The following is a 57,671-nucleotide window of genomic DNA, read 5'->3' as shown; positions in this document are numbered from 1 at the left end:
CCTGCAACCCGTGCACGACGAACACGGCGGCGCGCACCTTGCGGGCGTCCTTCAGGTAGTTGCGCTTGCTCCAGAACGGGCTGTGGTCGCCGGTCGTGCGGTCCTGGTCGCGGGCGATCTGCGCCCGCACGGGCTTGCAGATCTCGCGGTCGGCACGTGTGTAGACGTAGTCGAAGAGGACGTCCTCGTCCTCGCCCTGGTAGCCACCGGGAGCGACCACGGCACCGTCGGCGCGGTAGTAGTCGTACCAGTTGTCGATCGCCGAGACCGGCACGATCGCCTTGAGGTTGGGTACGCCGGTGCTCGCGACCGCGTTGGGCAGCGTGCCGTTGTAGGAGGTGCCCATCATGCCGACCTGCGTCGTCGTCCAGTCGGCGCGCAGCGGTGCGCCGTCGGCGTCGACGGCGCGGGCCCGGCCGCCCACCCAGTCGATGACGGCCTTGACCGCGGCGGTCTCCTCGGGGCCGCCGATCGTGGGGCACCCCTCGGACTCGCCGGTGCCGACGGACTCGACGTGCATGACCGCGAAGCCGCGAGGGACCCAGGTGTTGACCATGCTGTTGCTGATGATCGAGGGCCCGACGTCGGAACGACGTACCCCGTCCCGGTCAGGCCGGCCGGGCTTGCCCGGCTCCCACAGCTCGTGGTGGACGTCGTGGTTGACCACGTCGTTGCCGCCCGCGTAGTAGGGGCTCGCCTCCATCAGCACCGGGAGCTTGACGCCCTCCTCGGTCTCGGCCGGCCTCGTGATGTCGAAGTGGATGCGGTCCGGGGCGCCGTCGCCGTCCGAGTCGACGTCGGCGATCGCCCACCCTTCCTCGCGGATCCAGCTCGCGGAGTCGGTGTAGACCGGCTGTGCCTGGCCGTCGACGAAGACCGGGTGCTGCACTTCGCCGTCGACGGCACCGGCCGTGGGTTGGGGCCCTGCCGTGACGGCGAGGGCGAGGGCGACGGCGGTGCCGCCGGCCAGGAGGGAGAACGTCTGGCGTTGCATGGTGGGTCCTGTCCCGAGAGAGATGGCGTGGATCACACGGCCTTCCGCAGGCTAGAGCTGAAAAACCGGGAGCCGCAAGGGCACCTCGTCTGACAGGCTGCGCAGTGACGTCCCACCCCCGTGAGCCCGAAGGACCAACCGGTGCTGTCCTCCTACCGCCGCGTGCTGGCCACCCCCGGCGCCTGGCAGTTCAGCCTGAGCGGGTTCGTCGGCAGGCTCCCGATCTCGATGGGCAGCCTCGGCATCGTGCTGCTCATCTCGGCGAGCACGGGCTCCTACGGGTTGGCCGGCACGGTCGCCTCGGCGTACCTCTTCTCCAACGCGGTCTTCGCAATCCTGCAGGGGCGCCTCGTCGATCGCTTCGGCCAGCACGTCGTGCTGCCGGTGGCGCAGACACTCTTCACCGTCGCCCTGTCCCTGATGATCTGGGCGGTCGAGGCCGACGCGAGCAGATTCGTCGTGCACGCCCTGGCGGTCGTCGCCGGCGGTGCGCTCCCGCAGGTCGGCGCCTGCGTGCGGGCCCGGTGGTCGCACGTGCTCCCCGACGGCCGCTCGGTGCAGACCGCCTACGCGCTCGAGGGAGTGGTCGACGAGGCGCTCTTCGTCACCGGACCCACCGCCGTGACGTTCCTGGCCACGGCCTGGGACCCGGTGGCCGGACTGGTCACCGCGATGACGTGCGGCCTGGCCGGCACCTTGGCCCTGGCCGCACAACGCCGTACCCAGCCACCGTCGCGGGCACACCACGCGAGCAGTGGCGACCGGCCGCCGATGCCCTGGCGCACCGTGGTCCCGCTGGCCGTCATGTGCGTGGCCCTGGGCGTGGTCTTCGGCTCCGTCGAGGTGATCACCGTGGCGTTCTCCGACGAGCAGGGCGCCAAGCAGTGGGCCGGGCCCCTGCTCGGGTTGTGGGCACTGGGCAGCCTGGTCGCCGGTCTGGCCAGCGGCGCGGTCAACTGGCGCACTCCCCCGGACACCCGGGCCCGCTGGGGCGTGCTCGCGCTCGGGCTCACGATGGTGCCGCTGGCCTTCGTCGGGTCGATGGCCGTGATGGGCGGCTTCCTGCTGCTCGGCGGCATGGCGATCGCACCGACCCTGATCGCCACCCTCTCGGCCACCGAACGCGCCGTTCCGTCCAGTCGCCTCACGGAGGGCATGGCGATCCTGCACACCGGCCTCGGTGTCGGGGTCGCGCCCGGCGCGGCACTCGCCGGCTTGCTGATCGACGCGCACGGCGCCTCCCCGGCGTACGTGGTCCCGGCCGCAGCCGGTCTGCTCGGCGCCGCGGCGGCATGGAGTGCGCGGGCACCAGTAACCTCCTCGCCATGACGCAATGGCGCAACTGGTCAAGCCTGGAGTCCTCCGACCCCGCGGACGTCGTGACGCCGGCCTCGGTGGCCGAGGTGGCGGCGGCGGTGACCGACGCCGCCGAGCGCCGCACCACGGTGAAGATGGTCGGCACCGGCCACAGCTTCACCGGCATCGCCGCACCCGAGGGCGTCATGCTGAGTCCCGCCGCGTTGAGCGGGATCCTCGCCGTCGACCGTGACGCGATGACGGTCACCGCGCTCGCCGGCACGCCCCTGCACGTGCTGAACAGTGAGCTGGCCCGCCTCGGGCTCTCGTTGCACAACATGGGCGACATCGCGGAGCAGACCCTGGCCGGGGCCACCAGCACCGGCACGCACGGCACCGGTGGGATCAAGGCGTCGTTGTCGGCGCAGGTCTCCGGCCTCGAGATGGTGGTCGGCGACGGCACGCTCGTGCGCGCTTCTCGTGACGAGAACCCCGACGTGTTCGCCGCCGCCCGGCTGGGCCTGGGCGCGCTCGGCGTGCTCACCTCTCTGACCTTCGACGTCGAGCCGCTCGGTGTGCTCGAGGCCCACGAGCAGCCGATGCTGTGGGACGAGGCGCTGGCCCGGTACGACGAGTTCGTCGACGCCAACCACCACTGCGACATGTACTGGTTCCCGCACACCGACCGCATGCAGGTCAAGGTCAACAACCGCCTCGACCTCGAGCCCGACGAGGCCGAGCCGCTGTCCCGCTTCCGGGCCTGGCTCGACGACGACTTCCTGTCCAACACCGCCTTCGCCGGGGTGAACGCGCTCGGCAACCGGGCGCCGGGCCTGGTGCCCCGGCTCAACGAGCTCTCCGGACGACTCCTGTCCGAGCGCACCTACAGCGACGTCCCGCACCGCGTCTTCACCTCCCCGCGCCGCGTGGTGTTCCGCGAGATGGAGTACGCCCTCCCCCGCGAGACCGGACTGGCCGCGCTGAGGGAGGTGCGTCGGCTGATCGACGCCTCCGACTGGCGGATCAGCTTCCCGGTCGAGGTGCGGATGACTCCGGCCGACGACCTCACCCTCGGCACGTCGTCGGGCCGCGACTCGATCTATCTCGCCTTCCACGTCAACCGCCGTACCGACCACACGGCGTACTTCGGCGGCGTCGAGGAGATCCTGCGCGCCCACGACGGGCGGCCGCACTGGGGCAAGGTGCACACGCGTACGGCCGACGACCTGGCGCCGGCGTACCCGCGCTGGCAGGAGTTCCTCGACCTGCGCGACCGGCTCGACCCCGACCGGCTCTTCACCAACACCTACCTGCGTCGCGTCCTCGGCGACTGAGACTCGCCCCGCCCGCCGCGAGTAACGCGGGGTTACGGTCGCTCCACACGCGTCGTGACGCGGGTGAACCGTCGACACCACCGCACAAGTGCCGCCGTACGACGGACGCGGCGAAGCGTTCAGACGCTCGCGGAACCGCGCGGCATCGGAGCCTGCCAGTTGCGTCGCAGCGCGACCAGCCGCCAGACCAGGCAGAGCAGACCGCCCGTCGATGCCACCAGCCAGATCGGCTGGTCGTACTGGTGGAGCACGGCCGCCACCGCCGCTCCGGCCAGGGCGGGCGTGGCGTAGAGCTCGCCCCGGAAGACGACCGGCACGCGGCCGGCGAGCACGTCGCGTGCCATGCCGCCGCCGATGCCGGTGACCATGCCCATCAGGGCCGCCGGCGCCGGCCCGAGGCCGTGCTCCATGGCCTTGATCGTGCCCGTCACGCAGAACAGCGACAGGCCGAAGGCGTCGAAGACGTTGACGTAGGGCTCCATGCGGCCCAGCGCCGGGTGCTGCACGAACGTGATCAGCCCGGCGGCCACCGGCACGATCAGGTAACGCCAGTCGGCCAGTGCCGCCGGTGGGGTCGCGTCGATCAGGACGTCGCGCAGGAAGCCGCCGCCGAGCCCCGTCGTGCCGGCCAGCACGAGCACGCCGAACAGGTCGAGCTGCTTGCGTACGGCGACCAGGGCACCCGAGATCGCGAAGACGAAGATGCCGATCAGGTCGAAGGTGACCAGCAACGGCATGGAGGACATGAGCGGAGTTTAGAGGGTTCACGGATGACGGGTGGCCCCCATCCGCGAGCGCTCTTCATGGCGCTTCCCGGCGACGGATCAAGGGGCGCGCCGCCTGCGCTGCGACCCGGCGCCACGCCGCTGGCGTAGGCTCGGCGCGACACCGGAGACGAACGGGACGAGACGACAAGGATCAGCAATGGTGCAGCTCACGCTCGCAGGATTGAGCGGGGACAAGAAGCGCCTGCTGCTGGTCAGCGACTCGGGCGAGGAATACTCCCTCGTCATCGACAACAACCTCCGGGCCGCCCTGCGCGGCGAGCACGCACGACTCGGCCAGTTGGAGATTCAGATGGAAAGCACGCTCCGCCCCCGCGACATCCAGGCCCGCATCCGCGCCGGGGAGTCGCCTGAGTCGGTTGCCCAGGCAGCACACACCACTGTCGAGAAGATCCTGCCGTTCGCCAACCCGGTGCTCGCCGAGCGCGCCCACGTCGCCGAGCGTGCCCAGCGTGCGTCCGTACGCCGCAAGGCCGGCGACCAGGGCGCCCGCACCCTGGGCCAGGCCGTGGCCGCCCAGCTCAGCCCGATGGCCCTCTCGACCGAGATCGTCGACTGGGACTCCTGGCGCCGCGAGGACGGCCGTTGGACCCTCACCGGCACCTACACCGCCGGCAAGCGCAAGGGCACCGCCCAGTTCACCTTCGACGCCCCCGGCAACTACGTCGTCGCGGAGAACGACGACGCGCGCTGGCTGGTCGGCGAGCCCACCTCCGCGGCACCCAAGGCCGCCCGCCGTGACGATCTGCAACAGGCCCGGAAGCGCCGACTGTCCGCCGTACCCGAGGAGGAGCTGCCCCTCGGCGACGATGCGATCGAGCTGGCCAACGAGGCCGCCGCGGTCGACCCCGACGAGTCCACCGTGGACCTGACCGAGACCGCCCAGCAGGTCCGTGAGGTCGAGGCTGCGCCCGATCCCGACGCCGAGCCCGAGGCGCCGGTCGACGCCGACGACCGCGAGGAACCCAGCCTCTCCCCGACTCCGGAGCCGCTGGCCGACGAGCCGGCCGCCCACGCTGCCCACACCAGGCACACCGAGCCGGTTGAGACCGCGGAGCCTGTCTCCGAGGAGTCCGCAGCACGGGAGGCGGAGGCGGAGCAGCCAGCGCCACGCAAGCCCCGCAAGAAGGGCCGGGCCTCGGTGCCGAGCTGGGACGAGATCATGTTCGGCGGCGGCAAGTCCGAGTAGTTACCTTCGAGTAACATTCGCCACATGTCGGTCCGGACCATGTCCCTGCGGGGGATTTCGGGACTAGTCTCCCGCCATGTCGTATTTCGTGACCGGGTCCACCGGGTTCATCGGTCGATTCTTCGTCCAGGAGCTGCTCGACAACCGCGAGGGTGAGATCTTCGTACTGTGCCGGGAGAGCTCGCTCCCCCGGCTCGAGCGACTGATCAGCCGTTGGGGCAGCGATCGGGTCACTCCGGTGATCGGTGACCTCGCCTCGCCCGACCTGGGCGTCGACCCCGAGTGGATCACGGCGAACACCGGCAAGGTCGAGCACTTCGTGCACCTCGCCGCGATCTACGACATGACCGCCGACGACGCGACCAACGACGCGATGAACGTCGACGGCACCCGCTACGCCCTCACCCTCGCCGAGACCCTGGGGGTCGGCTGCTTCCACCAGGTCTCGTCCGTCGCGGCCGCCGGCAGCCACCACGGCACGTTCGACGAGACCATGTTCGACGAGGGCCAGGCGCTGCCCTCGCCGTACCACCGCACGAAGTTCGAGTCCGAGAAGCTGGTCCGGGAGTCGAGCGTCCCCTGGCGGGTCTACCGTCCCGCGATCGTGGTCGGCCACTCCGAGACCGGCGCGATGGACAAGATCGACGGGCCCTACTACTTCTTCCCGTTGATGAAGCGGCTGCGCGACGTGATGCCGTCGTGGATTCCCATGCTGGGCGTCGACCTCGGCGACACCAACGTCGTGCCGGTGGACTACGTCGCCAAGGCGATGGACCACCTGGCCCACGTCCCGGGGCACGACCGGGAGGCCTTCCACCTGGTCAACCCCGAGCCGCAACCGGTCGTCGAGATGATCAACACCTTCTGCTCCGCAGCCGGTGCGCCCCAGTTCGCCCAGCCGATCGGCCGGTCGGTGACCTCGCGCCCACTCGGTGCCCTGCCCCGGTCGCTGCGCCCGCTCAACCTGGCCAACTCTGCGATCCGCAGCGCTCCGGTCCAGGCCATGCTCAACCAGACCGTGGGCCGCCTGGGCATTCCCGCGGAGGTGCTCGCGCACAGCTCCTTCGAGGCGACCTTCGACTCCCGTCGCACCGAGCAGGCGCTGGCCGGGTCGGGCATCTCGGTGCCGACGCTCGAGTCCTACTCGCGGCTGCTGTGGAACTACTGGGAGGAGAACCTCGACCAGACCACCGCCCGCGACGCCGACATCCGCAAGGCGCTGGAGGGCAAGCACGTCGTGATCACGGGCGCCTCCTCCGGCATCGGGCAGGTCACCGCGCTCAAGGTGGCCCAGGCCGGCGGCATCCCGGTGCTGGTGGCCCGCGGCAAGGAGAAGCTCGAGGACCTCAAGATCACCATCGAGATGCGCGGCGGCACCGCCCACGTCTTCCCGTGCGACCTCTCCGACCTCGAGGCCATCGACGACCTGTGCGAACGTCTGAGCAGCCAGCTGCCGTCGGTCGACTTCCTGGTCAACAACGCCGGGCGCTCGATCCGCCGCTCGATCAAGCTGAGCCACGACCGGTTCCACGACTTCGAACGCACCATGCAGCTCAACTACTTCGGTGCGATCCGGCTGATCATGGGCCTGTTCCCGACGATGCGCGAGCAGAAGAGCTCCCACATCGTCAACATCAGCTCCATCGGCGTGCAGACCAGCCCGCCGCGGTTCTCCGCGTACGTCGCGTCGAAGGCCGCGCTCGACGCCTGGAGCAACGTGGTGTCCTCCGAGGTCGTCGGGGACGGCATCACGTTCACCAGCATCCACATGCCCCTGGTGAAGACGCCGATGATCGCGCCGACCAAGCTCTACGACAAGTTCCCGACCATCTCACCCGCCCAGGCCGCCGACGTGGTGATCAAGGCGCTCGTCGAGAAGCCGCACGAGCTGAACACCATGCTCGGCAACGCCGGGGCGGTGGCGCACACCGTCGCCCCGAAGGCGTCGTTCCGGTTGCTGAACATGGCCTACCACGTGTTCCCCGACTCGGCGGCCGCCCGCGGCACCGACGCCGAGGGTGGCAAGCGCGAGAGCGAGCAGGTCATGCTGGCCCGCCTGTTCAAGGGCATCCACTGGTAGCAGTGGTCAGCCGGTCTCGACCGGCCGCTCAGGGTCGGTGATCCAGCCGCTCCACGAGCCGGGGTAGAGGGCAGCTCGCACGCCGGCCAGCTCGAGGGCCAGTACGTCGTGGGCCGCGGTCACGCCCGACCCGCAGTACGCCGCCACCTCGGCACCAGGAACCGCACCGACCTCGGCGTAGACCTCACGGAGCTCATGGGGATCGCGGAAGTGACCGTGGTTGTCGAGGTTGCGCACGGTCGGCACGTTGACCGCGCCCGGGATGTGACCGGCCACCGGGTCGATCGGTTCCACCTCGCCCCGGAAGCGCTCGGGGGCACGGGCATCGACCAGCACGGAGACCGCCGGCACCTCGTCCGCGTCGACGACCGGCATCGCGTCCGGCGTACCGGCGAAGTCACCGGGGACCGGCCTGACCGGTCCGGTCCCGACCGCACCGCCGGCGGCCACCCAGGCCGGCCAGGCACCGTCGAGCAGACGTACGTCGGGGTGTCCGTAGTGCCGCAGCAGCCACCAGGCGCGCGCCGCCGCGTGGCCGGACCAGTCGTCGTAGACCACGACGGCACGGTCGTTGCGCACCCCGGCCCGACGCATCGCCTCGACGAACACGTCCGGTTCCGGCAGCGGGTGCCGACCGCCCTCCCCGGGCGGAGTGGCCAGGTCGAGGTCGAGGTCGACGTACGCCGCACCGGGGACGTGCCCGGCCTCGTGCTGCTCTCGTCCGGTCGGATCGCCGAGGCGGTAGCGGACGTCGAGCAGCGTGACCTCACGCAGGCATTCCTGCAGTTCGGAGGCGGTGATCAGTGGGCCGGTCATGGCGTCCATCCTGCCGGTTCCCCGGTCGGCATGCCCACCGGGACGGCGTCCGTGCAGCGTGGCATCATTGCGCCCCGTGGCTGAACTTCACTTCTTCACCGGGACCATGGACTCGGGCAAGAGCACCTTGGCGCTCCAGACGAACCACAACCACGCGGCCAGGGGTCGGATCGGCCGGATCTTCACCACGCACGACCGCTCGGGCGAGGCGTTGCTCTCCTCCCGACTGGGGCTCACCCACGAGGCGCTCGAGGTCACCCCGGAGTTCAGCTTCTGGAAGTACGTCGTCGACACGCTCACGCAGGGCGGCCGGATCGACTACCTGATCTGCGACGAGGCACAGTTCTACTCCCCCGAGCAGATCGAACAGCTCGCCAAGGTCGCCGACGAGCTCCAGATCGACGTGTTCGCCTTCGGCATCCTCACCGACTTCCGGTCACGTCTCTTCCCCGGCAGCGCCCGACTGGTCGAGCTGGCCGACCGGATGAACGTGCTGCAGGTCGAGGCGCTGTGCTGGTGCGGCAAGCGCGCCACCCACAACGCCCGCACCGAGAACGGCGCGATGGTCACCGAGGGCGACGTCGTGGTCGTGGGCGACGTCGAGGCGGTCGACTCCCCCGACAGCGGTGGACCGGGCGCCGACGTGGCCTACGAGGTGCTCTGCCGCCAGCACCACCGACGCAAGCTCACCGCGGCCAGGGCCAAGGCCGTCTCTCTCGCCCCCGATCCCCTCCCCTTCGGCTGACCCGTCGTACCCGATTCGGGCCAGCCCGTTCGGGCCATGTTCCCCGGCGCCGGATGACGCCATGCTGTCCCCACCAGGATCTTCCTGTCGCGAGGGGGCATCATGCGAAACGCATACCGGGTACTGGCCTATCTGATCGCCCTCGAGGTCGTGATCCAGGCGAGCGCGATCGCGTGGGCGTTCTTCGGCTTCGGCAAGTGGATCGAGGACGGCAACGTCTTCAACAAGGCGACGCTGGACTGCGACGACTGCGGTTGGAACTTCTACGCCGAGCGGGGGTTCATGATCCACGGGCTGAACGGCGCCATGATCATCCCGGCCATCTCGCTGATCTTCCTGGTCGTCTCGTTCTTCGCCAAGGTCCCGGGCGGGGTCAAGTACGCCGGCATCCTCTTCGTCCTGGTCATCATCCAGTCCCAGGTACTGCCCGGGCTCGGCCACGAGTACCCGATCTTCGGTGCCGTGCACGGCCTGAACGCACTCCTCGTGTTCGGACTCGCGGTGGTCGCGGGGCACCGCGTGGCCTCGACTCGGGCCGAGGAACCCGTGCCGATGGCCGTCTAGGTGGCCCCCAGCGCGTTGCGCTCCGGCCGGTTGCGCCTGTTGGTCGCCACGGTCGCCACCCTGGCCGTGGCTGTCCCCATCGCCTGGATGTGGGAGAACAGCCTCGTCCCGGACACCTACGACATGGCCACGATGGGCTACCACGACTACGGTGGCGGCCCGCACGGCCACCGACATGACCACCAGCATGACCACGCCGGGACGGCGGTGGCCGACCTGGTCGAGGAGTCCGGGCGACCGGCCGACGTCTCGGTCACCCTCACGGTGCGTCGGCAGGACGGCCGCTACACGGTCAACGGCACCAGCCCGGGTCCGACGATCCGGGCCACCGTGGGCGACCTCGTGCAGGTGCGACTGGTCAACGAGAACATCGGCGACGGCACGACCCTGCACTGGCACGGGGTGGACGTGCCCAACGCCATGGACGGCGTGGCCGGCGTGACCCAGGACGCGGTCATGCCGGGGGACGACTTCGTCTACCGGTTCGTCGTCGACCGGATCGGCACCTACTGGTACCACTCGCACCAGGTCTCCCACGAGCAGGTCCGCAACGGCCTGTTCGGTGCTCTCGTGGTGGACCCGGAGGACCCCGATCCGGCAGTGCTGGACCGGACCGTGCTCCTCCACGAGTACGGCACCCGGGCCACCCTCGACGGACGCCCCGGCACCACCGCGGTCGACGCCCTGCCCGGCCGGCCCGTCAGGCTGCGGGTGGTCAACACCGACAACGTCGCGCAGACGGTCTGGGTCACCGGCGCGGCCTACGAGGTGCGGGCCGTCGACGGCACAGACCTCAACGGCCCCGAGCCCGTGACCGGAAAGGGGATCGAGGTGACCGCCGGAGGTCGCGTGGACCTGGGCTTCGTCGTACCCCCGGGCGGTGCCCGCGTCGACTTCGGAGGTACGACGGCACTGACCCTCGGTGGCGACCCTTCCGGAGGCCGGGAGGCCGAACCTCCCGGAGAGCTCATCGACCTCCTGGACTACGGCGAGCCGACCGGCACCGGTCTCGACGCCGGCCACCCGGACCGTGAGTTCGACTACCGCATCGGTCGGCGCCTCGGGTTCCTCGACGGCAGGCCGGGGCGCTGGTGGACGATCAACGGGCACATCTTCCCGAACGTCCCGATGTACATGGTGGGCGAGGGCGACGTCGTCGTCTTCCACATCGACAACGGCAGCGGCGAGCCCCACCCGATGCACCTGCACGGGCACCACGTGCTGGTGCTGTCACGCAACGGGGAGCCGGCCACCGGCAGCCCGTGGTGGGTCGACTCCCTCGACGTGGCCACCGGGGACTCCTACGACATCGCGTTCGTCGCCGACAACCCCGGACTCTGGATGGACCACTGCCACAACCTCCCCCACGCGGCGGAGGGCCTGGTCACCCACCTGATGTACACGGATGTCACGTCCTCGTTCTCGATCGGAGGGCGCACGGACAACCATCCGGAGTGACCCGCCTCAGTCGATGATGATGGGGATGGTCATCTCGTCGGGGGTCAGCGAACCGTGCAGGCCGACCAGGGTGTTCTCGTAGGCGAAGTCGCGTGTGGAGACCACGGCCGCGTCGCCGCGGCAGGCCACCATCACGTCGCCGAGCCGGCCGCGCACCTGTGACTCGACGGAGCCGAACCAGCCCTTGGCGATCACCTCGTCGCGGGTCAGCACGTCGGCACGGTCGCCCAGCACGCCCTGCCACGTCGCCACGAGGTCGTCGACCGCGCCGGGCCGGCAGTAGAGGTGCCGGAACCGCGCCTCGCCTCCCATCAGGGCCAGGCCGTCACGGAGCTCGAGGTGTTCGTCGACGTCGACCCGCGCGGACATCGGGCTGTCGACCATGCCGTGGTCGGCCACCACCAGCAGGCGCACGGAGTCGGGCAGCGACTCGCGCATGTGCTCGGCCTCGGCATCGATCATGGCGAGCTGCTGGAGCCACGCGGTCGAGGCCACGCCGTGTTTGTGACCGGTCCAGTCGAGGTCGCCGTCGTACACGTAGGTCAGCGAGGGCGCCCGACCGGAGGCACCGACGACGGCCGCGATCCGCTCCCCCGCCTTGTCGGCGCCCAGGTACTCCGCGCCGCGGTGCGCGGCGCGGGTCAGGCCCGAACCGTCGAAGGCCCGCTTGTTCACCGACGCGACGTGTACGCCGGACGCGGCCAGCCGGGCGAACGCCGTCGGGTGCGGTTGCCACTCGACCGGGTCGACGTCCTGGTCCCAGAAGAGGTGGTTGAGCAGCTTGTCGGTGCCGGGGACCCGCGCGGTGAAGCCGACCAGTCCGTGCTGACCCGGCGTGAGACCGGTGCCGAGCGAGGTCAGTGAGGTGGCCGTCGTCGACGGGACGCCGGCGGTGCCCGGGGTGCCCGCGAGCTCGGCGAGGTACGGCGCCGCGTGGGCGTAGCGCTCGAGGAGCCGCTGGCCGAGCCCGTCGATCAGGAACACCACGTAGCCGGCGGCGTCGGGGAGCTCGAGGTCGCTGGGACCGTCACCGTCGAGGGGCGTGCCCAACGCGCGGGCGACCGCCGGAACCACGTCGCCCAGCGAGCGCCGGGAGTACGCGGGCTCGACGAACCCGGAGGTCACGACGCAGGCGAGGCGTGCGTCGCCGCCGACAGTTCGGCGGCGAAGGCCAGCAGGGAGGTCACCGCGTCATGTCCCTCGGCGGCGGCCGAGACGCGCAGGGAGAAGTCGTCGGAGGCGAGCAACCCGGTGTAGCCGTGATCGGCCTCGCAGTCGGGGTCGGCGCACCCGGCCGGCTCGAGGTCGATGCGCCCGACGCCGCCCCAGCCCACGGTCACCACGGCCTCGGCGGCCGGCTGCGGCCCCGACGTGGGGTTCGCGACCATGCGGGTGACCACGACGGAGCGGACCGACGACAGCGCGATGGCCTCGGTGGAGGTCGACGTGTAGGGCTGCGGGAGCAGGTCGTCACCGGCGTGCTCGTCGGTGTGGGCCAGGATCAGCCGGCTCGGGGTGAGGACGACGACCGTGATGTGGCGGCGCACCTCGTCGCGCTCGATCGTCGGCTCGTGGTGCACGTAGAAGGAGACCACCTGCTCCCCGGCGACGGCCGCGTTGACCCCGTCGGCGACCACTTCGGGGTAGTAACCGGTGCGGTCGATCGCGGCCCTCAACGCGGCGAACGTGTCGGAGGGGTCGGTCAGTCCACGGTTGCGCATGGTCTGAGTCTGTCACGGTGCCGGAGCGCACGCGCACTCGATCCGGCACCGATGTGGAAATCGGGGCAGGGGCTCGCCGGATCGGGGCTCAGTCGGGGATGGTGTCCTCGACCTGCGCGCTGAGTCGGCGTACGAACCAGTCAGAACGCAGGTCGGCCATCGGCTCCACGCGCGCCTCTGCGGAGAGCACGGTGGCGCTGCTGCGTCCGGCCAGCACCAGGGACAGGTCGATGGACCGCAGCTGCGGGAAGTCGTTCTTCAGCCGAGCCACCAGCAGGATCAGCTCCTCGATCCGGTCGACGTCGACGACCTCGCTGCCGCGGTAGCCGAACAGCATCGGAGAGCTCTTGATCTCGCGGGTCATCGCGCGGGCGTCGTGCAGGTTCAGCGGCGGGATGCGGTAGGCCTTGTCGCCCACGAGCTCGGTCAGCGGCCCGGTGATGCCGAAGGAGATGACCGGGCCGAAGAGCGGGTCCTCGACCGCGGCGATCCCGACCGGCACACCCGGCGGAGCCGCCTTCTGCACGACGAACTCGGCCGTCGACGGGTCGCTGATCACCTCGCCGAGCTCACGCCAGGCCTCACGCATCTCGGTCTCGTCGTCGATCCCGCGCCGCACGTGCGCCAGGTCGGGTCGGTTGCGCAGGTGCTCCGCGGTCGCCTTCAGCACGACCTCCCAGCCCAGGTCGACGCCGGCCGCGACCGCCTCGTCGACGGTGCCCACGGGTCGCGGCTCCCAGAGCTCGATGTTGTAGGCGGCGAGCAGGTCGCGCAGTTCGGGGAACTCGAGGTTGCGGCCCTCGGGGCTCTTCATCAGCACCGAGTTGACCAGCTTCTTGGCGGTCAGCGTCTCGACGTCGGGCACGTGGTCGTCCTCGCCCTGGGGCGTGCGCAGCCACACGGCGTACTCGACGACGTGGGCCAGGGCCCGCACCGCGGACTCGACGGCCGGGTAGGACGGCACCGATCCGCGGCCGGCGGTCGAGCCGGCGACGTCGGGCACGCGCAGCAGCTCGGGCACGCCCTCGGCGCCGAGGAAGGTCGACACCAGGGGCTTGTCGGACTGCTCGCCGACGGCGGCCAGCACGTTGGCGACCTCCTCGCCGCTGACGTTGAGCGGCGGGATGTAGACCGCCACGACCGAGTCGACGTCGGGGTCGTCGATGGCCGCGTCGAGGGCGTCCTCGAAGTCCTCCGCGGTGGCCTCGGCCCCCAGCGCCACGGACTTGCTCACCACCAGGCCGACCGAGGCCGCGGCGTCGGTGGCCAGCAGGCCGAGGGCGTCGGAGTTGCCGACCACGGCCACCCGGCGTCCGACCGGCAGCGGCTGGTGGGCCAGCAGCTGGGCGACGTCGAACATCTCCTCGAGGGTGTCGACCTGCATGATGCCGGCCTGGCGGAACATCGCGTCGACCGACTGCTGCGGCGCCGCGATCGTGCGCACGGAGTGGCCCATCGGGACGCCCTGGGTGGTGCGCCCGGACCGCACCGCCACGATCGGCTTGCGGCGCGAGACGCGACGGCAGATACGGGAGAACTTGCGCGGGTTTCCGATCGACTCCAGGTAGAGCAGCACGACCTCGGTGGAGTCGTCCTCCTCCCAGTACTGCAGGAGGTCGTTGCCCGAGACGTCGGCACGGTTTCCCGCGCTGACGAACGTCGAGAGCCCGAGGCCACGGTTGTAGACCTTCTCCAGGATCGCGGAGCCGAGCGCGCCCGACTGGCAGAAGAACCCGGCACGACCGCGCGGCGGCATCAGGCCCGACAATGAGGCGTTGAGCGAGATCTCGGGGTCGGTGTTGATCACGCCGAGGCAGTTCGGGCCGATCAGCCGCAGACCGTAGGACCGGGCCAGGCCGACCAGCTTGCGCTGCCGGCGACGGCCCTCGTCACCGGTCTCGGCGAAACCGGACGAGATCACGATCAGGCCGTGCACGCCCTTGGCGGCGCAGTCGAGGACGACGTCCTGCACGGACGTGGCGGGTACGGCGACGATCGCGACGTCCACCGGACCGGGGATCTCGGTCACCGAGGAGTACGCAGGCAGCCCCGAGACCGCCTCGGAGGTGGGGTTGACCGCGTAGACCACGCCGGTGAAGTCGCCGGTGATCAGGTTGCGGACCAGCGCCTGGCCGATGGTGGTCTGGCGGCGGCTGGCTCCGACGACCGCGACGGAACGGGCGTTGAAGAACTTCTCGATCGAGGCGGACTCGGCGCGGTGCTCGCGGTTCTCCATCACCCCGATCGCGGTGGGGCTCGGGTCGATGGGGAACTCGAGGCTCATCACGCCGTCCTCGAAGCCGCCGACCACGTGGTAGCCGGCGTCCTTGAAGGTGCTGATCATGCGCCGGTTGTCGGGGAGCACCTCGGCCACGAAGCGCTCGACCCCGAGCTCGCGACCGGCCTGCGCCAAGTGCTCGAGCAGGACCTGCGCGATGCCGCGGCCGTGGTGCTGGTCCTCGACGAGGAAGGCGACCTCGGCCTCGCCCGGCTCGATCACGTCGAAGCGGCCGACGGCGATCATCTTGTCGGCCAGCATCATGACCAAGGCGTTGCGGCGTACGTAGTCGACGTTGGTGAAGCGTGCGACGTCCTTCTCGGACAGGTTCGGCATCGGCGAGAAGAAGCGGTAGTACTTCGACTCGTCGGAGACCCGCGCGTAGAACTCCACGAGGAGCTCGGCGTCGGACGGATAGATCGGCCGGATGTGCGCCGTACTGCCGTCCAGGAGCAGGACATCGGCGGCCCAGTGCCTGGGCGGCTTCGGCGCGGCGGTTCCGGAGACGGTCACGGCTGAAATCTAGCCTGTCCGGGAAGGGTTGTAGCACGCAGGCGGCGTGGCCAGTGCGATTCCGCAAGGGCGACCGTGAAGAATGGCCGCCATGGCACGACGTACGACGCAACCACCCCTGCCCGACGACTTCGAGGAGCACATCCTCGACATCGACGTCGGCGACGAGATGCGTGCGTCGTTCCTCGAGTACGCCTACTCGGTGATCTACTCCCGCGCGCTGCCCGATGCGCGCGACGGGCTCAAGCCGGTGCAGCGCCGCATCCTCTACACGATGCACGACATGGGCCTGCGTCCCGACCGGGGCCACGTCAAGAGCGCCCGCGTCGTCGGTGAGGTGATGGGTCGCCTCCACCCGCACGGCGACTCGGCGATCTACGACGCCATGGTGCGGATGGCGCAACCGTGGTCGATGCGGGTGCCGTTCATCGACGGGCACGGCAACTTCGGCTCTCCCGACGACTCCCCCGCCGCCATGCGCTACACCGAGGCCCGCATGGCGCCGGCAGCGGTCGCGATGACCACCTCGATCGACGAGGACACCGTCGACTTCAAGCCCAACTACGACTCCCGCGAGCTCGAGCCGTCGGTGCTCCCCGCGGCGATCCCGAACCTGATCGTCAACGGCACCACGGGCATCGCGGTCGGCATGGCCACCAACATCGCGCCGCACAACCTGATCGAGGTCGTGCAGGCGCTGCGCCACCTGATCACCCACCCTGCGGCGACCGTCGACGACCTGATGCGGTTCATCCCCGGCCCCGACCTGCCCACGGGCGGCAAGATCGTCGGGCTCGACGGCATCCGCGACGCCTACGAGACCGGCCGCGGGGTGTTCAAGATGCGGGCCACCGCCCGGGTCGAGAACGTCACGGCCCGCCGCAAGGGCATCGTGGTCACCGAGCTGCCGTACGGCGTGGGCACCGAGAAGATCATCGAGCGGATCAAGACGCTCGTGCAGACCAAGAAGCTCCAGGGCATCTCCGACATCAAGGACCTCACCGACCGTCAGAAGGGCCTGCAGCTGGTCATCGAGGTGAAGAACGGCTTCCACCCCGAGGCCCTGCTCGAGCAGCTCTACCGACAGACCCCACTCGAGGACTCCTTCGGCATCAACACCGTCGCCCTCGTCGAGGGCCAGCCCCGCACGCTCGGACTCAAGGAGCTGCTCGAGGTCTTCCTCGGCCACCGCTTCGACGTCGTACGCCGCCGCACGGTCTACCGCCGCGGCAAGGCGGCCGACCGGCTGCACCTGGTCGACGGGCTGCTGATCGCGATCCTCGACATCGACGAGGTGATCCAGGTGATCCGCGGCTCCGACAACGCGGGTGCCGCGAAGGAACGCCTGATCGACATCTTCGACCTCTCCGAGATCCAGGCCGACTACATCCTCGACATGCCGCTGCGCCGGCTCACGAAGTTCAGCAAGCTCGAGCTCGAGAAGGAGCAGGAGGAGCTGCGCCGCACCATCGAGGAGCTCGACGCGATCCTGGCCGACGAGAAGCTGCTGCGGAAGGTGGTCTCCGACGAGCTGGCCGACGTCGCCAAGACCTACGGCACGCCGCGCCGCACGGTCCTCCTCGAGTCCTCCGGTGTGGCCGCCAAGGCGACCGCCACGCCCCTCGAGGTGGCCGACGACCCGTGCCTGGTCTTCCTCTCCTCCACCGGGCTGCTGGCCCGCACCAACGGCGACGACGCGCCCGGCACCGGCGGCGGACGCGCCAAGCACGACGTGATCGTCTCCGCCGTGCGCAGCACGGCCCGCGGCGACGTCGGCGTGCTCACCAACCGGGGTCGCGTCGTGCGCCTCGGGGTGCTCGAGCTGCCCACCCTGCCTCCGACCGCCAACGACCCGCACCTCAGCGGCGGGCTGCCGCTGAGCGAGTTCGTCTCGCTCGAGTCGGGCGAGCGCGTGCTCGGCCTGACCTCGCTGTCCGGTGAGGGCCTCGGCCTGGCACTGGGCACCCGCAACGGCGTGGTCAAGCGGGTCAACCCCGACGTCCCGAACAAGGACGACTGGGAGGTCATCGCGCTCAAGGACGACGACGAGGTGGTCGGCGCCCTCGAGCTGGGCGACCCCGAGGCCGAGCTCTGCTTCATCACGACCGACGGCCAGCTGCTGCACTTCGCCGCCGACCTGGTGCGCCCCCAGGGCCGATCCGGTGGCGGCGTGGCCGGCGTACGCCTGGCGATCGGCCAGCAGGCGGTGTGGTTCGGCGCGGTCACCGGCGACGCCGTCGTGGTCACCTCGTCGGGGTCCAGCACCGCGTTGCCCGGCACCGAGTCCGGCTCGGTCAAGGTGACGTCGTTCGAGGAGTACCCCGCCAAGGGACGCGGCACCGGCGGCGTGCGCTGCCACCGCTTCCTCAAGGGCGAGGACACCCTGGTCTTCGCCTGGGCCGGACCGACTCCGGCCCGCGCCGCCGCCGCCAGTGGCTCTCCGATCGACCTCCCCGAGGCGACCGGCCGCCGCGACGGCTCCGGCGTACCGGCTTCGCAGCCGATCGCGGCCGCCGCCGGCCCGGTTGCCTCCCGGTTTGACCCCGTGACCCCTGTGGAAGGCTGAGCCCATGTTGACGAAGCGACACGCCCTGACTTCGATCGTCCTCGCGGCCGCGCTCGCCCTGACCGGCTGTGCGGGCGACGACAAGGACGACCCGATCAGCAAGGGCAACAAACCCGACGAGGCACTCGCCCTGGCGAAGAAGACCCTCGACGAGACCTCCGGGGTGAAGCTCGCGCTGACCTCGAAGGGCCTGCCCGACGGCGTGTCCGGCCTCAAGGACGGCGAGGGCATCGGTGTGCACCCGGCCGGCTTCGACGGCAAGTTCACCGCCTCGCGCAGCGGCCTGACCGTGCCGGTCGACGTGGTCGCGCTCGACGGCAAGGTCTGGATGGACATCCTGGGCGCCGGGTTCTCCGAGGTCGACCCTGCCGACTACGGCGCCCCCGACCCGGCGGTGCTGATGGCCGAGGAGGGCGGCGTCTCCGACCTGCTGGTCGAGACCGGCGACCTCGAGCAGGGCGACGACGTCCGTGGCGGCGACGACAACAGCGAGGTGCTCACCGAGTACACCGGCACGCTCGAGGGCGACCAGGTCACCCGCATCATCCCGAGCGCCGAGGGCACCTTCGACGTGACCTACCAGATCAACTCGGACGGCGAGCTGCGCCAGGTCGACATCACCGGCCAGTTCTACCCCGACGTGGACTCGATGTCCTACACGATCAAGCTGACCGACTACGGCAAGTACGACGAGTCCGACGTCAAGGCTCCCTGACGCCGTGGGCGGCGACCCGCGAGAGGCCCCTGACGGCACGACGGCGCGCAGGGGCCTGCTCCTGCTCGTCTTCGCCTCCGTCGCGGTCGCGTTCGCGGCCGCCGACACGTACGTCGTGGTCCTCGCCCTGCCCGAGATGATGGGCACCGCGAAGATCCCGATCTCCGAGCTGCAGCGCGCGGCCCCGATCATCTCCGGGTTCCTGCTCGGGTACGTCGCGATGCTGCCGCTGATCGGCCGGATTGCCGACCTCCGCGGCCGGGTTCCGGTGCTGGTGATGTCGCTGGCCGTCTTCGCGGTCGGGTCCCTGATCACCGCACTGGCCTACGACCTGCCCAGCATGGTCACCGGCCGGTTCCTCCAGGGCGTCGGCGGTGGCGGGCTGGTGCCGGCCACCCTTGCCCTGGTCGCCGACATCTACCCCGCCGAGCGCCGCGGGCTTCCCCTCGGCATCGTCTCCGGCGTCCAGGAGCTCGGCAGCGTCCTCGGTCCGTTGTTCGGCGCGCTCGTCCTGGCGTTCGCACCGTGGCAGTACATCTTCGCGATCAACCTGGCCGTCGGCGTCGTGCTCGCCCTGGCCATCCGGGCGGTTGCCGGCGGGCACCATCCGGAGTCGACGCCACGACCCCGGGGGCTGCCCGACCTGATCGGGTTGCTGGCGGCCGTCGTGGCCACCGTCGCCGCGGCGATCGCGATGACCCGGCCCGGCGAGCTCCAACGCGACCTGACGTGGGGGCAGCTGTTCATCCCCTACACGGGCGACGGGCGCTGGCTGACCCCGATCGGCGTGGTCGCCATGGGTGCCGGACTCGTGCTGCTGCTGCGCTGCCTGTTCGCGCGCCGGCCACTGGTCGACGTACGCGCCTGGCTGCGCCACCTCGTCGAGGCCGACCTGGTGGGTGCCCTGCTCCTGGCCGTGGCACTCGGCGGCGTGATCCTCGCCTTCGCCACCGCCGACCCCGAGGTGCAGGTCTTCTCCGAGCAGGGCCCGTGGTACCTCCTCGGTGCGGCGCTCGCCACGGTCGCCTTCCTGATGCACCTGCGCCGTGCCGAACGCCCGCTGATCCCGCGCGGCGCGATCACCGACCGGCCCGCCTGGGGCTCGCTGCTGGTCAGCTTCTTCATCGGCTCGGCCCTGATCGCGGCACTGATCGACATCCCGATCTTCGCGCGCACCACGATCTACCGTGACTCACAACTGCTCTCCGCCCTCGTGCTGGTGCGGTTCCTGGTCGCGCTGCCCGTGGGCGCGGTGATCGGCGGCTACCTGACCCGCCGCTGGTCGGCCGGGCTGGTCACCGCGGTCGGCATGGTCGCCGCCGCTGCGGGATTCCTGCTGATGACCCGCTGGGACGAGAACGCGCTCGAGCACCCGACGGCGAACGTGGCGCTGGTGCTGGCCGGGTTCGGCTTCGGGCTGGCCCTCGCCCCGGTCAACGCGGCGCTCCTGGCCAGCACCGCCGATGCGGTGCACGGAGTTGCGTCGGCCCTGGTCGTGGTGGCCCGCATGATCGGCATGCTGGTCGGCATCTCGGCGCTGACCACGATCGGCGTCCGCTGGTTCTACCAGGCCAACCTCGACTGCCTCGACGACCACCCGGGCAAGACCGGCTACTGCGGCACCCAGGCAGCCCTCGCGCAGGAGCACACGGTCTTCTTCGGCGCCGCGGGGTGCGCACTGGCGGCCGCCGTACTCGCCCTGTGGCTGTTTCGCGGGGCCCAGACCCGCGGCATGGACACCCGTGAGCTCCTCCGCGCCGCCGGCTGACCCACGAGCCTGCAGTTCTTGATGCGCGAACCGTGGATTCTTGCGCCGCGAGCCGTGGATTCTTGATGCACCAACCGTGACCTTCGTCCCACATTTGCGACCCTGCGTACGACGACCGTGCCGGCTCCGCTAGGTTGAAAAACGTGAGCGATTTCGATGACCTGTTGACTGCCAACCGTTCCTTCGCCGATGACTTCCAGCTGGGTGGCTTCGACGGTGTCGCCCATGCCGGCGTCGCCATCGTGACCTGCATGGACTCGCGCATCGATCCGCTCAACATGCTCGGCCTCAAGGCCGGCGACGCGAAGATCTTCCGCAACCCCGGTGGCCGCATCACCGAGGCCGCCCTCGAGGCACTCGTCCTCGGCGTCCACCTGCTCAACGTCGACCGCATCCTGGTGGTCCCGCACACCCGGTGCGCGATGGCCAGCAAGAGCGAGCAGGAGCTCCGCGAGGCGATCAGCAAGTCGGCCGGCCAGGACGCCTCCTGGCAGTACTTCCACGTCGTCGAGGACCAGGTCGCCAGTCTGGCCGCGGACATCCGCGCCCTCACCGCGCACCCGCTGATCCCGGACACGGTCAAGGTCGGCGGGTTCATCTACGACGTCGACACCGGCCTGCTCGAGCAGAAGTTCTGACCGGCCGCTGTCGGTGAGCCCCGGCGTACGCCGACAGCGCCTGCACCGACGGCGCGCGTACGCCGACAGCGGACCGTCCGACATGCAGTTCAAGATCCCAGCCGCGCGTTGACGCTCAGGCATCGCCGGCGCAGGCCGAACTGCATGTTCCACGGTCCGAGGGACCGTGGGCGGAGCCGCACCTGGCGCCACGCCGCGTGACCGTGCCGCGCTCGGTCAGGCGTCGAGCGACTCCACGTCGACGTCGTAGGCGCCTTGCACGATGAACTCCTTGCGCGGTGCGACCTCGGAGCCCATCAGCAGCTCGAACACCTTGGCGGCCGCGTCGGCGTCGTCGACGGTGATCCGGCGCAGGGTGCGGTGGCGGGGGTCCATGGTCGTCTCGGCCAGCTGGTCGGCGTCCATCTCTCCGAGCCCCTTGTAACGCTGGACCGGATCCTTCCAGGGGACGTTCTTGCGCTTGAGCTCGGCGAGCTTGCGCTGCAGCTCGGCGTCGGAATAGGTGTAGACGTATTTGTCCATACCCTTCTTGGGCCGGGTGATCTCGATGCGGTGCAGCGGGGGCACGGCGGAGTAGACCCGGCCCTGCATGACCAGGTCGGGCATGTACTTGAAGAACAACGTGGCCAGCAGGGTGCGGATGTGGGCGCCGTCGGAGTCGGCGTCGGCCATGAAGATGATCTTGCCGTAGCGCGTGGCGTCGATGTCGAACGTGCGGCCCGAGCCGGCGCCCACCACCTGGATGATCGACGCGCACTCGGCGTTCTTCAGCATGTCGCCGACCGAGGCCTTCTGGACGTTGAGGATCTTGCCGCGAATCGGCAGCAGGGCCTGGAACTCCGAGTTGCGGGCCAGCTTGGCCGTGCCGAGCGCGGAGTCCCCCTCGACGATGAAGAGCTCGCTGCGGTCGACGTCGCTGGAGCGGCAGTCGGCCAGCTTGGCCGGCAGTGCCGACGACTCGAGCGCGTTCTTGCGGCGCTGGGTCTCCTTGTGCTGACGGGCCGCGATGCGCGTCTTGGAGGCACCGACGACCTTCTCCATGACCAGCTTGGCCTGCGCCTTCTCGGCCCGCTTGGTCGAGGTCAGGAAGTTCTTCAGCTCCGCGGCGACCACCTTGCGTACGACGGTGCGCGCGGCCGAGGTGCCGAGGATCTCCTTGGTCTGGCCCTCGAACTGGGGCTCGGCCAGCCGCACGGTGACCACGGCGGTCATGCCCTCGAGCACGTCGTCCTTGATCACGTCGGCGTCGTTGACCTTGAGTGCCTTGGAGGCGCGCATGACGTCGTTGAAGGTCTTGGTGATGGCCTGCTCGAAGCCACTGACGTGGGTGCCGCCCTTGGGAGTGGCGATCACGTTCACGTAGGAGCGCAGGGTCGTGTCGTAGCCCATGCCCCACCGCAGGGCCACGTCGACGCCCAGCTCACGCTCGACCTCCTGCGGGGTCATGTGACCCGCGGCGTCGAGCATCGGCACGGTCTCGGTGAAGGTGTCGCTGCCCTGGAGGCGCAACACGTCGGTCACCGGGTCGCCCTCGGCGAGGAACTCGGCGTACTCGGCGATGCCACCGTCGTGACGGAACTTCTCCTCGACCGGGTCGGGGCCGCGCTGGTCGCGGATCACCAGCTCGAGTCCGGGCACGATGAATGACGTCTGCCGGGCGCGCGTGATCAGGTCGTCGTAGACGTAGCCGGCGTCCTTGGTGAAGATCTGACGGTCGGGCCAGAACTGGATGCGGGTGCCGGTCTTGCCCTTGGCCACCCGCTTTCCCTTGCGGCTCAGGCCGGACTTCGGCTCGAACTTCGCGGTCGGCGAGTCACCGTCGAACACGCCCGGGATGCCGCGCTGGAACGAGATGCCCTGGGCGGACGGCGCCCGGTCGACGTCGATGTCCATGCGTGAGGAGAGCGCGTTCACCACCGAGAGCCCGACGCCGTGCAGGCCGCCGGTGGCGACGTACGAGCCGCCGCCGAACTTGCCGCCGGCATGGAGCTTGGTGGCCACCACCTCGACACCGGGGAGGCCGGTCTTGGGCTCCTTGTCGGTGGGGATGCCGCGGCCGTCGTCGTACACCTCGACGGAGCCGTCGGGGTGGAGGGTGACCTCGATGCGCTGGGCCACTCCGGCCAGCGCCTCGTCCACGCCGTTGTCGATGATCTCCCAGACGCAGTGCATCAGCCCGCGGGTGTCGGTGGAGCCGATGTACATGCCGGGCCGCTTGCGGACCGCCTCGAGTCCCTCCAGCACCAACAGGTGTGCTGCGTTGTACGTGTTGTCGATGACAGGTTCCTAGTCGCTCGTCCTACTCCCCCGAATCTATCCCGAGCGACTCCGCGACACGCACTGCCACGCCTGTGAGACGCCACGAGGTGTCCCAAATCGTCGGGCTGCCCGGCTTTCACCCGCCCCCGGCCTATGTTTGAGGCGTGGACCCGGTCACGAATGCGACACGATCAGGGGTTTCCGTGGCGAAGACGCAACGGGAAGTGCCCCTGTCGCGTCACACTGTCAGGGTTCGATCGTTTCACCAGAAGAAGGCAAGTCCAGTGTGTGGGAAACCACGACACCGGGTAGACGGGCACCATGGTTGGATGACTGTGTCAGGTGACACGGTGGGCCGGGAATCAATTGACTCCCTGGCTCGTTGAACCGGACAACGATAGAGAGAGAGGCCGAAGTGACTACAGCAGTTGCCCCCAGTTCCGCCGCACTGACGGCGCTTGACCGTTGCGACCGTTGCGGCGCCCAGGCCTACCTTCGCGTCGAGCTCTCCTCCGGGCTCGAGCTCCTGTTCTGTGCTCACCACGCGCGTGAGCACAGCGAGAAGCTGCGCGAAGTGGCCGTCAACGTCATCGACGAGACGCACAAGCTCGAGGACAAGCCCACGGCTTCCTCCGACTGACTTCACCAGAGACGAACGACCCTGACCGCCTGCGGTCGGGGTCGTTCGTCGTTCCGGGAGATCACATGTGGGAAGGTGACGCCGTGACGCTCGTCGACATCCTGGCCGCCCTGGCCATCGCCATCGGACTCGCCGGCATCCTCGTGCCCGTCCTGCCCGGCACCCTGCTGATCCTGGCCGCACTCCTGGCGTGGGCCGTCAGCGTCGGCGACACGACCGCGTGGGTGGTCTTCGCCGTGGCCACGGTCGTGCTCGCGGCAGGCACCATCGTGAAGTTCTCGGTTCCCGGGAAGCACATGAAGCAGGCCGGGGTGCCGAACTCCACCCTGATGGTCGGCGCCGTGGCCGGCATCGTCGGGTTCTTCGTGATCCCCGTGCTCGGCCTCGTGATCGGCTTCGTCCTCGGGGTGTACGCCGCCGAGGTACGACGCGTGGGTGAGTCCGCTGCCCGCCGTACGACCGTGACGGCGCTGAAGGCAGCCGGACTCTCGATCCTGATCGAGCTGGCCGCAGGCCTCCTCGCCGCCCTCGCCTTCGCGGTCGGCGTGATCCTCACGTGACCAGCCTGCTCGCCCTCCTCGGGGCGTTCAGCTATGGCTTGTCGGACTTCGTCGGCGGACTGACCTCACGCCGTACGTCGCCCTGGGCGGTCGCGTTCGTCGCGTCGGTGACCGGCGGCCTGTTGACCCTCGGCCTGGGCCTGGTGCTCGGCGGTGAGCCCGCCACCGTCCACTTCCTCTGGGGTGCGGTCGGCGGGATCGGCAACGGGTTCGGGACGGCCTTCCTCTATCGCGGTCTCTCGGGCGGCCGCATGGGTGTGGTCGCGCCGATCTCCGGAGTCGGAGCGGCCCTGGTCCCGGTCGTGGTCGGCCTCGCCACCGGCGAACGGCCCAACGCCCTGGTGTGGCTCGGGATCGCTGCCGCACTGCCCGGCATCTGGCTGGTGGCCCGCGAGCCGGTCGCGAAGATGGGCGTGCAGCCGGCCGAACGCAATCTGACCGCCGTGCTCGACGGAGCCCTGGCCGGGCTGGGGTTCGGCTCCCTGTTCGCCGCCCTGGCCCAGATCCCCGACGAGGCGGGCCTGCTGCCCCTCACGGTCAACCAGGTCGTGGCCTGCGCGATGGTGGCAGTGGTGGCTACCACGGTGGGCCGGCCCTGGGTGCCGCGGGAGCCCATGGCCCTCGTCGGAGCCGTCAGCGGGGTGCTCGGTGCGGCAGCGACCATCGCTTTCCTGCTGGCCACCCATCACGGCGACCTGACGGTGGCCGCCATCCTCGCCTCGCTCTACCCGGCGTTCACCATCCTGCTCGCGGCCACCGTGCTGCGCGAGCACATCCACCGGAGCCAGGGCGTCGGCCTCGCACTGTGCGTGGTGGCCGTCGCCCTGGTCGCCGGCGCGTCCTGATCCGAGTGGACGGGTCTGGCGTCAGCCGCGGGCCAACCAGGTGGTGTAGCGCCGCTGGCCGGTCATCCAGTCGCGGATCACGTGGGACCCGTCGTAGTAGTCGACCATGCGCATTCCCACCCGCACCAACGCCGGCGAACCGATGCACGAACGGGCCACACTGAAGCGGGCCACGTCGGTGCGGTAGTTGAGGGCGAGCGTGTGGTCACAGGACAGCGGGTCGCCGAACGGCTTCCAGTCGCGCATGCGCAGCAGCTGGTAGTCGGTGCCCTCCTGCAGACCGGTGAACAGCGCGTACTCCGGTCCGGTGCGGGCCGGTCTGGTGTCGATGTAGATCGCGGCGCTCGACGAACCCCCGGTGCTGCGGCGCCGCAGGTCGGCGAACGTCGTGGTCACCGCCAGCCGGGCGTACCCGTGGTTCGCGGTCACCCGGTAGATGTCGGAGAGGGACGCAGTGGCGTCGGCCCCGTCGCGCACGGTGGTCGAATCCGCGTGCGCGGCCGCCGGGGCGAGTGCGACGGCGGCGAGTGCGGCTGATGCGACCAGCCCGGCGATGCGGTGAGTGGACCTCGTCATGATGTGCTCCTTCTGTCGTGGTGCGAACTCCTCGGAGGGTGAGGAGGTCCTGTCACACCCTCAGATGCACGTCGCGGCGAAATGGTTGTCGGTCCGGGAAGGTGATTCAGCCCTCGGCCAGCTTCTTGATGCGGGTCAGTCGGGCATCCCATGTCTGTCCGATGCGTTCGAGCTCGCGGGCCACGTCGCTCAGCCGACCGCCCAGCGCGCGATGCACCAGCTCACGGCCCTGTTGCTCGGACTCGACCAGCCCGGCAGCCCGGAGCACGTCGAGGTGCTTGACGATGGCCTGGCGCGAGATCGGGAACTCCCTGGCCAGTGCGGACGCCGACGCGGGCGCCTCACCCAGCCGTGCCAGCAGCGCCCAGCGGGTGTCGTCACCGAGGGCCGCGAACACCGGCGCCAGCGCCTGGCTCACGCGCTCGCCCCGGTCACGTGGCGCCGCGCCAGGTCGAGCTCGGCCTCCCACCCGGAGGTGTTCTCCTCGACGTGCTTGACCACGTCGGCGCGGGCCTTGCCGAGACCCGCGAACCCGGACTCGACCACCGTGAGCGTGATGCCTCCCCCGGCACGGTCCGCGACGGTGAACTCCACGCGCGTGCCCGCCGAGGCGTCACCATCGAGCCACGTGACGACAAGGTGACGGGGCGGCTCGGAGGCCAAGGTGAGCAGCCGGAACTCGCCGTACTTCGGGTGCACCACGACGTCGGCGTCGCCCTCGCGCCGTACGTCGGGCTCAGGGTCGATCTCGCCTTCATTGATCCACCACCCCGGCTGCTCGAGAAGGGTCCACACCTTCTCGGCGGTGGCATCGATGTCGATGCTGCGCTCGATCCGGTCGAGCTCCTGGTCGGTCTGGGTCATGACTGTCTCCTTCGGGTCATTGGCTGGAATGTGCAACTCGATCATTGCACTTCATCTGGATATGTGCAACCAGCGACTTGCACTTGCCATGGCCGGAAATGGCGACAGCCCCCGTCGTACGACGGGGGCTGTGCGCGCTGATCGTTCAGTCGAGGTAGTCGCGCAGCACCTGGGACCGGCTCGGGTGACGCAGCTTCGACATGGTCTTGGACTCGATCTGGCGGATCCGCTCGCGGGTCACGCCGTAGACCTTGCCGATCTCGTCGAGGGTCTTCGGCTGGCCGTCGGTGAGGCCGAAGCGCATGCTGACCACGCCCGCCTCACGCTCGGAGAGGGTGTCGAGCACGGCGTGGAGCTGCTCCTGGAGCAGCGTGAAGCTGACCGCGTCGGCCGGCACGATCGCCTCGGAGTCCTCGATGAGGTCACCGAACTCGGAGTCACCGTCCTCACCCAGGGGCGTGTGCAGCGAGATCGGCTCGCGGCCGTACTTCTGGACCTCGATGACCTTCTCGGGGGTCATGTCGAGTTCCTTGGCCAGCTCCTCGGGCGTGGGCTCGCGCCCCAGGTCCTGGAGCATCTGGCGCTGCACGCGGGCCAGCTTGTTGATGACCTCGACCATGTGCACGGGGATGCGGATGGTGCGGGCCTGGTCGGCCATGGCGCGGGTGATCGCCTGGCGGATCCACCAGGTGGCGTACGTCGAGAACTTGTAGCCCTTGGTGTAGTCGAACTTCTCGACCGCACGGATCAGACCGAGGTTGCCCTCCTGGATCAGGTCGAGGAAGAGCATGCCGCGACCGGTGTAGCGCTTGGCCAGCGAGACGACGAGGCGGAGGTTGGCCTCGAGGAGGTGGTTCTTGGCGCGGCGACCGTCGTCGGAGATCCACTCGAGCTCCTCGAGGATCTTCGGCGTGATCTTGCCGCCCTTGGCCATCTTCTCCTCGGAGAACAGGCCGGCCTCGATGCGCTTGGCGAGCTCGACCTCCATCTCGGCGTTGAGCAGCGGGACCTTGCCGATCTGCTTGAGGTAGTCCTTGACCGGGTCGGCGGTGGCGCCGGCCACCATGACCTGCTGGGCAGGCTCGTCGGTGTCATCGGCGGCCGAGACCACGAACGAGGACGTGGCCGTGGCCTCTTCCTCGTCCTCCTTGATGGTCGGGTCGACCTTGACGTCCTTCTCGAACTGCTCGTCGGGGATGTCGGGGAGGATCTTCTTGCCGTCGGGGCCGACCACAGCCTTGGCCGGCAGCTCGACCTCGACCACCGCAGCGTCGTCCTTCTTGGCCGCAGCCTTCTTGGCGGGGGCCTTCTTGGCAGCGGTCTTGGCGGCCGGCGCCTCGGCCGCAGCCTTCTTCGCCGGAGCCGGCTTGGCAGCAGTCTTGGAGGTGGTGGTGCTCTTGCGGGGCGCACTGGCCGCCACGGCCTTCGCGTGGTCGTCGGCGTTGAGCGCGACGGTGATGCCCTGGCTGCCCAGGTGAACCATCAGCGCGCGCAGGTGACGAGGCTCGATCGCGGCTGCCTCACTGGCTCGTCGGACCGCCTCCGGACTGAGGGTTCCAGTGGGGGCTGCCTGCTCCAGCAGGCCGACGATCTCGGGGTGAGCCAAAACCTCAGCGGGGAGCAACTTGCGCGAGCTCGAAGACACGAACACCTCTCGAAAACAGCAATTGGGGCGCGGCAAAGCCCGGTAACGTCAAGAGCCGCTCTCGTATTCTGCCACGGCGACCCAGCAAACCAAGCCTCGACCCCCGCATCGGGCACCCGGGAATCGTTTCACTGGACCTTCGCCTGCGCCTTCTTCTGCTTCTTGTAGTCGCGGACTTCCTGCAGGCTCTGCGGGTCGACCACGTCGGCGACCGAGCGTCGCCCGGGCAGGGCGTAGTCGCCCGCGGCCGCCTCCCACCCGTCCGGTCGTACGTCGAGCTGCTTGGCCAGCAACGCGACGAGGATCTGGGCCTTCTGCTTGCCGAACCCCGGGAGCTCCTGGATCCGCTTGAACAGGTCCGAGCCGTCGGCGGCTTCCTCCCAGAGCCGTTCCGTGCGGCCGTCGTACTTCTCGACGACCAGCGCGGCAAGCGCCTGGATGCGGGTGGCCATGGAGCCCGGGAACCGGTGCACCGCCGGCGTGGTGGCGCACATGTCAGCGAACTCCTGCGGGTCGGCCTCGGCGATGCGGACGACGTCGAGACTGCCGAACCGGTCGAGCACCTTGGCCGGGCCCATGAAGGCGTGCTCCATCGGGTACTGCTGGTCGAGGAGCATGCCGCACACGAGTGCGAACGGGTCGTCGGTCAGGACCTTGTCGGCCGCCGGATCACCGGTGATGTGGATCGCCATGTGCCCATCTTGCCACCGCCCGGTTGTGGAGGACGGTGTCGGTGGAGCCCGTCGATGCGGCAGGGTGGGCACATGGCCGACACCGAGACCCGCGCCGACCTGCGCCTGACGGTGCACCAGTTCCGTCGGTCGAACCGGCGTCGGGTCTTCCCACCGGTGCTGCACGTCGGCGCCCTCACCGGTCCCGCGGTGCACTGGCCACTGGAGGACGACTCCCCCGCCCCCGACGCCGGACTCCGGGCCGAGATCGCGTCGGCGCTGCTGAGCCGGGCCCTCCTCGACCATGACCGGCCCGCGTGGTGGCTCACCCGTGTGGGGGTTCCCGAGCCGCATGACCTCGACCTGGCGTGGGCACCGGTGCTCGACCGAGTCAGTGCCGAGGCCGGCATCGAGCCGCGTTGCATCGTCGTGGTCACCAAGGCCGGGTGGTTCGAACCGCTCGGCGACGACCGGGCAACGTGGACCCGCCTGCGGGTGCGCGGCGCCGTCTGAGGCGACGCCGACGGGCTCACGCCTCCCAGGTGTGCACGGGCTCGTTGCTGTGCATCAGCTCGCGGTAGTCGACCAGCGTGTGACGCAGGGCGTCGGCCCGGTCCATCGACGCGCCGTGGCGGGCACAGCGCTGCGCGAACCACTCCGAGCCGTTGGTGCCGATCAGGCAGCGCTGCTCGATGATGCCGAGCAGCCGGTCGGACTCCTCGGTCGAGGCACCCCAGTCGGCCAGTCCCTCGCGGGCCAGCGGCAGGAGCCGGCGCAGCACCAGCTCGGACGCCGACACCTGCCCGACCCCCGGCCAGTAGACCTGCGCCTCGATGCCCTGGCGGGCGGCCGCGTGGAAGTTCTCCTCCGCCGCGCTGAAGGACATCTGCGACCACAGCGGACGCTCGGCGTGGGCCAGGCTGCGCACCAGCCCGAAGTAGAAGGCGACATTGGCCATCGTGTCCACCACAGTGGGGCCCGCGGCGAGCACCCGGTTCTCGACCCGCAGGTGGGGCACTCCCCCGGCGATGTCGTAGACCGGCCGGTTCCAGCGGTAGATCGTGCCGTTGTGCAACCGCAGCTCGGCCAGCTCGGGGACGCCGCCGGCCTCGAGGACGGCCAGCGGGTCCTCGTCCTCGGTGACGGGCAGGAGTGCCGGGAAGTAGCGGACGTTCTCCTCGAAGAGGTCGAAGACCGAGGTGACCCAGCGCTCGCCGAACCACACCCGGGGCCGCACGCCCTGCGCCTTCAGCTCCTCGCTGCGCGTGTCGGTGGCCTGCTCGAACAACGGGATCCGGGTCTCACGCCACAGCTCCTTGCCGAGGAGGTACGGCGAGTTGGCGCCGACCGCGAGCTGCATCGCCGCGATTGCCTGCGACGCGTTCCAGTAGGCCGCGAACTCGTCGGGCGTGGTCTGCACGTGCACCTGGGTGCTGGTGCAGGCCGCCTCGGGGACGATCGAGTCGGCGGTGGCCTTGAGGCGCTCGACTCCGTTGATGTCGATCACGATGTCCTCGCCGCGGGCGGCGAGGATCTGGTCGCTGAGCAGCTGGTAGCGCGGGTTGCTGCTCAACGACGAGGGGCTCATGTGGCCCTCGGAGAGGGTCGGCAGGATTCCGATCATCACCATGTGGGCGCCCACCGCCGCCGCCTTCGACTCGGCGTCGTTGAGGCTGACCCGCAGGTTCTGCTCGTACGCCGTGAGGCCACCGTCGCGCAGGTGGCGTGGCGGCACGTTGATCTCGACGTTGAACTGGCCCAGCTCGGTCTGGAAGTCGGCGTCGGCGATCTGTGCCAGCACCTCGGCGTTCTTCAGCGCCGGGTCACCGGACTCGTCGACGAGGTTCAGCTCGATCTCGAGCCCGGTCATCGGGTCGTCGGTGTCGAACCGCGCCTCGCGCAGCATCCGCGCGAACACGTCGAGGCACTGCCGCACCTTCTCGCGGTGGCGCGTGCGATCGGCCCGGGAGAACTCCTGTGCCACCACTTCTTCGCCCATTCAGGCAGCGTAATGGGTTTGGCCGACGTCGTGTGGTGGTTGGCGGGCCGGTTTGAGCCGGCAGTCGCCCAAGGGGTCAGGCGCCGTCCAGGAGGGCGGGCAGCGCGTTGACCGGCTCCCAGGCGGCCGGCGGAAGGGCCTGCTCGAGTGCCTGTCCGAGCAACCGCACCATGCCGTAGTCGGGGTCGATCAGGGCAGCACGGTCGAGGGCGCACCAGGCCAGCGCGCCACTGCCGGTCAGCCACGCCGCGAAGGCCAGCAGGGCGGCGGGCACGAGCTGGAGGTCGTCGCGGGTGCGGCGCACCAGGTCGCGCCACAGGTCGACGTGTGCGGCGGCCGTCTCGCGGGACATCAGACCCCACGCCACGTCGCGCAGGTCGCGGTCCTGGCAGGCCACCACGAGTCGGCCGGCCTCCGCGGCGGTCAGGGGCGTCTCGTCCTCGATGTGGGTGACCACCACCTGCTGCACCCATCGGGCCTCGGCCACCGGGTCGAACCTGCCGCGCCGGACTGCGGCCTCGAGGATCGCGGACTCCACGGCCTCGATGGCCACCAGGTCGGTGCCGACCAGTGAGTCGACCAGGTCGTCACGCGAGTCGTGGGTGACCCGCCCGTCGAGCACGGCCTGCGCCGCGAAGGGATGGCTCCTCTCGTCGTAGACGATGCCGTCGGCCAGGTCGTCGGCGCCGCCCAGCATGGGGTACCAGCGGTTCCCGGAGACGCGCAGCATCTCGACGACGTCGACCCCCTCGGCCACCAGGGCGGCACCGAGTGCGTGCAACGCCTCGGCACTCGGGCCCGGATCGTCGCCGTAGGCGATCAGCACCGCGCGGGGCACCCGGTGCCGCCGCACCGGGTCGAGCAGGCAGGCCACCATGTCGGCCAGGTCGTCGGGCGCGTCGGGCAGGTCGACCCGGGCGTGGAACGTCGGCTGGTCTGCGCCGAAGGTGAGCATCACCATCGACTGCTCGGGCCGGAAGCCCAGCACGTAGGGCACCAACGCGAGGAGGTCCTCGGGGGTGCGGGCGGTCAGGGTCGTCGGGGCTGTGGTGGGTGGTTTCATGCGGTCAAGGCTGCGCCGCTCCGGGGACGCTGTCCGGCCCCCGAGGATGCCCCTGTGGAATACGCCGACACCAAATTCCACGTGCACGGTTAGCGGCGCACCGGCGGTAGGTTTCCGGTCATGGAGTGGGAGGCATGAGGGCGCAGGCATCGGTGCTGCACATCGACCTCGACGCGTTCTTCGCCTCCGTGGAGCAGCGTGACAAGCCGTCCCTGCGCGGCAAGCCCGTCGTGGTGGGAGGCACCGGCGGGCGAGGTGTGGTCGCCGCCGCGTCCTACGAGGCCCGGGCCTTCGGCGTGAGGTCGGCCATGTCGACCCGCGAGGCCCGGGCGAAGTGCCCGCACGCGGCGTACCTCTCCGGCCGGTTCCACGCCTACCGCGAGACCTCCGCGCGCATCATGGCGGTGCTGCGCGAGGCCTCTCCCCTGGTCGAGCCCCTCTCCATCGACGAGGCGTTCGTCGATCTCGCCGCCAGCGACCTCACGACGTACGACGTCGAGGCGGTGACCGCGTTCGGCGAGGAGCTCCGCGAGCGGGTGCGTGAGGCCTCGGGCGGCCTGACCGCGAGCGTCGGCATCGGCTCGTCGAAGTTCATCGCCAAGGTGGCCAGCGACCTCGACAAGCCCGACGGGCTCTTCGTGGTGCCGCCCGGCACCGAGCAGGAGCTGCTGCGGCCGATGAACGTGAGCGTGATCCCCGGGGTGGGCCCGGCCACCGCCGAGCGGCTGCGACGTGCGGGCGTGCACACGGTCGCGGAGCTGGAGAGGATCAACGAGGACGAGCTGGTGCGGTTGGTCGGCAAGGCCCACGGGGTCGGCCTGTGGCGGCTCGCCCGGGCCATGGACGACCGGGCCGTGGAACCGGTGCGCGAGACCAAGTCGGTCAGTGTCGAAGGCACCTACGAGGACGACCTGACCGATCGACGGCTGATGGACGGCCTGCTCACCCGCCAGGCCGCCAACGTGGCCGACCGACTGCGCAAGGAAGGCATGTCGGGACGCACCGTCACCATCAAGGTGCGCCTGCACGACTTCACGACGCTGAGCCGCTCGAACACCCTCGCCTCCCCCACCGACAGCGCCCAGGTCATCGGCCGGGTGGCACGCTCGCTCCTGGTCGACCTCGACGTCTCGGGCGGGGTCCGCCTGCTCGGTGTCGGTGTCTCCGGCCTGGCCGACTGGGTGCAGGACGACCTCTTCGGTCCCGAACCCGAGGACGTGGAGCCCGAGCCGGCGCCCGACGTACCGACCGCCCGGCAACGCGCCTGGGCGCCCGGCAGCGACGTCACGCACGACGAGTTCGGGGCCGGCTGGGTGTGGGGCTCGGGCAAGGGCGTGGTGACGGTGCGCTTCGAGACCGCGGAGACCGGTCCCGGTCCGGTGCGCAGCTTCAAGGTGGACGACCCGGCGCTGGCGCGGTTCGTCCCCGATCCCGAGTGAGTGCCTGCACGAGATGTTCCGCGGGATGCCGGATCAGCTCGCGGTGCATCCGCGCGNGAGCGAAGGCGGGACGGAGTCCCGTCGAGTCGAGGACAACGCCGCCGGTCGGGATGCGGGGCACCGTGAGCCCGGCACGTCCCGCGGAATATCTCGTGTTGGGCCACCGGAACTAGAGTCCGGGGCATGCAACCGCCTGTCGCCGCACGCGTCCCCTCCGAGCACACCGTCCACGGCCACACCGTGGTCGACGACTACGAGTGGCTGCGCGAGAAGGACAACCCCGAGGTCATCGCCCACCTCGAGGCCGAGAACGCCTGGACCGAGGACCGCACCGCCCACCTGGTCGACCTGCGACGGTCGATCTTCGACGAGATCAAGGCCCGCACCCTCGAGACCGACCTGTCGGTGCCGGCCCGGATGCGCGGTCACTGGTACTACTCACGTTCCTTCGAGGGCAAGGAGTACGGCGCCTCGTGCCGCATCGCCGTCTCCGACCCCGACGACTGGACCCCGCCGCGCCCGGCCGAGCACGCCGCCGCGGACCAGCCGGCCCTGCCCGGTGAAGAGGTGCTGCTCGACCTGAACGAGCTGGCCGCCGGCCACGAGTTCTTCTCCCTCGGCGGGTCGTCGGTGACCAACGACGAGAAGCTCCTCGCCTACGCGGTCGACGTGGTCGGCGACGAGCGCTACACCGTCCGGGTCCTCGACCTGGCCACCCGCGAGCTCCTCGAGGACGAGATCACCGGCACCCTCGGCGGCGCCACGTGGCACCCCGACGGAACCGCGTTCTTCTACACGACCGTCGACGAGAGCTGGCGCGCCGACAAGATCTGGAAGCACACCCTCGGCACGCCCCAGGCCGACGACGAGCTGGTCTTCCACGAGACGGACCCGCGTTTCTGGGTCGGCATCGGCCGGTCGCGCTCCGACCGCTTCCTGATGATCGCCTCGGGGGCCAAGACCACGGCCGAGTACCGCGTGCTCGACACCGCCGACCCCGACGCCGACTTCGCGGTGTACGCCGAGCGCGAGGACGGCGTCGACTACGGGCTCGAGCACGCCGTCATCGGTGGCAATGACGTCTTCCTGGTCCTGCACAACGCGAACGGCCCCAACTTCGAGATCGGGCGCGCCCCGGTCACGCCGACCCCGAAGGCCGGCTGGGAGCCCTTGATCGCCCACGACGAGGCGGTCCGGGTCGAGGACGTCGACGCGTTCGCCGGCCACCTCGTGGTGCACCAGCGCAGCGAGGGACTCACCCAGCTGCGCATCCTGGAGCTCGACGCGGGTGGCATCTCCGACGACTACCGGGTGCGCTTCGAGGACGCCGTCTACACGATCGGCTCCGGAGGAAACCCGGAGTTCCACCAACCCGTCGTACGCCTCGGCTACACGACGATGGCCAAGCCCGCGGCGATCCACAACTACGATGTGCGCACCCGCGAGCTGACCCTGCTCAAGCAGGCCCCGGTGCTCGGCGGCTACGACGCCGCCCACTACGAGGAGCACCGGGTGTGGGCCACCGCCCCGGACGGCGTACGCGTACCGATCTCGCTGGTCGTGCCCGCCGGCGCGCCCCGCGACGGCTCGGTGCCGGTGCTGCTCTACGGGTACGGCGCCTACGAGATGTCCATCGACCCCTACTTCTCGATCGCCCGGCTCTCGATGCTCGACCGCGGCGCCGGCTTCGCGATCGCCCACGTGCGCGGTGGCGGCGAGATGGGCCGCCACTGGTACGACGACGGCAAGCTGATGCACAAGCAGAACACCTTCTCCGACTTCATTGCCTGTGCCCGGCACCTCATCGACGACGGCTGGACCAGCCCCGACCGTCTCGTCGCCGAGGGCGGCAGCGCCGGCGGCCTGCTGATCGGCGCCGTGGCCAACCAGGCCCCCGAGCTCTTCGCCGGGCTCGTCGCCCAGGTGCCGTTCGTGGACGCCCTCACCTCGATGCTCGACTCGACCCTCCCGTTGACCGTCGTGGAGTACGAGGAGTGGGGCAACCCGGAGGCGGACCCGGCGGTCTACGACTACATGCGCGGCTACTCGCCGTACGACAACGTGGCCGCGGTCGACTACCCGCCGATCCTGGCCGAGACCTCCCTCAACGACACCCGGGTGCTCTACGTGGAGGCGGCAAAGTGGGTGGCCCGCCTGCGCGCCACCGCCACCGGCCGCCGGGACTTCCTGTTGCGCACCGAGATGTCGGCCGGCCACGGCGGAGTCTCCGGGCGCTACAAGTCCTGGACCGACCGCGCGTTCTCCCTCGCCTGGATCCTGGACCGGATGAACCTGGCCGAGACGGGTACCGGTCCCTCGGCGGATTTCCCTGAGGGCCCCTGAGAAGTCCCTGAGAAGTGGCTCAGACGGCAACTTTCGGAACTCGCCACGCGTCTATCCATGTGTAACCACGAACGGTCCGCCCCGGCGGGAATCTCCCCCGGTCGAGGTTTGTTGGATCAGATGTGTGGGGCGGTCTCCCAACGGCCCCACCGAACAAGGAGGGGTTCATATGGCCAGCAGGACCGCGATGCGCGAGATCGAGGGTCGCGACAGCGTCGGGCTCTACCTCGACGAGATTGCCCGCAATCCGCTGCTCGACGCAGCCACCGAAGTGGAACTCTCCAGGACGATCGAAGCCGGCCTGATGGCCGAGAGCCTCCTCGCTGAGGGCCGCATCGGCCGCCGCAAGGGTGGCGCCCCCAAGAGTGCCACCGAGGAAGAGCTCGAATGGATCGCCGAGGAGGGCCGCAAGGCCGTCCAGACGTTCATCAACGCCAACCTGCGCCTGGTCGTGTCGATCGCCCGCAAGTACGGCCGGGCACAGATGCCGATGCTCGACCTGATCCAGGAGGGCAACACCGGCCTGATCCGCGCCGTCGAGAAGTTCGACTACGCGAAGGGCTACAAGTTCTCCACCTACGCCACTTGGTGGGTGCGCCAGGCGATCACGCGTGGCATCGCCCAGCAGGCCCGCGTCGTACGCCTGCCCGTGCACGTCGTCGAGGAGCTCAACCAGGTGGGCAGTGCCCGTCGCACCCTCGAGCGCCAGCTCGGCCGCGACCCGGAGCCGCAGGAGATCGCCCTCGAGCTCGGCATGGACCTCGACCGGGTCATCGACCTCCTGCGCTGGGGGCGTGACCACGTCAGCCTCGACACACCTGTCGACGAGGACGGTGACACCTCGCTGGGCGACCTGATGGCCCAGGAGACCACGCCGAGCCCCGATCTCGAGGTGCTCGACACCGAGAGCCGCGACCGTCTCAACCGACTCGTGGGGCAGCTCGACGAGCGCGCCGCCGACATCATCCGGTCGCGCTACGGCCTGGTCGACGGTCGCCAGCACAAGCTGGCCGACATCGGTGCCAAGCACGGCATCTCCGCCGAGCGGGTGCGCCAGCTCGAGCGGGAGGCGCTGCAGAAGCTGCGCACCTTCGCCGACCCCGACCTGGCCGCGTGACGCTGCCCTAGCCCCGGCAAGCTCCGCTCAGTGGACTGCGGAGACAAGCTCCGCGAGGACCTCTGCCACCCGATGGCGGAGGTCTTCGTGCGTCCCGGTGTTGTCGATGACGTGGGTGGCGATCGCGAGGCGCTCCTCGGCGTCGACCTGGGCGGCGATGCGTGACTTGGCTTCCTCCTCCGTCCAGCCGCGGTCACGCACCATGCGCTCGACCTGTACGTCGGCGGGCGCGTGCACCACGATCACGGCGTCGAACGTGTCGGCACGACCACTCTCGGCGAGCAGCGGGATGTCGTGCACCACGACGTCGTCGGGCCCGGCCGCGGACTCCAGCTCGACGATGCGCTCGAAGACCAGCGGGTGCACGATCGCCTCCAACCGCTTGCGGGCGGCCTCGTCGCCGAACACCAGACGGCCCATCGCGGGCCGGTCCAGGTCGCCCTGCGGGGTCAGCAGGCCGTCCCCGAACTCGGCGACCACGGCCGCGAGCCCCGGCGTACCCTGCTCGACGACCTCGCGCGCCAGCGCGTCGGCATCGATGATCACCGCACCGAGTTCGGCAAGGATCGCCGACACGGTGCTCTTCCCCGAGGCGACTCCCCCGGTCAGTCCAACCCTCATGCCCGGAACCCTAACCGTTGCCGGCGACTGCTAGTCGTTGGCCTCGAGCAGCCGGCGCAGCAGGCGGTCGAGCTCCTTGCGGTCCGCCGCGGGCAGCACCGACAGGAACTCACGGGCAGCACGGGCCCGGACGTCGTCGATCAGGCCACACGTCTCGCTGCCGGTGTCCGTGACCGTCACGCACGTGGCCCGACGGTCGTGGGGGTCGGCGCAGCGCAGCACCAGGCCCCGGCGCTCGAGGGCGTCGACCACCTCGGTGGCCGAGCGCGGGGCGATGCGCAGGTGCTCGGCCAGCACGGACAGCCGAGGCGCCTCGAGGTCGCGGATGAGTCGGAGCGCCCGGGCCTGGCCCGGCGCGAGGTCCCATTCGGAGAGCGCCGCGCTGAACCGCCGGCGCAGCGAACGCGCGGTCGACTGGAGAAGGTCGCCGGTGTTGTCACCCATGCGCGCACCCTACCGGATTGGACGGGCATGCTCATAGTGAGGTAACCTCAGCATATGAACTGACCAAAGGAAGGGGTGGTCACATGGATACCCCCACACTCACCGACGGAGGTGGCCGCAAGGGCGGCCGCTCGACCCGTCCCGACCCGGCCGACCGTCGCCAGCTCGCCGAGTCCCCTGTCTCCCTGCGCCGCATCACGCGGCTGTTCACGCCGTACCGCGCGCGCCTGGGCGTCATCATCGCCCTCATCGTCTCCAGTTCCGTGATCGGCCTGGCCCAGCCGTTCCTGGTCAGGCACGTCATCGACGCTGCGCTCCCCCGCCAGGACGTTCGACTGCTGCTCTGGTGCGTCGGCGGCATGGTCGCCGTGGCGGTGGCCAGCGCCGCGATCGGCGTCGTGCAGACCTGGATGTCGACCGCCGTCGGACAGCAGGTCATGCACCGACTGCGCACCGACCTGTTCGCCCACCTGCAACGCCAGTCCGTCGGCTTCTTCACCCGCACCCGCGGCGGAGAGGTGCAGTCACGCCTGACCCACGACATCAGCGGCATGCAGTCGGTGGTCACCTCGACCGCCACCTCGATCGCGGCCAACGTCACGGTCGTGATCGGCACGGCGGTCGCGATGGCCGCACTCAGCTGGCGACTTGCCCTGCTCTCGCTGGTGGTCCTCCCGCCGGCCGTCTGGCTGACCCGCCAGGTGGCCCGCATGCGCCACACCATCACCGCGGAGCGCCAGCGCCGCCTGGCCGACATGCACGTGCAGGTCGAGGAGAGCCTCTCGGTCAGCGGCGTGCTGCTCAGCAAGACCCTGGGCGCCGCACCCGCGATGACGCGCCGCTTCGAGGAGACCTCCCACGACCTGGTCGGCCTCGAGATCCGCTCCCGGCTCGCGGGCCGCTGGCGGATGGCCACGATGAACATCATCTTCGCGACCATCCCGGCCGTGATCTACCTGGCCGCCGGGCTCCCGGCCACGTCGGGCGGCATGACCATCGGCACCCTGGTCGCGTTCACCGCCCTGCAGGGCACGTTGTTCCGGCCGCTGATGGCGCTGCTCAACGTCGGCGTCGACATCACCGCCTCGCTCGCGCTCTTCAGCCGCATCTTCGAGTACCAGGACCTCCCCGTCGAGATCGACGACCCGGCCGCTCCGGCCGACGTACGGCGTGAGGCGGTGCGCGGCGACGTCACCTTCGACGCCATCACGTTCGCGTACGACGACGGAGCGCCCGTCCTCGAGGGCATCGACCTGGCGGTGCCCGCTGGCACAACGCTGGCGCTCGTCGGCGAGACCGGCAGCGGCAAGAGCACCCTGGCCTCACTCGTGGCACGGCTGCACGACCCGACGTCGGGTCGCGTGCGCATCGACGGCACCGACCTCCGGGACCTGCGACTCACCGACCTGGCCGAACTGGTCGGCGTGGTCACCCAGGAGACCTATCTCCTGCACGCATCGGTCAAGGACAACCTGCTCCACGCGCGGCCCGACGCCACCGACACGCAGATCGAGGAGGCCTGCCGGGCCGCGCGAATCCACCACGTGATCGCCGCGCTCCCCCAGGGCTACGACACCGTGGTCGGCGCCCGGGGCCACCGGTTCTCCGGTGGTGAGAAGCAGCGCCTGGCCATCGCCCGCACGCTCCTGCGCGACCCCCGCATCCTCGTGCTCGACGAGGCCACCAGCGCCCTCGACAACGAGACGGAACGCGCCATCCAGGGCGCGCTCGACGAGGTCAGCATCGGTCGCACCACGATCACGATCGCGCACCGCCTCTCCACGGTGCGCAACGCCGACCAGATCGCCGTCCTCGACAAGGGTCGTGTGGTCGAGCTCGGCACGCACGACGAGCTGCTCGTCGCGGGTGGCCGCTACGCTGCCCTGGTCCGCGGCGGGCTGACCGCGGAGCCGCTGGCAGCCTGATCCACAGGTCCGCTCAGCCGAGCGCGTGCCGGCTCATCTCACGCGGACGCACGCCGCGGAATCGGCAGCCAACCTGCCCGCGACGCCGCCGCGCTCCGCGACGACGCGGACCCACAGGTGGCTGGCGGCAGAGGTCAACACGGCCGAGGTGGTGGACACCCTGCGTGCGATGCGGAAGGCCGAGTCCGTCGGCGCGGAGCGGCAGTTGCGCGCGGCCGCCGCACTGATCCGATACCGGGTCGCCTCCGGCACCCGACGCATTGACACCGCCACGACGTCGCGACGCGGCGAGGTCGCTTGCACCGCGTGCACCGGCCTGGGCAGCGGAGTGGTGAGCGGCCCTCGAGCCCGGTACGTGCCGGCAATCCCGTCGCGCCAGGCCCGCACCGAGAACTCATATCTGGCCCCGCTCCTGAGCCCGCTCAGCGTTGCACGACGCGTCGTCACGCGCGGGCGCATCGACCAGGTCACTGCACCCACCTTCCGGAAACGCACCTGATAGGCGTCGGCACGCGACACTGCCGTCCACGCGAGCGAGGCCTGTCCGAACGGTGACAGGGAGACCGTCAGGCTGCCCGGCGCTGCCGGTCGCGGCGTCACGGTGACGACGTTGGACCGGATGTCGGGCTCCGCCGCCCAGTAGCCCTTGACCGGTCGCAACCGGAACTCATACCGATGCCCGTTGGCCGCTGGCCCGTGCCACGAGGTGGCATCGGCGACCTCTGCCCATTGCCGCCACGGCGTCCCGTTGGTCCGGTCACGCCCCTCGACGATCTGGCTGGTGGCCCGGGGGCTCAGCGTCCAACTCAGTGCGACCGAGCCGTCCGCCGCCGATCCACTCAGCGGCGGCGCTCCCCGTGGCCCCAGTGGGACGTCCGGGAAGGGCCGCGAGAACGGGGAGCCGACACCGAGCCCTGACAGGGCGTCCTCGACGGCCGCCGCAAGGACGTACTCCCCCGCTGCGTTCGGATGCCCCGGATCCCAGGTGTGCTGTCGAAACTCGAAGCCCTTGTCCGCATCGGCGACCCGAATCGGCGACACCTCGGTCGTCAGTTCGGCTGCGGTGTCGCTGAGCATCGCGTTGTACTCCACGGCGCCCGGGACCCAGTGCTGGGGAACCCGCGAGACCACCAATCTGATCGACGAGTCGGCCGCCCGCACCTTCGCGATGAAGTCACGCGCCAACTGGTCCACGCCCGCGGGAGGGATCTGGAGCCAGGTCAGGTCATTGACCCCGAGCATGACGACCACCACGTCAGGGCGGTAGGCCTCCACCAGTTGGTCGATGGGCGTGTCGGGGAAGGCGTACGACAGCCCCCACAATGACGCATGGTCACGGTCGAAGTCGGGGTCCATGTAGTCCTGTGACCCTTCGCCGTGGGGCCCGAGTCCATGGAGGTCGTCGCGGGGTCCCACGAAGTCGATCGTCGCGCCGGAAGCAACGAGCTGCTGCCACAGGCGATAGCGCCACGTCCAGTCGCCGGAGGATCCGTGCGTGACGGAGTCACCCACGATGAGGATCCTCGTGGGCTCCGCCTCGTCACTCGGTGAAGAGGCTGCGGGAGACGCTCCCGAGAGGAACAGGCCGGGTCCCATCAGCAGCAACACGAGGCATGACCGGAGCAACACGAGCATCCGCTGAGATTAGACGCAGCATCCGGGTTACGGGCCCGAACAGGAGCATTGGCCCCGCGACGATGAAGCGCGTCACGAGGGTTCCCGGATCGCGCACACCCTGGTCCGCGCGGGATGACCGCTGGCCGCCTGAACCCGGAGGGCGCTCACCACGGCCAGGGCCGTACCGACGAACGGGCACAACGGACGCTTTCAGCGCCACATTGACCGGAATCGGGCCGTTGTGCCCGTTCTCCGGTACGGGCACAACGGGTCGGGAGTCTCCGGAGGCATCCCGGGGCCCGGGCCGGAACGGAACCCTTGGTCCGGAACCGCGATGATGGGGGAATGGACGAGGCCGAACTGCACGAGGGGTCCCGGATCGCCCTGCTCGTTCCCGGCTCACCGGCGTACGTCGACCTGGTCATGGGACTGTTGGCCACCGGCGTCTTCCCGGTGCCCCTCGACCCGCGACTCACCACTGCTGAACGCGAGAGGATCCTCGCCGACGTACGGCCCCATCTCGTGGTCGATGACGAGGCACAGGTGGCCCGCCTCCTGGCACAGCTCCCCGCAGAGACCCGGCGGGCACTCCCCCGGGCTCGGCCGATGCATGTCACCAGCGGCACCACCGGCACGCCGAAGGGCGTCCACAGCGGACTGCTCGGCGACGACGCGGCCGCCGCACTGGTCGCCGAGGAGCGCGACCTGTGGGGGTTCGCGGCCGACGACGTGAACCTCGTGCTGAGCCCGCTCTACCACTCGGCACCCCTGCGCTTCGCGATGGGAACGCTCCTGGCCGGCGGCCGGATCGTCGTCCCGGGCCCCTTCGATCCCGAGCGCATCACGCAGGCGATCGACAACGAACGGCCGACCACGATGTTCTGCGTCCCTGCCCACCTCCAGCGGCTCTTCGCCCACTGGGACCGCGTCGGAGTGCCCGACCTGAGCCGCTTCCGGATGGTCGCCCACGCAGGTGCGCCCTGCCCGCCGGCCGTCAAGCACCGGCTCATCGAGATCTTCCCCCCGGGCTCCACCTGGGAGTTCTACGGCTCCACGGAGGGCCAGTTCACCGCCTGTCGCAGCGAGGAGTGGCTCGAGCACCCCGGCACCGTAGGGCGGGCCCGGCCGGGACGCACCCTGAGCGTCGATGACGACGGCCAGATCTGGTGCGTCGTACCCGCCCACGCACGGTTCACCTACTTCGCCTCACCTGAGAAGACGGCGCAGGCCTGGCGCGAGACTCCCGAGGGCCCGGCGTTCTCCGTCGGGGACCTGGGGCGCCTCGACGACGAGGGCTACCTCCATCTCGACGGTCGGCGCGAGGACCTCGTCATCACCGGCGGCGTGAACGTCTACCCGACCGAGGTCGAGAACACGCTGCGCGAGCTCGACGGCGTCGACGACATCGCCGTCTTCGGAGTGCCCGACGACCAGTGGGGGCAGAGGGTGGTCGCCGCCGTGGTGGGTACGACGACCGCGGCCGACCTCGACGCCTTCGCCAGGCAGCGTCTCGCACCACCCAAGCGACCGAAGGACTACCGCTTCGTGCCGGAGCTCCCCCGCACGCTCACCGGCAAGGTGCGTCGCCAGGAACTCTCACGAACCAGCAGTCCTTGATGCTCGAGCCTGCAGTCGTTGCGGTCCAGACATCAAGAACTGCCGGTTCGGCCATCAAGACTTGCAGGTTCGCGACGCAACAATTGCGGGTTGGTGCTATGCCGTGGCCTCGTCCTGGCGCGAGCTGAACAGCCGGCGGTAGCGCTGCGGGTTCACCCCGCGCGACCGGGTGAAGTGGTGGCGCAACGTGGCCGCATTGCCGAAGCCCACCTCCGACGCGATCCAGTCGACCGGGTGGTCGGTGAGCTCGAGCAGCTCCTCGGCCGCGACCACGCGTTGCGCGGTGACCCACGCGTGAGGCGTGGTGCCGGTCTCGTCGCGGAACCGTCGGGCGAACGTGCGCGGCGACATGTGGTTGCGTGCGGCCAGGGCATCGACACTGAGGTCCTCCGCGAGGTTCTCCAGGATCCAGGTCAGCAGCGGACCCAGCGTCTCGGCGGCGCAGTCGGGCACGGCCCTCGCGATGAACTGGGCCTGTCCGCCGTCACGGTGCGGCGGGACGACCATGCGGCGGGCAGCGGTGGCGGCGACCTTCGCGCCGAACTGCTGGCGCATCAGGTGGAGCGCGGCGTCGAGGCCGGCGGCCGATCCGGCACCGGTGACGATCGTGCCGTCCTGCACGTAGAGCACGTCGGGGTCGACCTTCGCCTCGGGGAAGGCCCGGGTGAACTCGTCCACGTGGCGCCAGTGCGTCGTACACCTGCGGCCGTCGAGCAGACCGGCCTCGCCCAGCACGAAGGCACCGGTGCAGTGCGCGAACACGAAGGCGCCGCGGGCGTGGGCGCGGGCCAGGAGGTCCGCCACCTCGGGCGACGGGTCGAGGAAGTCGCGCTTGGGGGCCACACAGATCAGGTCGGCGTCCTCCGCCTCGTCGAGGCCGTGCTCGACGTGCAGGTCGTAGCCGGACGCACCGGCGACCCGGCCCGGCCGTGGAGTGACGACCACGAAGTCGAAGACCGGGTTGTCGTCCTCGGGGTGGTAGGGCTCGGCCCACACCTCACACATCGCGCCGAGCCCGAACGGCTCGGCTCCGTCCTGTACGACGACCGCCACCTTGCGCATGGGACGAGCATGCACCCATGTTGGCAGAAAATCAATGTCGAATGTCTTTACTGCCACTCGTGGCAGGATCTCAGGCAAGACAGACTTACTGCCATGAACCTCTTCCTGACAGTCCTCCTGGTCCTGGCCGCTGCGGCGTACGTCGCCTACCTCACGGCCTACATCCGCAACGACGGCTACGGCAGTCGGTCCTCCTCGGGCCTGCCCCGCAGTCACCCCAGCGACGTCTTCGAGCAAGGCGCCCGCGTGTGAGCCCACCACCCTCCCAACGAAAATGCCCGAAGGGCCCGGACATCAGTTGATGTCCGGGCCCTTCGTGCGTGCTGAGTGTGCTGGCGCTGTGCCTGTGGGTCAGGCGCCCCCACCGGTGAGCTTCTCGCGAAGCGCCTGCAGCGCCTCGTCGGAAGCCAGCGAACCGCCGGTCTCGGCCTCGGGAGCAGCGGACTCGGTGCCACCGCTGGAGTACGAGGTGGCCTCGCCAGCCTCGGCCTCGGCAACCTTCGCGTCGGCCTGCTGCTTGACGTGGGCCTCCCAGCGGGCGTGCGCCTTGGCGTACTGCTCTTCCCAGGCCGCGCGCTGCTCGTCGAAGCCCTCGAGCCACTCGCCCGTCTCGGGGTCGAAGCCGTCGGGGTAGATGTAGTTGCCCTGCTCGTCGTACGACGCGGTCATGCCGTAGAGCGTCGGGTCGAACTCCTCGGCCTCGCTGGCCGTGGCGGTCTCGTTGGCCTGCTTGAGGGACAGCGAGATGCGACGACGCTCGAGGTCGATGTCGATGATCTTGACCATGACGTCGTCGTTGACCTGGACGACCTGCTCCGGGATCTCCACGTGGCGCTCGGCCAGCTCGGAGATGTGGACCAGGCCCTCGATGCCCTCTTCGACGCGCACGAACGAACCGAACGGAACCAGCTTGGTGACCTTGCCGGGCACGATCTGGCCGATCTGGTGGGTCCGGGCGAAGTGCTGCCACGGGTCTTCCTGCGTCGCCTTGAGCGACAGCGAGACGCGCTCGCGGTCCATGTCGACGTCGAGCACCTCGACGGTGACCTCGTCGCCGACCGTGACGACCTCGGACGGGTGGTCGATGTGCTTCCAGGACAGCTCGGAGACGTGGACGAGACCGTCGACGCCGCCGAGGTCCACGAAGGCACCGAAGTTGACGATCGAGGAGACGACGCCCTTGCGGATCTGGCCCTTCTGGAGCTGGGTCAGGAAGCCCTGGCGAACCTCGGACTGGGTCTGCTCGAGCCACGCACGACGCGACAGGACCACGTTGTTGCGGTTCTTGTCGAGCTCGATGATCTTCGCCTCGAGCGTCTGGCCGACGTACGGCTGCAGGTCGCGGACGCGACGCATCTCGACGAGCGACGCGGGCAGGAAGCCGCGCAGGCCGATGTCGAGGATGAGGCCGCCCTTGACGACCTCGATGACGGTGCCCTCGACGACGCCGTCCTCTTCCTTGACCTGCTCGATGGTGCCCCAGGCGCGCTCGTACTGGGCGCGCTTCTTGGACAGGATCAGGCGGCCTTCCTTGTCCTCCTTCTGGAGGACCAGGGCCTCGACCTCATCACCGACGGCGACGACCTCGGACGGGTCGACATCGTGCTTGATGGAAAGCTCGCGGGAGGGGATGACACCCTCGGTCTTGTAGCCGATGTCGAGCAGGACCTCGTCGCGGTCCACCTTGACGATGGTGCCGGCGACGATGTCTCCGTCGTTGAAGTACTTGATGGTCGCGTCGATTGCCGCGAGGAAGTCCTCTTCAGAACCGATGTCGTTGACCGCAACCTGGGGCGCGTCGTAATCGGGAAGAGTGGAGATGGTGCTCGTCATAAGGGAAGTGATTCCTTGGATGGATGAAGGTCGTGCGGGCACGCGACAGGCCGGTTTCACTACCGATTCAGCACGGCCGGCGACCGCCCCTGGAAGTTCGGGACGTACGTCGGACTGATAGCGAGCGAGGATCCACTCCGTCCGGGACGCAGGCAGACCTGAGGCGCAACCTAAAGATTACGTGCCCGGAGGTCGCCCCGTCCAACTGGGGCACCCACCCGCCCATGCACAACTGACACCGGCCGCATAGCCCACTTGGGTCATTTACCCAATTCCGGGGACGCCGGCGCCGGTGCGACCCTACGATCGCGCCGGGTGCTCAGGCACCAGTCCTTCCCATTCGTCTCCCTTTCATCGTCCTCATCTGCCCCGGGTACAGGAGCTCCTCCATGGGATATCGCGCACGCACAGCTGCCGCGTTGTCACTCACCACCGCCTCGCTCTACTCCGTCATGCTCCTCCAACAGCCTGCGCAGGCCGATCCACTGCCCGCGCCGTACGACGCCCAGGCGCACGCCGACGTGGCCTCGCTGTCCGCGAACCTGCTCGGTGGAAACCTGGCCGGGCTGGTCGTCGGCCACGCACAGGCGACGGCTGACAGCACCGCCGGCACTGCCAGCGGCGTCTCCAAGAACGCCGAGGTCTCCGTCGCAGGCTTCCCGATCACGGTCGACGACCAGACCAGCACCTCCCCGGCGCCCATGAACCCGCCGGCCGAGAGCCTGCTTCCCCTCAACCTCTCCCCCGTCGCCAACGTCGGAGTGATCACCGGGGACACCGAGGCCAACTACGTCGACGCGAACACGTGCCCTCCGGCGTCCGGTGCCCAGCGGGTGGTCTCCGACGCGAAGACCGATCTCGCCTCGCTGACCGTCCTGGGCGTCGCCGGACTGGGCAATCTCGTGAACGTGGGCGCGTCGAGCGTCCGTTCCACCACAGCGCTCACCGACACGGATGCCGACGGAGCCTCCGACGTGACCTCCACCGTCGAGGCCACAGTGGGCGACATCCAACTGCTGGGCAACCAGGTCCAGGTCGAGGTGACCTCACCCGTGAAGGTGGAGGCGTCGTCCGACGGCACCACCGGAACTGCTGGGTTCGCGGACCCCGCCACAGTCGTGGTCCACGTCGGCGGCGCCGACATCCCGATCCCGCTCAACGGCAGCCCCGTCCAGATCGGCCTGCCGATCGCACTCGAAGCGTTGGTGGACCTGACCATCACCGGCTTCAGCCCGACCGACCAGTCCACGGGTGCCACCGGTGAGGCCAACCTGCAGTCTCTGCTCCGTGTCCAGCTCAAGGTCCTCGGCGCCCTGCCGGGCCTGCCCGATGCTGCCAACGTCGACCTCAGCCTGGTGCCGCTGCACGTGAAGGCCACCGCCCCCGCGGGCGGCGTCGAATGCCCGGTCGATCCCAATGCCGACCCCGACGGCGACGGACTCACCAATGCCGAGGAGACCGACCTCGGTACCGACCCCCAGNCGACACCACCCCGACCAACCCCCTCGAGGCCGACACCGACAACGACGGCCTCACCGACGCCGAGGAGAACACGGCCACCACCAACCCGAACGACGCCGACACCGACGACGGCGGCGTCAACGACGGCACGGAGGTCGACACCGACGGCACCGATCCCAAGGTCGGAGCCGACGACCTCACCGCCGACCCCGACGGCGACGGACTCACCAACGGCGAGGAGGCGGACGCCGGCACCGACCCGGGCNCCACCCCGACCAACCCCCTCGAGGCCGACACCGACAACGACGGCCTCACCGACGCCGAAGAGAACACCAACAGCACCGACCCCCACGACGCGGACACCGACGACGGCGGGACCAATGACGGCGACGAGGTGGCCGCCGGCACGGAGCCCGTCTCCACTCCCGGCGACGACGACCCGGACGCCGACGGCCTCACCAACGACGAGGAGACCGACCTCGGCACCGACCCCGACGTCGCCGACACCGACGGCGACGGCCTCCAGGACGGCGCCGAGCACGACGGCACCAGCAACGACTTCGACGCCACCCCCACCAACCCCCTCGAGGCCGACACCGACGGCGACGGCCTCACCGACGCCGAAGAGAACACCCACACCACCAACCCGAACGACGACGACACCGACGACGGTGGTCGCACGGACGGCGAGGAGGTCAACACCGACGACACCGACCCCTTGGTCGGCTCCGACGACCTCCTCGACAGTGACGACGACGGCCTGACCGACGGCCGCGAGGACGACCTGGGCACCGACCCGGCCAATCCCGACACCGACGGCGACGGGCTCCAGGACGGCGCCGAGGTCGACGACCACGGGACCGACCCCAACGAGGCCGACACCGACGGCGGCGGCACCAATGACGGCGACGAGGTGGCCGCCGGCACCGAGCCCGTCTCCACTCCCGGCGACGACGACCCGGACCTCGACGGTCTCGACAACGACGAGGAAGCCACCCACGGCACCGACCCGGCCGATCCCGACACCGACGGCGACACCATCAAGGACGGTGACGAGGTCACCGGTGACGGCAACCCGTTCAACGGCGCCGCGACCAACCCGCTGAAGGCCGACACCGACAACGACGGGCTCAGTGACAGCGCCGAGGTCACCTCGACGACCAACCCGAACGACAGCGACACCGACAACGACCGTTTGCTGGACGGCCGCGAGGTCAAGACCACTCGCACCAACCCGAAGGTCAAGGACACCGACCGTGACTCCCTGACCGACGGCCAGGAGGTCCTCGGCATCAACATGACGCAGAAGGTGCAGCTGGGTCGCAAGAACGTCCGCCGGATCGGCGTGGTCAGGACCAACCCGCTCAGGGTCGACACCGACGCCGACGGCATCAGGGACGGCCTCGAGGTCCGCGGCTACGTGATCAGGCAGAAGGTGATCGTGTCGAAGACGGGCCCGATCAGGACCTACACGATCGGCACGGTCCGCAGCGACCCGCGCAAGAAGGACACCGACGCCGACGGCGTCCAGGACAACGCGGAGCGCACGGGCTCGAGGAACAAGCGGTTCAACAGTCACAAGTCCAGTCCGGTCAACTACGACACCGACCGCGGCGGCAACACCGACGGGCGCGAGATCGCAGCCCACAGCGACCCGAGCAACGTCCGGTCGTCGCCGGGTCGTCCGCTGGGACGCTGATCTCCTGAGGGAGGCCGAAGGGGCGCCGGGTGAAACCCGGTGCCCCTTCGTCATTTACTGTCCTTGCATGAACAGCGTGCGCGCCCTCAGGGTTCCGGTGGGCGAGGACGACTCCCGCCGCGCCAACCGTCGCGACTGGGATCGGTACGCCGACGAGTACCAGGCCACGCACGGTTCCTTCCTCGGTGACGCCGGCTTCGTCTGGGGACCCGAGGGCCAGTCCGAGGCCGACCTCAAACTGCTCGGCGACGTCCGCGGGCGCGACGTACTGGAGCTGGGATCGGGCGCCGGGCAGTGCTCGCGCTGGGTCAACAGCCAAGGCGGCCGCGCGGTCGGCCTGGACCTCTCGATGCGCCAGCTCCAGCACTCGCGGCGGATCGACGCCGAGACCGGTGTGACCGTGCCGCAGGTCTGCGGAACCGCGACCCAGCTCCCGTTCGCCGACCGCTCCTTCGACGTCGTTTTCTGTTCGTTCGGCGCGTTGCAGTTCGTCGCCGACGGTGCGGCCGCAGTCGCGGAGACCGCCCGCGTCCTCCGCCCCGGTGGCCGGTTCGTCTTCTCGGTCACCCACCCGACGCGCTGGATGTTCCAGGACGATCCGGGCGAAGAGGGCCTTGTGGCCAACCAGTCCTACTGGGACCGCACGCCGTACGTCGAGGTGGACGACGAGACCGGCATGGTCAACTACGTCGAGCACCACCGCACGATCGGCGACTGGGTCGCCCTGCTCGCTGCCGAGGGCATGGCCCTGATCCGGTTCGAGGAGCCGGAGTGGCCCGCCGACCACGACCGCACCTGGGGCGGATGGTCCCGCACCCGCGGCCTGCTCACTCCCGGGACGGCGATCTTCGTGGCGGTCCTCAACGCATAGAGAGAGACGGCCCCCGCAAGCCGAAGCTCGTGGGGGCCGTCCCTATCTACGACCTTGCTCAGATGAAGCGGCGCCTCAGCGCAAAGGCTCCGAGACCGAGCCCGGCAAGGACGACCGCGCCCAGTGCACGCTGGACATTGCGTCCGCCTTCACCGTCCTCGCCCTTGATCTCGAACGAGTATGCAGTGAGACCGCGCGCGTTCTCCGGTGCGCCTTCAGCCATGCTGCCCGCGTTCGCACGCTTCGAGCCCGCCTCGACGATCGCGTAGAGCTTGCCGTACTGCTGCGTCGTCGCTTCGCCCGCGGCAACCAGCTTTTTGGTGCCTTCCTTCGACAGGCGATTGGCGCCCTCGGGAAGTGCAGGTGCCGAGGTCTTCGCCTTCTCCAGGCCCTCGGCCAGACGCCCTGAGCCGTCGGCGGCTTCGTCGAGGCCGTCAGCCAAGGTGCCGGCGCCCTCTGAGATCTGGCCGGCGCCGTCATTCGCTGCACCTGCTCCGGCCGACAGCTCGCTGGTTCCCGCGGACAGCGTCTCGAGACCGGCCGACAGTCGCCCGGCGCCCGAGGACAAATCGAGTCCTCCCTGGTTGAGCAGCGTGACGCCCTCCACGAGCGTGTTGACACCCGCGACCAGGTCGCCGCCGCCGTTGGCGAGGGCACCTGCCGCGCAGCGGAGCGTGGCCTTCGGATCGCAGCCAGGCGTCGGCTTTCCGAGTGCATCCAGCAGTGTCTGCTGGATGTTGGTCACCAGCGTGCTGACCAGTACCGGAACCCCGGCTCGGACAGCCTGGGCGGCCTGCTTGATACCGCAATCGTCCGCCCGCTCAGGAGTCCGTGCTGCTGCCGCGCAGTTGGTCACGTCGCCGTTGGACAGACCGCCCCGCAGCAAGTCGAGCCCGGCGCCCGCGCCCAGCAGCTGGGCGTCGACCTTGCTGTAGACGCCGGTCAATGCGTTCGCGGCACCCTCGATTTGTTGACGGGGGCCGTCCGGCAGGCCTGCTGCTCCGGCCCTCAGCTGATTCGCAACCAATTGAACCGCGTCCATGGCGCCGCACTTGGTCGGAGTGCCACCGGTCAGCGCGAGCGCGCAATCGTTCGGGCCTGGGAACCGCATGGCGTACTGGATCTGGTTCACTCCGCCCAGCAACGTGCCGGCGGTCGGCGAATCATCGCGAGTGCCGACTCCGGCGACGACCTTGTCCAGCGCACCGAGGAGGGTCTGATAGTCCACATTGCTCTTGAGTTCCTCCTGAACATTGTCAGGCAGCAACTGGACACCCTCGTACATCGTCTTGAGACCCTTGGCCAGGGCCTTCTGGCCCGCGGCGAGGCGCTTCGCACCGCTGGAGAGATCACCCGCTCCACTGTCGAGCTCGCCCAGGCCCCCAGAGAGCCTGTCGGCACCATCGGCAAGTTGGTCAGCACCGTCATCAAGCTGACCGGCACCGCGATCCAGAGCACCTGCACCATTCTTGAGGGTGCCGAGCCCATCGGACAGCTCGCCGGCACCGTTCGCCAGCTTTCGCGCACCTGGTGCGGCTTCACCGCTGAGGCCGGCGTTCAACTGGTCAGCGCCATCGCTGAGCTGGATGAGACCGGCAAGCAGGTCGCCGGCGCCGTCACGGAGCTTCAGAAGGTTCGAGTCGATCTCAGTAGCTCCGGCGACCAGTTCTGCACCGGTGTCCGCGCCGCCCTTGTAGCTGGTCGCGGCGCTCTTGAAGGTCGGACTTTCGAGTGGGTTTACGGGAAGGGCCGACAGGGAGGCACGCGGGACAACACCGTCTTCGATCTTGGCGGTGTAACCGAACGTCGCCGTGTCGGTTCCGATCGGCGGCACCAGAGTCATCGTGAACGACATCTTGGTGCCGCCGCGGCCGTCGCCGGCCATGTTGGCCTGGTCAGAGTGAACCTCAGTGAATGATTCCGGAAGCGTCGTGGTCAACGAGCCGACCATGGGGATGGGGACGTCCACGGTCTCCGTGACCATGCCGCCCTTGCCGTCCGGGAAGGAGATCTCCTGCTCTTCACCAGTAACGTTCGTGACGGTGTAGGTGACCTCGAGGTCTCCGTCTTCGCCTACGACGTCTCCGGCCTTGACCTTCTTGCCGTCCAGCTTGTAGTCAACGTCGACCTCGAGCGGCAAGTCGCCCTTGAAGTCGCTGACCGTGCGACGGCGCTCCACGCCGTCGACGTCTGCATCGACGTGCTGCTTGCCGTCCTTGGTGTCCACACCGCTGAAGTCGTCGAGATTGCGGAGACCGTCTTCCTCGATGGGGTTGTCGAGGACGACGCGGCCCTTGCCTGCGAGCGTGAGCTGTTCGTAGAGACGCTTCGTCTCGATCTTGCCGTCGGCGTCCGTGTAGACCTGCACGGTTTCTGTGTTGACCACATCAACGTCGGAGTCGGCGGCTGTCGGCGCCGCGGCGACGGAACCGCTGGGCAACGAGGCGCCTCCCAGGGTCAGGGCAGCAAGGCCCATGCCCAAGCGGACAAAGGTGCGGCTGTTGAGGGCGTTCATCGTGCGTTCTCCATCATCGAGTTCAGTTCGACTTCGTCGTCGCCCGGTGAGGGACGCGTCTGCCTGCGCAGCCCACCGTTCCCGGAAGACTTGGTTACCGGTGCAACCAATGAGGCTGCGAGGAAACCAACGGCCACAGTGATCAGGATCGTGGTCACAGCGGTCATCGACGTGTCGACAACCTCCGAAGGCGCCAGTGCGTAGCTGGCTTCATAACCTCCGGCCATCGCTGCGGCTCCCACAAGAGTTCCCCAGAGCGGAAGGCGGTTCAGGGTGATCAGGACGAGAGCGACGCACAACGCAATCACCAAGGCCAAGGCGACAGCCCGCCCTGTTGCGGTGTCCGGCATGAGTGCCGCCCGAACGAGATAGCCGACCCAAGCCGCCAGGAATCCACCCAAGAATGAGGTCATCCGCGCGAGGGGTGTCCGATCAGGCACCAACGCCATGACCGCGCCGAGCGCGGCCCCCATAAGTGCGGTGGACTCCAGCTCAAGGTCGAGCCCGGAACTCAAGAGAACGATCAGAACCCCTGCTACAAGCAGGGCCAGACCGGTTAACAAATTGGTGCGCACGCGCATTCTCCCTCCAAAACCTGGATGCATCCGCATCTCAGGCAGCCAACCGACGGACCTCCCAGGTACCCGTCGGCCGTTGGCCTTCCCCAGACCAATCGGAAAAGGGTAACCCACAGGTAACCTGATGTGAGAAATCGCACGCTCGGACCGTTGGAATCGCAACCACCAGCCGTGTGAAACACTCCCCAGCGTGGTGACGAAAACGGGGAGCCTGCCGAAGTGGCTCGTGGGTGGCAGTTCGATCGCGGTCGCCATCGGCATCATGAATGTCGCGACGTACGGCTTCACGATGGTCGCCGCGCGACTGCTCGGGCCCCAGCCGTACGGCGCACTCGCCAGCCTGATGGCCACCCTGCTGGTCTTCGGCGTGCTGCAGCTCGGGCTCCAGGCCACCGCGGCCCGTCGCATCTCCGCCGATCCCGGCCACGTCGGCCAGATCGAGCACACGATCATGCGGGTCACCTACCGTGCCGCGCTACTGCTCGGCCTCCTCCTGCTCGTGCTCACGCCGGTCATCAACTACGTGCTCCGGCTCGACAACCTCCTGGTCTCCGCACTGGTGGGTGTCTCCGCCGTGCCGATGACGGTGATGGGCGGCCAGGCCGGCATCCTCCAGGGAGAGCGCCGCTGGCTGCCGCTGGCCCTGGTGTACGTCGCCAACGGTGTGCCCCGCCTGCTGATCGGCCTGGCCCTGGTCGCCTGGGAGCCGACGGAGCTGAACGCAATGCTGGCCGTGGTCATCGGCCAGTTCGCCCCCGTCGTGGTCGGCTGGTTCGCGCTGCGCCAAGTGCGCCACCCGGGCGAGCAGAGCGACCGGCACGCGGCTCGCCCGATGGCCCGCGAGGCGATCCACAACTCCCAGGCCCTGTTCGCGTTCTTCGCGCTCTCCAACGCCGACGTGATCGTGGCCCGCAACGTGCTCGACTCCCACGACGCCGGTCTCTACGCCGGCGGGCTGATCCTCACCAAGGCGGTGCTGTTCCTGCCGCAGTTCGTGGTGGTGCTCGCCTTCCCTGCAATGGCCTCGGCCAGCGAACGACGACGCGCCCTGACCCGCAGCCTCTCGCTGGTCGCGCTCATCGGCGCGGTCGCCATCATCGGCTCGGTCGTCCTGTCCGGCCTGGCGATGGTCTTCGTCGGTGGCGACGACTACTCGGAGATCCAGTCGAAGCTCTGGCTGTTCGCCATCCTCGGCACGGCACTCTCGATGCTTCAGCTGCTGGTCTACTCGGTGCTGGCCCGCCAGGGGCAGCGTTCGATCTACCTGGTCTGGGCCGCGCTCGCGGTCCTCGTCGGCCTCGGCATGACCGCGGTCAGCAGCCTCGAGGGCCTGCTGGCGGTCGTGGTCGCCACGGACGCCGTGCTGCTCACCGTGCTCTTCGCGCTCAGCCTCTACCTGGTGCGCACCCCGGTCGAGGAGCCCGCGCAGGTCTGAGCTCGCGCGGCCGGTTCGATCGCGGCCAGCGCGGCCGACCCGACTGTGGCCCGCCCGGTCAGTGCGCGGCTTCGTGCCAGCTGCGGCCGGTACCGACGGAGACGTCGAGCGGGACGGCCAGGTCGGCGGCCGAGCCCATCTCGCGGCGTACGAGCTCCTCGAGCGCGTCCTTCTCCCCCGTGGCCACCTCGAAGACGAGTTCGTCGTGCACCTGGAGCAGCATGCGTGAGGCCAGGCCGGCGTCGGCGATGGCGGTGTCGACGTTGAGCATCGCCACCTTGATGATGTCGGCCGCCGAGCCCTGGATCGGGGCGTTCAGGGCCATCCGCTCCGCGGCCTCCCGCCGCATCCGGTTGTCGCTGTTGAGGTCCGGCAGGTAGCGGCGGCGGCCCATGATCGTCTCGGTGAACCCGGATCCGCGGGCCTCGTCGCGCAGACCACCGAGATAGTCGCGGATGCCGCCGAAGGTCTCGAAGTACTCGTCCATCAGGCCCTGCGCCTCACCCGGCGTGATGCGCAGCTGCTGGGAGAGTCCGAACGCGGAGAGCCCGTAGGCGAGCCCGTAGTTCATCGCCTTGATCTTGGCCCGTTGCTCGACCCCGACCTCGTCGGCGGGCAGCTCGAACACCTTGGCCGCGGTGATCGAGTGGAAGTCACGACCGGAACGAAACGCCTCGATCAGCTGCTCGTCGCCGGACAGGTCGGCCATGATGCGCATCTCGATCTGGCTGTAGTCGGCGGTCATCAGGCACTCGAACCCGTCGCCGACGACGAAGGCCTCGCGGATGCGGCGGCCGGCCTCGGTGCGGATCGGGATGTTCTGGAGGTTCGGGTCGGTGCTCGAGAGCCGCCCGGTCGCCGCGATGATCTGGTTGTAGGTGGTGTGGATGCGGCCGTCTCCGGCCACGGTCTTCAGCAGGCCCTCGACGGTCTGGCGCAGCCGGATCACGTCGCGGTGACGCAGCAGGTGCTGGAGGAACGGGTGCTCGGTCTTCTCGTAGAGCGACTGCAGCGCGTCGGCGTCGGTGGTGTAGCCGGTCTTGGTGCGCTTGGTCTTCGGCATGTCGAGCTCGTCGAAGAGGACCACCTGCAGCTGCTTGGGCGAGCCCAGGTTGATCTCCTTGCCGATCACCTCGTAGGCGTCGTCGGCGGCTGCCCTGACCTGGTCACCGAAGTCGGACTCCAGGCCCTCGAGGTAGTCGGTGTCGACGGCGATGCCGGTCTGCTCCATGCGGGCGAGGGTGCGGACCAGCGGCAGCTCGACGTCGGCGAGAAGGGCGGTGCCACCGTGCTCCTCGACGGACGTGTCGAGCGCGTCGGCCAGGTCGAGGATCGCGCGGGCGGTCAGCATCGCGACGTCACTCGCACCGCCGTCGTCGATCGTGTCGAAGCTCAGCTGGTCGGCGTCGCCGGTGTACTGCCGCAGCTCGCGCTTGAGGTAACGCAGGGTCAGGTCGGCCAGGTCGTAGGAGCGCTGGTCGGGTTGCACGAGGTAGGCAGCCAGCGCGGTGTCGACGGCCAGCCCGCGCAGCTCCCACCCGCGTGCGGCGAGGGCGAGCGCGGGGCCCTTCGCGTCGTGGAGCACCTTCGCCCGCGACTCGTCGGCGAACCATGCGGCGAGCGCCGCGTCGTCGTCGGGAGCAACCTCCGTGGCGTCGACCCAGGCCGCCCGCCCTGAGGCGGTGGCCAATGCGACCGACACGACGTCACCGGTGCCGGCCCGCCAGCTGCCCTGGACCGAGACCCCGACCCGCTCCGCACCGCCGGCATGCTCCTCGAGCCACGCGGCCACGCTGCCCGGCGCGAGCCGTTCACCCTCGAGCTCGAAGCCCTCTTCGGAGACCTCCTGCTCGGTCTCGGGGTCGATCGTGTCGATGAGTCGGGTGCGCAGCTCGCCCCGGAACTCGAGCTCGTCGAGCAGCTCGAGCCCGGTCGTGCGGTCCCAGCCCTGACGCGCCATCTCGCCCGGCCGCACCGGGAGGGTCAGGTCGCGCACCAGCGCGTTGAGGTGGCGGTTGCGGATCACGTCGCCGAGGTGCGCGCGCAGCGCCTCCCCCTTCTTACCGGTGATCTCGTCTGCCCGTGCGATCACGTTGTCGAGGCCGTCGTACTCGTTGATCCAGCGGGCGGCGAAGCCCGGGCCGACGCCCGGTACGCCGGGCAGGTTGTCGGAGGTCTCGCCCACGATCGCCGCCAACTCCGGGTAGCGCTGCGGCGGTACGCCGTACTTCTCCTCGACGTAGGCGGGCGTGAGCCGGGCCAGGTCGCTGACGCCGCGCATCGGGTAGAGCACCGTCGAGTCGTCGGTGACCAGCTGGATCGAGTCACGGTCGCCGGTGAGGATCAGGACCTCCATGCCCTCGGCCAGGGCCTGCGTGGTCAGCGTGGCGATGATGTCGTCGGCCTCGAAGCCGTCGAGCTCCATGTGGATGATCCGCAGGCTGTCGAGCACCCGCTGGATCAGGGGCAGCTGGCTCCGGAACTCGTCGGGAGTCTTGTTGCGCTTGGCCTT

At 69.6% G+C, this 57,671-nt stretch carries 46 protein-coding genes and 1 pseudogene (2 of these 47 running past the window's edge); 25 read left to right on the top strand and 22 right to left on the bottom strand.

The window, feature by feature from the left end:
• A protein-coding gene (locus ASH02_RS09940; protein ID WP_057294653.1) for a Xaa-Pro dipeptidyl-peptidase crosses the window boundary here: on the bottom strand, window positions 1–994 show its 5' portion. Its footprint begins 821 nt before the window's first position; the window shows 994 of its 1,815 coding nt (coding positions 1–994); its start codon is at window positions 992–994; its stop codon lies off the left edge, out of view.
• A 141-nt stretch (window positions 995–1,135) separates the two neighbouring features.
• On the opposite strand from ASH02_RS09940, the gene ASH02_RS09935 reads away from it, so the two are divergent.
• Together ASH02_RS09935 and ASH02_RS09930 are read left to right on the top strand one after the other, a co-directional pair.
• Window positions 1,136–2,323 carry an MFS transporter gene (locus ASH02_RS09935; RefSeq protein ID WP_056890898.1) on the top strand — a complete coding sequence of 396 codons (1,188 nt, stop codon included), beginning with the start codon at window positions 1,136–1,138 and terminating at the stop codon, window positions 2,321–2,323.
• Entirely contained in the window at window positions 2,320–3,624 is a 1,305-nt protein-coding gene (locus ASH02_RS09930) for a D-arabinono-1,4-lactone oxidase (RefSeq protein ID WP_200959112.1), read from the top strand. The genes ASH02_RS09935 and ASH02_RS09930 overlap by 4 nt, the downstream gene beginning before the upstream one ends.
• 119 nt (window positions 3,625–3,743) lie before the next feature.
• Here ASH02_RS09930 and ASH02_RS09925 read toward each other — a convergent pair whose 3' ends face one another.
• Window positions 3,744–4,370: a trimeric intracellular cation channel family protein gene (locus tag ASH02_RS09925; protein ID WP_057294651.1), complete on the bottom strand. Its 627-nt coding sequence runs from the start codon at window positions 4,368–4,370 to the stop codon at window positions 3,744–3,746.
• Between the two features lie 178 nt (window positions 4,371–4,548).
• On the opposite strand from ASH02_RS09925, the gene sepH reads away from it, so the two are divergent.
• Window positions 4,549–5,598 (top strand): septation protein SepH, encoded by a 1,050-nt coding sequence (sepH, locus tag ASH02_RS09920; protein WP_057294650.1) that lies wholly within the window; start codon window positions 4,549–4,551, stop codon window positions 5,596–5,598.
• A 76-nt stretch (window positions 5,599–5,674) separates the two neighbouring features.
• Complete coding sequence (locus tag ASH02_RS09915; protein ID WP_057294649.1) at window positions 5,675–7,678, top strand: SDR family oxidoreductase; 2,004 nt, start codon at window positions 5,675–5,677, stop codon at window positions 7,676–7,678.
• A gap of 6 nt (window positions 7,679–7,684) precedes the next feature.
• On the opposite strand, the gene ASH02_RS09910 is transcribed toward ASH02_RS09915, so the two are convergent.
• Window positions 7,685–8,494: a sulfurtransferase gene (locus ASH02_RS09910; protein WP_056890893.1), complete on the bottom strand. Its 810-nt coding sequence runs from the start codon at window positions 8,492–8,494 to the stop codon at window positions 7,685–7,687.
• A 76-nt stretch (window positions 8,495–8,570) separates the two neighbouring features.
• Between ASH02_RS09910 and ASH02_RS09905 the strand changes: the two genes are divergently transcribed.
• The 3 genes from ASH02_RS09905 (at window position 8,571) to ASH02_RS09895 (ending at window position 11,261) form a co-directional block, all read left to right on the top strand.
• The gene (locus ASH02_RS09905; RefSeq protein ID WP_057294648.1) at window positions 8,571–9,239 is read left to right on the top strand and encodes a thymidine kinase; all 669 of its coding nucleotides are present in this window, start codon (window positions 8,571–8,573) and stop codon (window positions 9,237–9,239) included.
• 102 nt (window positions 9,240–9,341) lie between these two features.
• Complete coding sequence (locus ASH02_RS09900; protein ID WP_056890891.1) at window positions 9,342–9,803, top strand: hypothetical protein; 462 nt, start codon at window positions 9,342–9,344, stop codon at window positions 9,801–9,803.
• On the top strand, window positions 9,804–11,261 hold the full coding sequence (locus tag ASH02_RS09895; RefSeq protein ID WP_235539019.1) for a multicopper oxidase family protein: 1,458 nt from the start codon (window positions 9,804–9,806) through the stop codon (window positions 11,259–11,261). It begins immediately after the preceding gene.
• A gap of 6 nt (window positions 11,262–11,267) precedes the next feature.
• Here the strand turns inward: ASH02_RS09895 and ASH02_RS09890 are convergent, their stop codons facing one another.
• The 3 genes from ASH02_RS09890 to ASH02_RS09880 all read right to left on the bottom strand — a co-directional run bounded on the left by ASH02_RS09890 (window position 11,268) and on the right by ASH02_RS09880 (window position 15,773).
• The gene (locus ASH02_RS09890) at window positions 11,268–12,386 is read right to left on the bottom strand and encodes an alkaline phosphatase family protein (RefSeq protein ID WP_057294647.1); all 1,119 of its coding nucleotides are present in this window, start codon (window positions 12,384–12,386) and stop codon (window positions 11,268–11,270) included.
• On the bottom strand, window positions 12,383–12,982 hold the full coding sequence (locus ASH02_RS09885) for a DUF5998 family protein (protein ID WP_056677051.1): 600 nt from the start codon (window positions 12,980–12,982) through the stop codon (window positions 12,383–12,385). Before ASH02_RS09885 ends, ASH02_RS09890 begins: the two co-directional genes overlap by 4 nt.
• Before the next feature lie 88 nt (window positions 12,983–13,070).
• On the bottom strand, window positions 13,071–15,773 hold the full coding sequence (locus tag ASH02_RS09880) for a bifunctional acetate--CoA ligase family protein/GNAT family N-acetyltransferase (protein WP_056677050.1): 2,703 nt from the start codon (window positions 15,771–15,773) through the stop codon (window positions 13,071–13,073).
• Window positions 15,774–15,864: 91 nt separating this feature from the next.
• Here ASH02_RS09880 and ASH02_RS09875 point away from each other — a divergent pair, with 91 nt between their 5' ends.
• The 4 genes from ASH02_RS09875 to ASH02_RS09860 all read left to right on the top strand — a co-directional run bounded on the left by ASH02_RS09875 (window position 15,865) and on the right by ASH02_RS09860 (window position 21,460).
• Window positions 15,865–18,339, top strand: a complete 2,475-nt coding sequence (locus ASH02_RS09875) for a DNA gyrase/topoisomerase IV subunit A (RefSeq protein WP_057294790.1) — start codon at window positions 15,865–15,867, stop codon at window positions 18,337–18,339.
• A 4-nt stretch (window positions 18,340–18,343) separates the two neighbouring features.
• Window positions 18,344–19,054 (top strand): LppX_LprAFG lipoprotein, encoded by a 711-nt coding sequence (locus ASH02_RS09870; protein ID WP_056677047.1) that lies wholly within the window; start codon window positions 18,344–18,346, stop codon window positions 19,052–19,054.
• Window positions 19,055–19,058: 4 nt separating this feature from the next.
• Window positions 19,059–20,822, top strand: coding sequence for an MFS transporter (locus tag ASH02_RS09865; protein ID WP_235532491.1), 1,764 nt, complete (start codon window positions 19,059–19,061; stop codon window positions 20,820–20,822).
• A gap of 143 nt (window positions 20,823–20,965) precedes the next feature.
• Window positions 20,966–21,460 carry a beta-class carbonic anhydrase gene (locus ASH02_RS09860; protein ID WP_056677044.1) on the top strand — a complete coding sequence of 165 codons (495 nt, stop codon included), beginning with the start codon at window positions 20,966–20,968 and terminating at the stop codon, window positions 21,458–21,460.
• 216 nt (window positions 21,461–21,676) lie between these two features.
• Here the strand turns inward: ASH02_RS09860 and ASH02_RS09855 are convergent, their stop codons facing one another.
• Window positions 21,677–23,704, bottom strand: a complete 2,028-nt coding sequence (locus ASH02_RS09855) for a DNA gyrase/topoisomerase IV subunit B (protein WP_414858572.1) — start codon at window positions 23,702–23,704, stop codon at window positions 21,677–21,679.
• Window positions 23,705–24,134: 430 nt separating this feature from the next.
• Between ASH02_RS09855 and ASH02_RS09850 the strand changes: the two genes are divergently transcribed.
• The 3 genes from ASH02_RS09850 (at window position 24,135) to ASH02_RS09840 (ending at window position 25,764) form a co-directional block, all read left to right on the top strand.
• A complete protein-coding gene (locus tag ASH02_RS09850) occupies window positions 24,135–24,359 on the top strand; it encodes a DUF7455 domain-containing protein (RefSeq protein ID WP_056677040.1) in 225 nt (74 codons plus the stop codon).
• 83 nt (window positions 24,360–24,442) lie between these two features.
• On the top strand, window positions 24,443–24,919 hold the full coding sequence (locus tag ASH02_RS09845) for a DUF456 domain-containing protein (RefSeq protein ID WP_200951066.1): 477 nt from the start codon (window positions 24,443–24,445) through the stop codon (window positions 24,917–24,919).
• Entirely contained in the window at window positions 24,916–25,764 is an 849-nt protein-coding gene (locus ASH02_RS09840; protein WP_056677035.1) for an EamA family transporter, read from the top strand. The genes ASH02_RS09845 and ASH02_RS09840 overlap by 4 nt, the downstream gene beginning before the upstream one ends.
• Before the next feature lie 21 nt (window positions 25,765–25,785).
• Here ASH02_RS09840 and ASH02_RS09835 read toward each other — a convergent pair whose 3' ends face one another.
• The 5 genes from ASH02_RS09835 to ASH02_RS09815 form a co-directional block, all read right to left on the bottom strand.
• Complete coding sequence (locus ASH02_RS09835; RefSeq protein ID WP_056677033.1) at window positions 25,786–26,340, bottom strand: hypothetical protein; 555 nt, start codon at window positions 26,338–26,340, stop codon at window positions 25,786–25,788.
• A gap of 106 nt (window positions 26,341–26,446) precedes the next feature.
• Window positions 26,447–26,758 (bottom strand): ArsR/SmtB family transcription factor, encoded by a 312-nt coding sequence (locus tag ASH02_RS09830; RefSeq protein WP_056677030.1) that lies wholly within the window; start codon window positions 26,756–26,758, stop codon window positions 26,447–26,449.
• On the bottom strand, window positions 26,755–27,204 hold the full coding sequence (locus tag ASH02_RS09825) for an SRPBCC domain-containing protein (protein ID WP_162250912.1): 450 nt from the start codon (window positions 27,202–27,204) through the stop codon (window positions 26,755–26,757). Before ASH02_RS09825 ends, ASH02_RS09830 begins: the two co-directional genes overlap by 4 nt.
• Before the next feature lie 145 nt (window positions 27,205–27,349).
• Entirely contained in the window at window positions 27,350–28,687 is a 1,338-nt protein-coding gene (locus ASH02_RS09820; protein ID WP_442938227.1) for an RNA polymerase sigma factor, read from the bottom strand.
• Between the two features lie 290 nt (window positions 28,688–28,977).
• A complete protein-coding gene (locus ASH02_RS09815; RefSeq protein WP_056677025.1) occupies window positions 28,978–29,541 on the bottom strand; it encodes an HhH-GPD-type base excision DNA repair protein in 564 nt (187 codons plus the stop codon).
• A 72-nt stretch (window positions 29,542–29,613) separates the two neighbouring features.
• Between ASH02_RS09815 and ASH02_RS09810 the strand changes: the two genes are divergently transcribed.
• Window positions 29,614–30,033, top strand: a complete 420-nt coding sequence (locus tag ASH02_RS09810; protein ID WP_056677022.1) for a hypothetical protein — start codon at window positions 29,614–29,616, stop codon at window positions 30,031–30,033.
• 16 nt (window positions 30,034–30,049) lie between these two features.
• Here the strand turns inward: ASH02_RS09810 and ASH02_RS09805 are convergent, their stop codons facing one another.
• On the bottom strand, window positions 30,050–31,519 hold the full coding sequence (locus tag ASH02_RS09805; RefSeq protein WP_056677019.1) for a glutamate-cysteine ligase family protein: 1,470 nt from the start codon (window positions 31,517–31,519) through the stop codon (window positions 30,050–30,052).
• Between the two features lie 76 nt (window positions 31,520–31,595).
• The gene (locus ASH02_RS09800) at window positions 31,596–32,582 is read right to left on the bottom strand and encodes a DUF4192 domain-containing protein (RefSeq protein WP_056677016.1); all 987 of its coding nucleotides are present in this window, start codon (window positions 32,580–32,582) and stop codon (window positions 31,596–31,598) included.
• A gap of 134 nt (window positions 32,583–32,716) precedes the next feature.
• On the opposite strand from ASH02_RS09800, the gene ASH02_RS09795 reads away from it, so the two are divergent.
• From ASH02_RS09795 to ASH02_RS09785, 3 genes are all read left to right on the top strand, one after another.
• Entirely contained in the window at window positions 32,717–34,021 is a 1,305-nt protein-coding gene (locus ASH02_RS09795; RefSeq protein WP_056677013.1) for a DNA polymerase IV, read from the top strand.
• A 183-nt stretch (window positions 34,022–34,204) separates the two neighbouring features.
• Entirely contained in the window at window positions 34,205–36,364 is a 2,160-nt protein-coding gene (locus ASH02_RS09790) for a S9 family peptidase (protein WP_056677011.1), read from the top strand.
• A gap of 169 nt (window positions 36,365–36,533) precedes the next feature.
• Entirely contained in the window at window positions 36,534–37,481 is a 948-nt protein-coding gene (locus ASH02_RS09785) for a sigma-70 family RNA polymerase sigma factor (protein ID WP_057294646.1), read from the top strand.
• Between the two features lie 27 nt (window positions 37,482–37,508).
• Here the strand turns inward: ASH02_RS09785 and coaE are convergent, their stop codons facing one another.
• Together coaE and ASH02_RS09775 are read right to left on the bottom strand one after the other, a co-directional pair.
• Complete coding sequence (coaE, locus tag ASH02_RS09780; protein ID WP_057294645.1) at window positions 37,509–38,102, bottom strand: dephospho-CoA kinase; 594 nt, start codon at window positions 38,100–38,102, stop codon at window positions 37,509–37,511.
• 30 nt (window positions 38,103–38,132) lie between these two features.
• Complete coding sequence (locus ASH02_RS09775) at window positions 38,133–38,546, bottom strand: MarR family winged helix-turn-helix transcriptional regulator (protein ID WP_057294644.1); 414 nt, start codon at window positions 38,544–38,546, stop codon at window positions 38,133–38,135.
• 83 nt (window positions 38,547–38,629) lie between these two features.
• Here ASH02_RS09775 and ASH02_RS09770 point away from each other — a divergent pair, with 83 nt between their 5' ends.
• Window positions 38,630–40,471, top strand: a complete 1,842-nt coding sequence (locus tag ASH02_RS09770; protein ID WP_057294643.1) for an ABC transporter ATP-binding protein — start codon at window positions 38,630–38,632, stop codon at window positions 40,469–40,471.
• A gap of 33 nt (window positions 40,472–40,504) precedes the next feature.
• On the opposite strand, the gene ASH02_RS09765 is transcribed toward ASH02_RS09770, so the two are convergent.
• Complete coding sequence (locus ASH02_RS09765) at window positions 40,505–41,983, bottom strand: GDSL-type esterase/lipase family protein (protein WP_162262582.1); 1,479 nt, start codon at window positions 41,981–41,983, stop codon at window positions 40,505–40,507.
• Between the two features lie 450 nt (window positions 41,984–42,433).
• Here ASH02_RS09765 and ASH02_RS09760 point away from each other — a divergent pair, with 450 nt between their 5' ends.
• Window positions 42,434–43,705, top strand: coding sequence for a class I adenylate-forming enzyme family protein (locus ASH02_RS09760; RefSeq protein ID WP_057294641.1), 1,272 nt, complete (start codon window positions 42,434–42,436; stop codon window positions 43,703–43,705).
• Window positions 43,706–43,801: 96 nt separating this feature from the next.
• Here the strand turns inward: ASH02_RS09760 and ASH02_RS09755 are convergent, their stop codons facing one another.
• Window positions 43,802–44,767 (bottom strand): GlxA family transcriptional regulator, encoded by a 966-nt coding sequence (locus ASH02_RS09755; RefSeq protein ID WP_056676992.1) that lies wholly within the window; start codon window positions 44,765–44,767, stop codon window positions 43,802–43,804.
• 93 nt (window positions 44,768–44,860) lie between these two features.
• On the opposite strand from ASH02_RS09755, the gene ASH02_RS26045 reads away from it, so the two are divergent.
• The gene (locus tag ASH02_RS26045) at window positions 44,861–45,019 is read left to right on the top strand and encodes a hypothetical protein (protein WP_156388632.1); all 159 of its coding nucleotides are present in this window, start codon (window positions 44,861–44,863) and stop codon (window positions 45,017–45,019) included.
• Between the two features lie 99 nt (window positions 45,020–45,118).
• Here the strand turns inward: ASH02_RS26045 and rpsA are convergent, their stop codons facing one another.
• Complete coding sequence (gene rpsA / locus ASH02_RS09750) at window positions 45,119–46,600, bottom strand: 30S ribosomal protein S1 (protein WP_056676987.1); 1,482 nt, start codon at window positions 46,598–46,600, stop codon at window positions 45,119–45,121.
• 1,482 nt (window positions 46,601–48,082) lie between these two features.
• Here rpsA and ASH02_RS27535 point away from each other — a divergent pair.
• The 3 genes and pseudogenes from ASH02_RS27535 to ASH02_RS09730 form a co-directional block, all read left to right on the top strand.
• Window positions 48,083–48,326, top strand: a pseudogene (locus tag ASH02_RS27535) (hypothetical protein); the annotation flags it as partial.
• Between the two features lies 1 nt (window position 48,327).
• Window positions 48,328–49,760: binary toxin-like calcium binding domain-containing protein (locus ASH02_RS27530; RefSeq protein WP_442938386.1), on the top strand; the 1,433-nt coding region annotated here is incomplete at its 5' end.
• A 67-nt stretch (window positions 49,761–49,827) separates the two neighbouring features.
• Window positions 49,828–50,631, top strand: coding sequence for a class I SAM-dependent methyltransferase (locus tag ASH02_RS09730; RefSeq protein ID WP_057294637.1), 804 nt, complete (start codon window positions 49,828–49,830; stop codon window positions 50,629–50,631).
• A gap of 58 nt (window positions 50,632–50,689) precedes the next feature.
• On the opposite strand, the gene ASH02_RS09725 is transcribed toward ASH02_RS09730, so the two are convergent.
• Window positions 50,690–53,146, bottom strand: a complete 2,457-nt coding sequence (locus tag ASH02_RS09725) for a hypothetical protein (RefSeq protein WP_057294636.1) — start codon at window positions 53,144–53,146, stop codon at window positions 50,690–50,692.
• The gene (locus ASH02_RS09720; protein ID WP_057294635.1) at window positions 53,143–53,727 is read right to left on the bottom strand and encodes a hypothetical protein; all 585 of its coding nucleotides are present in this window, start codon (window positions 53,725–53,727) and stop codon (window positions 53,143–53,145) included. Before ASH02_RS09720 ends, ASH02_RS09725 begins: the two co-directional genes overlap by 4 nt.
• A 187-nt stretch (window positions 53,728–53,914) precedes the next feature.
• Between ASH02_RS09720 and ASH02_RS09715 the strand changes: the two genes are divergently transcribed.
• Window positions 53,915–55,159 carry a lipopolysaccharide biosynthesis protein gene (locus ASH02_RS09715; protein ID WP_156409740.1) on the top strand — a complete coding sequence of 415 codons (1,245 nt, stop codon included), beginning with the start codon at window positions 53,915–53,917 and terminating at the stop codon, window positions 55,157–55,159.
• Window positions 55,160–55,217: 58 nt separating this feature from the next.
• On the opposite strand, the gene polA is transcribed toward ASH02_RS09715, so the two are convergent.
• Window positions 55,218–57,671: the 3' portion of a DNA polymerase I gene (gene polA / locus ASH02_RS09710; RefSeq protein WP_057294633.1), read on the bottom strand. 252 nt of this gene lie beyond the right edge of the window; only the last 2,454 of its 2,706 coding nucleotides appear in the window; its start codon lies off the right edge, out of view; it ends in the stop codon at window positions 55,218–55,220.

Source organism: Nocardioides sp. Soil796 (genome assembly GCF_001429525.1).
Classification (GTDB): Bacteria; Actinomycetota; Actinomycetes; order Propionibacteriales; family Nocardioidaceae; genus Nocardioides.
Note: the sequence above shows the minus strand (reverse complement) of the source record. Positions and strands in the feature narration are given on the sequence as shown.

Bases quoted from the DNA above. Each gene is read 5' to 3' on its own strand.
- ASH02_RS09930 (WP_200959112.1), top strand. From the start codon at position 2,320: ATGACGCAATGGCGCAACTGGTCAAGCCTGGAGTCCTCCGACCCCGCG.
- ASH02_RS09925 (WP_057294651.1), bottom strand. From the start codon at position 4,370: ATGTCCTCCATGCCGTTGCTGGTCACCTTCGACCTGATCGGCATCTTC.
- sepH (WP_057294650.1), top strand. From the start codon at position 4,549: ATGGTGCAGCTCACGCTCGCAGGATTGAGCGGGGACAAGAAGCGCCTG.
- ASH02_RS09915 (WP_057294649.1), top strand. From the start codon at position 5,675: ATGTCGTATTTCGTGACCGGGTCCACCGGGTTCATCGGTCGATTCTTC.
- ASH02_RS09910 (WP_056890893.1), bottom strand. From the start codon at position 8,494: ATGACCGGCCCACTGATCACCGCCTCCGAACTGCAGGAATGCCTGCGT.
- ASH02_RS09900 (WP_056890891.1), top strand. From the start codon at position 9,342: ATGCGAAACGCATACCGGGTACTGGCCTATCTGATCGCCCTCGAGGTC.
- ASH02_RS09885 (WP_056677051.1), bottom strand. From the start codon at position 12,982: ATGCGCAACCGTGGACTGACCGACCCCTCCGACACGTTCGCCGCGTTG.
- ASH02_RS09875 (WP_057294790.1), top strand. From the start codon at position 15,865: ATGGCACGACGTACGACGCAACCACCCCTGCCCGACGACTTCGAGGAG.
- ASH02_RS09870 (WP_056677047.1), top strand. From the start codon at position 18,344: ATGTTGACGAAGCGACACGCCCTGACTTCGATCGTCCTCGCGGCCGCG.
- ASH02_RS09835 (WP_056677033.1), bottom strand. From the start codon at position 26,340: ATGACGAGGTCCACTCACCGCATCGCCGGGCTGGTCGCATCAGCCGCA.
- ASH02_RS09825 (WP_162250912.1), bottom strand. From the start codon at position 27,204: ATGACCCAGACCGACCAGGAGCTCGACCGGATCGAGCGCAGCATCGAC.
- ASH02_RS09820 (WP_442938227.1), bottom strand. From the start codon at position 28,687: ATGGTTCACCTGGGCAGCCAGGGCATCACCGTCGCGCTCAACGCCGAC.
- ASH02_RS09815 (WP_056677025.1), bottom strand. From the start codon at position 29,541: ATGGCGATCCACATCACCGGTGATCCGGCGGCCGACAAGGTCCTGACC.
- ASH02_RS09810 (WP_056677022.1), top strand. From the start codon at position 29,614: ATGGCCGACACCGAGACCCGCGCCGACCTGCGCCTGACGGTGCACCAG.
- ASH02_RS09805 (WP_056677019.1), bottom strand. From the start codon at position 31,519: ATGGGCGAAGAAGTGGTGGCACAGGAGTTCTCCCGGGCCGATCGCACG.
- ASH02_RS09800 (WP_056677016.1), bottom strand. From the start codon at position 32,582: ATGAAACCACCCACCACAGCCCCGACGACCCTGACCGCCCGCACCCCC.
- ASH02_RS09795 (WP_056677013.1), top strand. From the start codon at position 32,717: ATGAGGGCGCAGGCATCGGTGCTGCACATCGACCTCGACGCGTTCTTC.
- ASH02_RS09790 (WP_056677011.1), top strand. From the start codon at position 34,205: ATGCAACCGCCTGTCGCCGCACGCGTCCCCTCCGAGCACACCGTCCAC.
- ASH02_RS09785 (WP_057294646.1), top strand. From the start codon at position 36,534: ATGGCCAGCAGGACCGCGATGCGCGAGATCGAGGGTCGCGACAGCGTC.
- coaE (WP_057294645.1), bottom strand. From the start codon at position 38,102: ATGAGGGTTGGACTGACCGGGGGAGTCGCCTCGGGGAAGAGCACCGTG.
- ASH02_RS09775 (WP_057294644.1), bottom strand. From the start codon at position 38,546: ATGGGTGACAACACCGGCGACCTTCTCCAGTCGACCGCGCGTTCGCTG.
- ASH02_RS09770 (WP_057294643.1), top strand. From the start codon at position 38,630: ATGGATACCCCCACACTCACCGACGGAGGTGGCCGCAAGGGCGGCCGC.
- ASH02_RS09760 (WP_057294641.1), top strand. From the start codon at position 42,434: ATGGACGAGGCCGAACTGCACGAGGGGTCCCGGATCGCCCTGCTCGTT.
- ASH02_RS09755 (WP_056676992.1), bottom strand. From the start codon at position 44,767: ATGCGCAAGGTGGCGGTCGTCGTACAGGACGGAGCCGAGCCGTTCGGG.
- ASH02_RS26045 (WP_156388632.1), top strand. From the start codon at position 44,861: ATGAACCTCTTCCTGACAGTCCTCCTGGTCCTGGCCGCTGCGGCGTAC.
- rpsA (WP_056676987.1), bottom strand. From the start codon at position 46,600: ATGACGAGCACCATCTCCACTCTTCCCGATTACGACGCGCCCCAGGTT.
- ASH02_RS09730 (WP_057294637.1), top strand. From the start codon at position 49,828: ATGAACAGCGTGCGCGCCCTCAGGGTTCCGGTGGGCGAGGACGACTCC.
- ASH02_RS09725 (WP_057294636.1), bottom strand. From the start codon at position 53,146: ATGAACGCCCTCAACAGCCGCACCTTTGTCCGCTTGGGCATGGGCCTT.
- ASH02_RS09720 (WP_057294635.1), bottom strand. From the start codon at position 53,727: ATGCGCGTGCGCACCAATTTGTTAACCGGTCTGGCCCTGCTTGTAGCA.